This window comes from Olsenella sp. HMSC062G07 (assembly GCF_001811895.1).
Classification (GTDB): domain Bacteria; phylum Actinomycetota; class Coriobacteriia; order Coriobacteriales; family Atopobiaceae; genus Olsenella_F; species Olsenella_F massiliensis.
Window position 1 is genome coordinate 1 of sequence record NZ_KV806926.1, and the last position, 47,542, is coordinate 47,542.

Sequence of the window (47,542 nt, forward strand, 5' to 3'; positions counted from 1 at the left end):
ATGTCGGTCTTGATCATGCCGGCCATCGTGTTGATCGTGTTGACCATGGTGACGGGGTCGCTTGCCAGCACCTTCTTCATGACGGCCATGATCACGGCACGTTGATTGGCGGCGCGGTACAGGTCACCGTCGCCGTAGGCGTCATAGGCGTGACGCGCGCGGGAAAGAAGCGCCGCCGTCCGGCCGTCGATGGTCTGCTCGCCCGCCGGCAGGTCAAGTCCCGTGTACTGAGGGTCTTTGACGGGGGTGGGCAGGTTGACGGTCACGCCGCCGACGGCATCGACTGCCTGCGCCATGCCGTCCATGTCAATCTGGGCGTAATGCGAGATGCTCACACCCGAAAACTGCGAGATGACCTGGGTAGCGTAGGCGGGACCCCCAAACGCGAACGCGGCGTTGATCTTCTGCTCGCCGTATGATCCCAGGTTGACTAGGGTGTCGCGATGGATGGACACCAGCGTCACCTTCTTCTCCTGCGGGTCAACGCGCGCGAGCATGATGGAGTCGGAGCGATACGCGCTGTCGCTGGACCCGTACTCAGGGCCCTCCGAACGGCCCTCGTCCTTGTCGATGCCCAGAAGCAGCACGTAAAACGGCCTACCTGCCTCCGTGGACGTCAGCGCGGAGGAAAGGTCCGGGCTCAGGCCGCCGGTGAGCTGGGTGTTGATGTGGTAAACGTAAGCCGCCATGGCCGCGCCCGCTAGCACGATGAGGGAGGCAAGGGTGATGAGGATGTTGCGGGCGACCTTGTGACGCCTCCGCCTGATGCGCTTGGCCACGTAGTGGTCAACGGATGCCGATGCGTTGCGGGAGAGCGTCGCGGACTTTGCGGCGAGGTCGCCGTTGCCATGAGTCTCTGTGGGGGTCTTCTTGTGGCGCGCCACGATGTGGTCCCTCCATCGTCATGTCTCACCATGTGACCTGGTAAGAGAAACGGCAGGACATATGCATAACTAATAAATAATAGGCTTATTGAACAATCCTCGCACGAAGTTCATAAAGGGCGGTCCGCGGCGCGTGTCCGCCGATCCAGCGCGGCACTGCGTGCCTCCAGGCAGCGGGCGGCAGGGCATGTTCCCGGACCCAGACGACAGATCTGTTCGCCAGGTCGCGGACGGCGCTTCTTGTCCCCCGAACGACGGCCGGGCGGTATCATGGGTACGGAGCAGTGAACATCCGAGGCGCGCAGAGTCTGCGGCGCGGGGGCCAAGCCCTGTGCCGACCGGCTTGCGCCTCTGGCAGAGAGGCAGCGTCCATGCAGAACTCCAGACCCACCCAACTCGTCGCCGTTCTCGACTTTGGCGCCCAGTACGGGCAGCTCATCGCCCGGCGCGTCCGCGACCTGCAGGTATACTCCGAGATAGTTCCCTGCGACATCTCTGCCGAGGAGCTTTGCGCCCTGGCTCCCAGCGCCATCATCCTGTCGGGCGGCCCCGCCTCCGTGTATGCCGAGGACGCCCCAACGATGGACCACAAGATCTTTGACCTGGGCATTCCGGTGTTCGGCTTCTGCTACGGACAGCAGATCATGGCCGTCACCCTGGGCGGCGCGGTGGGTCATACCGACAAGGGCGAGTATGGCCCCGCCGAGCTCCACCGCAGGGGAAGCTCGCGCATCCTGGACGGGACGCCCCAGGACCAGACCGTGTGGATGAGCCATCGCGACGCCGTGAGCCGGGTGCCGGAGGGCTTTGCGGTGACCGCCTCCACGGACGCCTGTCCCGTTGCCGCCATGGAGGACGCGTCACGCCGGCTCTTTGCCACGCAGTTTCATCCCGAGGTGCGCCACACCGCCTGCGGCATGACCATGCTCGAGCACTTCTTGTTTGACGTCTGCGGTCTTTCGCGCGCGTGGAACATGGACAACATCATCGAGGAGAAGGTCGCGCAGATTCGCGAGCAGGTGGGTGCCAAGAAGGTGATCTTGGCCCTCTCGGGCGGCGTGGACTCCTCCGTCGTGGCGGCGCTCGTGCACCGCGCGATAGGCGACCAGCTCACCTGCGTCTTCGTGAACCATGGCCTGTTGCGCAAGGGCGAGCCCGAGATGGTGGAGGAGGTCTTTCGCGGGCAGTTCAACGTGCCGTTGGTGCACGTGCATGCCGAGGAGCGCTACGGACGGCTGCTTGCCGGCGTGAGCGACCCCGAGGAGAAGCGTCGCCGCATTGGTACCGAGTTCTGGAAGGTCTTCTTTGACGAGGCGCAGAAGATCGGCAACGTGGAGATGCTGGCCCAGGGCACCATCTATCCCGACATCATCGAGTCGGGCGCGCGCAAGACGGGCGGGAAGGCCTCCACGATCAAGAGCCATCACAACTTGATCCCGTTTCCGGAGGGCGTGCGCTTTGACCTCATCGAGCCGCTGGACCACTTCTTTAAGGACGAGGTCCGCGAGCTGGGCATCGCGCTGGGGCTGCCTGCCAAGATGGTCTGGCGCCAGCCCTTCCCCGGTCCGGGCCTCGCCATTCGCATCATCGGCGAGGTGACGGCCGAGAAGCTTGCCATCCTCAAGGACGCCGACGCCATCGTCCGCGAGGAGCTGGACGCCTATAACGCGCGGCTGTTCGAGGAGACGGGCGAGCGCAACTCGGAGCATAGCTGCTGGCAGTACTTTGCCGTGCTACCCGACATCAGGTCCGTGGGCGTGATGGGCGACGAGCGCACCTACCGTCGTCCGGTGATCGTTCGAGCGGTGGAGTCGAGCGACGCCATGACCGCCGACTGGGCCAAGCTGCCCTATGAGGTAATCGGGCGCATCTCCACGCGCATCGTCGGCGAGGTGGAGGGCGTCAACCGAGTGGTATACGACGTGACGCCCAAGCCCCCCGCGACGATTGAGTGGGAATAACTAACGAAACCCGCAAAGCCTTGAAAACACTGGGCTTTTGGAACGGAAACGGGGCATTTGATAGCAAATTGATAGCAGATACCAAAACCGGATTTACTTTGTTCACTCCCGTATAGCGGGTGGCTTGCGGGTAAATCCTTCATATCCTAAGAAAAAGGTCTTGCTGACTTTCACCAGTCGGCAAGACCTTTTTTGCTATTTGTCTTTTCTCTGTTTCTTCAATCCTTTTATCAGAGCATCGCTTAATTCCTTCGAGGGGACTTTGGCCCACCGCTGGGTGGTGTCGTACTTCGGGTAGTTGTAGCGCCAGCGGTCATAGTCCTCCTTGGTGATCTCCCCGGCCTCCAGCTTCGCCGCCTGTTCCCGCCACGCAATCAAGATTTTGTTCAGCTCACTGGCTTGACGGCCTCCCTGAAAAATATCTGCTTGCAGGCAGGCACGTCCATCCGCCTCTACCACTTTCAGACTGTAAACATCCTCCAAGGCGAACAGCGTATGGGCCAAACCTATGTAGTTGTCTATGTCCGGGACGCTCAACGCCTGGGGCGATACATCTAATGTATGCGCCAGGGCAGCGGTCAAGTCGGCTTTCGGCGTCCGGGTGCCTGTTTCGTACTGTGCCAGACGAACATCGGCGGAACGCTCTGGAAAGCCCACCGCCATACCAAGATACTTCTGTGTCATACCCCGGAGGGTGCGGAAAAAATGGATGCGCTCTCCTATTGCCATAAATGCCAACTCCTATCTGGTGGTTTCTGTCGAAAGTAGTATAACATATTCGCTTAGTAACAGTCAAGAGTATCTTAAACAAAAAAGTTAAAAATTATTCCGCAAGCCACTTGACAAAGCAAATTTGCTTAGTTATAATAGATTAAGCATAAAGGCTTAGTCCTGGAGCCGTGAAAGGAGGTGAGCGCACAATGGCAAGCACCATGTTCATGCGGGTGGACGAGGTAGCGGAGGAATTAGGGGTTTCTGTCCCCTATGCCTATAAGCTGATTCGTTCTATGAATGCGGAGTTGAAAAAGACGGGCTGTATTACCATTTCAGGCCGCATCGACCGCAAATTCTTCCACGAAAAATTTTATGGCACAAGAGGCCGGAGCGAAAGAAGTGATTAACCTATGGCGGCGTTTAAGAACAAGGCCAACGGCACTTGGTACGTCCAGTTCCGCTATACGGACTGGAAAGGAGAGCGCCAGCAGAAGTTAAAGCGTGGCTTTGCCACCAAGAAAGAGGCCCAGGCGTGGGAACGGGAGTTTCTGATGCAAAAGCAGGCCGATGTGAACATGACCTTTGAGAGCTTCGCCCAGCTCTATGAGAAGGATATGAAGCCTAAGCTGAAACTGAACACCTGGTTGACAAAAGAGAGCATCATCCAGAAGAAAATCCTGCCGTATTTTGGAAAAAGGAAATTGTCGGAAATCACCGCCAAGGACGTGATGGACTGGCAGAACGCGATCCGAGGGTTGACGGACGCCAAGGGAAAACCCTATTCCCCTACCTATCTCAAAACCGTCCACAATCAGTTAAGTGCCCTCTTTAACCATGCTGTCCGCTACTACGGCCTCCAGGTCAATCCTGCGGCCAAGGCCGGGAACATGGGGGTGGAGGAACGGCGTGAAATGCTGTTCTGGACGAAGGATGAGTATCTGAAATTTGCCGACGCCATGATGGACAAACCCCTCTCCTACTATGCCTTTGAAATGCTCTACTGGTGCGGTATCCGGGAGGGGGAACTGCTGGCCCTCACCCCAACAGACTTCGACTTTGAGGCGGGTACAGTGTCCATCAGCAAATCCTATCAGCGGCTCAAGGGCAAGGACGTGATTACCACCCCCAAGACGAAAAAGAGCAACCGTGTCATTAAGATGCCCCAATTCCTCTGTGGAGAGATGGAGGACTACTTAAAGACGTTTTACAGCACCGGGGTAAATGAACGGATTTTCCCTGTCAGCAAGCACTATCTCCACCATGAAATGGACAGGGGTGCGAAAGCGGCGGGAGTGAAGCGGATCAGGATTCACGACCTCCGACATTCGCACATTTCCCTGCTGATTGATATGGGCTTTACCGCCCTGGCAATCGCTGACCGGGTAGGGCATGAGAGTATCGACATTACCTACCGCTACGCCCATCTGTTTCCTACAAGGCAGACGGAGATGGCAGACAAGCTGGACTTTGAAAGGATGGGAACGTAACCATGTCACTGAAAAACCGAGACAACAAAAATCGCTGGAGGAACAAGACCGTGGCCTTCCGGGTATCCCCGGAGGAAGATGAACAGATTGAGGCCGCTGTGCGGCTCTCTGGCCTGACGAAGCAGGACTACATCACCAAGCGGCTCCTGTGCCGGGACGTGGTAGTGCAGGGCAATCCCAGAGTGTATAAGGCCCTGCGGGACGAGCTGGCCGCTGTGCTGACCGAGCTGCGGCGGGCCGGGGACGGGGCCAACGTGCACGGCGAGCTGCTGGACACCATTCGGATGATCGCCGCTATCATGGGCGGCATGAAGGAGGATTGATAGATTGATGGATTCCAGAGAAACGAAAAGGACTGTCCCGGTTCCGTCTGTTGGCGCAGACGGGGAACAGCCCAATTCTCAAACAACTACCCCAAGTATAGCAGAGGAAGGGGCGGAAAACAATCCCCCTGAGAAAAATTGCCGAGAAATGCTGCGGAAAATGCAGCGCATGAACGACCCGGCGTATCTCCCCACGATTTCCATGAACGAGTTGTACGAGAACGTATATCAGAGCAGACCGCCCGTCATTGACGGTCTGCTCTATCCGGGGACGTACCTCTTTGCGGGAGCGCCCAAGGTAGGCAAGTCGTTCCTGATGGCCCAACTTGCCTACCACGTCAGCATGGGCCTCCCTCTGTGGGATTTGTTAATTGTAATTCACTAAGCACTTTCCTTGCTTCCAGTCGTGCAACACAACACCCCCACAGAATCCGGCAGCAGCGCCGCGCAGCGGGACAATTGCCCCAGGCTGCACCAGCGATCGGAGGGCTACCGCGATGATTCCTGAGGACAACGTGCTGATCGAGGAGTTCCTCGCCAGCAGGAACCTGACAGCGCGCTCGAGGGAGGACTACGCCTACACGCTGTCCCTCTTCGCCGACCACCTGGAGGGCAAGGGGGGCCTCCTCGCGGCCGAGCCCGCCGACTTCGACGACTGGGCGGGTCGCCTGGCGGCTTCGACCTACAACTGCTACCTCGGCATCGTCAGGCCCTTCTTCAAGTGGTGCCTCGTCGAGGGCTACTGCGACGCGCTGCCCATCCTCACGATGCGCAACCGGCCCAAAGCGGCGGCGTGGAGGCGCAGGAAGCTGACAGACGATGAGGCCGAGGAGGCGATCTCATCGCTAACCAGCACCCGGGACGTGGCCATCTGCAGGCTCGCCCTGCAGTGCGGGCTGACCCCCACCCAGATAGAGCTCCTGGACGTCGGCGCGCTCGTGAGCGGGCCGGACGGGCCCGTCCTGAGCTGCGCCCCCAGGAAGGGCGCCTCGGGCCGGGCCCTCGCCATCGCGCTCGACTCCGCGAGCGCCTTCGTCGTCGCGGCGCAGGTGCGCGCGCGGACAGAGCAGGGCGCCGCCGCGGGCGACCCCATGTTCGCCTCCCTGTCGCCTCGGAACAGGGGCGGGAGGCTCACGCAGAGGTCGATCCTGCGCGTGGTGAGCAGCGCCCTGTCCTCGATAGGGCTGACCTCGAGGGACGTCGAGGCCTCGTTCGGGGCCAGGACGAGGGGAGGGCGGAGGCGCTGCCTGGTGCCCTGCCCGAGCTGCGCCGCGCTGAACGGGCGCTGCCCGCTCGAGTAGGGGCCCCGCACCCGGGGGAGGACCGGAATGCTGCAAGAAGACGAGGCGCTGATCGACGGCTACCTGGACTCGCTGTCGCTGACCGGCGAGTCGCCCCGCTGCTACCGCGACCACATGAGGCTGTTCGCAAACCTCATGGAGCCCAGGGGCGGCCTGGCCGCGGCGTCCCCCGGCGACGTCGCAGAGTGGCTCGAGGGGTCGGCGCCGGCAACGCACAACAGCCGCCTGTCCATCCTCCGCTCCTTCTACCGCTGGCTCTCCGTGGAGAGCTGCCTGCCCCTCAACCCCATCAGCACCATGAGGAACCGCAGGGCGGTGCCGGTGCGGGAGCGCAGGCCGCTCTCGCGCAGCGAGGCAGAGCGCGCCGCGTCGTCGGCCCCCGACGAGAGGGACGAGCTCGTCTGCAGGCTCGTGCTGTGCTGCGGGCTCAAGCCGGCCGAGGTCACGGGGCTGTCCGTCCGCGACGTGTCGGAGACAGTCCCCACGCAGGTCCTCTGCGGCCCTGTGGGGCGGTGGGGGAGGCGTCGCCTCGTGGAGCTCGACGAGGCGACAGGAGGGCTCGCCAGGAGGGCGGCGGAGAGGCGCGCCGCCTGCGGGGCCGGGCCGCTCGAGCCCCTCGTCGCCTCGCGCTCGAACAACAACCGGGGCGGCAGGGTGACCACCCGGACGGTGGGTGACATAGTCAGGGGCGCGCTGGCGGCGATCGGCACCGCGCCCGGGGACGTCTCCGCGCGCGGGGCGGGCGGGCGCCGCCAGGGATAGAATACCCGCAGGCACGCACACCGCAGGGAGCGACCGACAGGAGGGCGCGATGCTAGTGAGGGACCTTATCCGCCAGCTCGAGGAGTTCGACGAGGACGAGGTGGTCGCCGTCGACGTCGTGTTCCCCCAGATCGACTGGGCGGTGCGCGACTACCCCTTGATGGTCGAGCTCAACGACGACGGCCAGCCCGCCCTCATCGTCACCGTTGGTGAGGGGCAGTTCGACTTCCCCGACGTCCTCCAGAGGCTGAAGGCGCGGGTGGACGCCATCCCGGAGTGGGCCATCCACCCCGTCGCGCACCGATAGACCCCCGCCCGGCACCGCGCCGCCCCGGCACTTGCGAGAGGGCGCGGGGCGGCCCATTGTCTCGGCATGCCCGCAAAGCAACCGAGAGAAAGGGGCGCCGACATGGGCAAGGACAAGAAGAAGCGCCGGAAGCTGACACTCGACGACAGGATATGCATCGAGGCGGGGCTGGCGAGGGGGCAGAGCATCTCCGAGATAGCGCGCTCGATCGGCAGGTCTCCGTCTGTAGTGGCCCGCGAGATCAAGAGGAACTGCACCTCGGACCCCAAGCACAACGTGGTCCAGCCGAGCAGGAACCTGTGCATCCACAAGAACGCGTGCACCGTGATGGACCTGTGCGGGAAGGGGTGCCTCCAGGGCTGCCACCGCTGCAGGTCGTGGCTGTGCAACTCCCTGTGCCCCGAGTACCAGGCCGCCGAGTGCCCGCGTCACTCCAAGCCGCCGTACTGCTGCAACGGATGCAGCATGAGGCTCGGGTACGGATGCGACTACCCGTACCGGTTCTACGAGGCGAAGGCCGCCGACGACGCCGCGAGCGACCGTGCCAGCGACAGCCGCAGCGGCCTCGACTGCACGGAGGAGGAGTTCGCCAAGACCATCGAGATCGCGCGCGACGGCCTCAGAAACGGGCAGAGCCCAGAGCACATCTGGCACGCCCACCCTGGCGAGATGGCGTTCGGGCCCAGGAACTTCTACAAGCTCCTCGAGAACAAGGTCATCGTGGACATCACCAACCTCGACCTGCCTAAGAAGGTGCGCTACAAGCCCCGCAAGAAGGGCGGCGCACGCTCCGACGGCGGCATCCCCAAGGAGCTCCTGGCAGGCAGGCGCTACGACGACTACGAGAAGCTCGACGAGCAGACCAAGGCCAGCGCCGTCGAGATGGACACCGTCGAGGGCAGGCAGGGCAAGGACAGGCAGTGCCTGCTCACGCTGATGATCAAGCGGATCGGGTTCCAGATCATGATCCTGCTCCCGGACAAGACGGCCGAGAGCGTCGTCAGGGCCCTCGACGTCCTCGAGGCGCTGATGGGAAGGAGCACCTACGCGAGGCTCTTCCAGACCATCGTCACGGACAGGGGCACTGAATTCAGCAACGCGATCAGGATCGAGACGGGCCCGAGCGGGGAGAAGCGCTCCAGCGTCTACTACTGCGACCCACGACAGTCCCAGCAAAAACCGCATGCCGAGAGGAACCACAGCGAGATCAGGCGCGTCCTGCCCAAGTACAGGAGCAACTTCGACGCGCTGAGTCAGCGCGACGTCTCCCTGCTCATGTCGCATGTGAACTCCTACATGAGGAACGCCCTCGGGTGGGCCTCGCCGATAGCTCTCGCCAAGGCGGTCTTTCCCCAGGGGACGCTGGAGGCGCTGGGCGTGAGGGAGATCGACCCTGATCTCGTGAACCTCACGCCGATGCTCATCCCGCACGCGATCGTGAGGCAGTAGGGCCCGGCAAGGGCGCCGCGAGGGATCGGGGGCACAGGCCGGAAGCCGAAAAATGATTTCTACAGCCGCTCTGGCCGGGGCGGCGACAGGGGCGTTTTGGCCCGTCGTTTTTGCTTGCAGTCGTTCAATCATGGCGGCAGGCCTCTGACCTGCTGTTTCTATGCAGCATCCCGCGTGCACAAACATGCGAGTCGCCATATCCGTTGAACAAGTGCAAGCAAAGGAAAACGGCTCGGCAACGTGTTGTTTGAATGACTGCAAGCAAAACCCCTGGTAAAACGCACAACCATGTGCTTAATGGAGTTCAATTGACCCCTCTGTGGGATTATCCCGTTCACAAGGGGACTGTCCTCTATCTGGCGTTGGAGGACGATCACCGACGCTTGCAGGAGCGGCTTTACCGGATGTTCGGCATGGACGGCACCAACGACCTTCTCTTTTCCATCTGTGCCAAACAGGTTGGCGCTGGGCTGGAGGAACAGCTAAAGCGATTTGTGCAGGAACACCCCGACACTAAGCTGATTATCATTGACACCCTCCAGAAAATCCGGGAGGCTGGCGGGGATAAGTACAGCTACGCCAACGATTATGAGGTGGTGGAAAAGCTGAAACGCCTCGCTGATGCCTGCGGCGTCTGCCTCCTGCTGGTACATCACACTCGGAAACAGCAGGCCGATGACAAGTTTGATATGATCTCCGGCACCAACGGACTGTCGGGAGCGGCGGACGGGGCCTTTCTTCTTCAGAAGGAGAAGTGGACGGATGACACCGCCACCTTGGATGTGGTAGGACGTGACCAGCAAGACCAGCGGCTCTATCTCACCAAGGACAAGGAACACCTAACGTGGACACTGGAGCGTATGGAAACGGAGTTGTGGGTAGAACCCCCCGACCCGGTGCTGGAAGCCATAGCCGCTTTTGTAACGGCGGAAAGGCCGTTCTGGTGCGGTACTGCCACGGAGCTGGCAGCGGCCCTGCAAGTGGATATGAAGCCCAACGCCCTGGCGATGAGGCTGAACGTCCGGGCCAGCAAACTGGCGGCAGAGTATCACATCCGTTATGAGAACACCCGTACCCACGCCGGGAGAAGCATCAGCCTGACGCTGGAGCCTCCCCAGGCGTGACGACCGTGACGGCTGTGACAGCTTTTTTGAGAGCGGGGGCGGTGTCCAAAACATCGTCACGGTCGTCACGGCTGTCACGGAGAGCGGCCCAACCCCCACCGCAACCCAGCGGAGCGGTTGCGGTGGGGAGAGGAGGGGCAAGGGAACGGAGTGAGGGATGGCCGCAAGGCCGTCCCGAATGGAGTGGACTTTGCCCCGACGAGGTGCAGGGCGCCCTTTTCAAAGGGCGGCCCTGCTGGGGGAGGCAACCGCAGTTGCCGAGGGCAAAGCCCCCACACCCCCTCGGAGAGCCCACGGCACTTTGCAGTCCGCAGGGATGAAAGTGTCATAGTGGGTTATTACACTTCCCGCAGGAAGTGCCTCCCCGAATCCCCGTTCTCTTTCAACAACCAAACATCTGAAACAGGAGGATTTTTGCCTATGGCGAGAGGCGACGGTATTGATCGTACCAACGCAAGAAATATGAGGCTGACCGAAACCAAGATCGGCAACACCCAGCAGCACAACGAGCGTGAGAAGGATTCCTATATCAATCAGGACATTGTACTGGAGCGGACGCCGCTCAATGTCCACTTCAAAACCCCGTCCGCCGGGTATCGGGAGATGTTCTCCCAAATGGAGGCCGATGGTGTGATCTCCACCCGTGGCATTAAGGCGGACGCATTTCGATACGGTGAGTTGGTCTTTGATGTGAACTCCGCCTACTTCTACAATCACGGCGGCTATGACTTTGCAAAACAATTTTACACCGACGCATACAAATCCGCAATCAAAATCGTAGGCGGAGAGCAGTACATTTTGTCGGCGGTCATGCACGCCGACGAACGCAACCGGGCTATGTCCGAGGCGCTGGGAGAGGACGTGTACCACTACCACCTCCATGTGGTCTATATCCCGGTGGTGGAGAAGGAGATACGATGGACAAAGCGGTGTAAGGACAAATCCCTGGTGGGCAAGGTCAAAGAAACCGTTATGCAGGTCAGCATGAGCAAAAAGTGGGCGTCCCGGCCCGCAGTAGACGAGGCTACCGGGGAGCCATTACGAACAGCAAAGGGCAAGCCTGTGCTGAGAAAGTCGTACAGCGTCTTGCAGGATGATTTCTTTCAGCAGATGCGCTCCGCTGGCTACACGGACTTGGAGCGTGGAGAGCGTGGCAGTTCCGAGGAACATCTGACGGTCACGCAGTTCAAGGTGAAGTGTGAACAGGAGCGGCTTGCACAGCTTCAGGAGGCGGCTGTGCTGGCCCAGGCCGAGGTTGACCGAAAGAACAGGGAGGCGGCAGCTGCCGAGAAGAAAGCGGCCCAGGCCAAGGCCAAACTAAACGATGTGGCCCCCATGCTGAAAGGCATGGAGAAGCTGGCGGAGGAATTTTCCAGCGACCCGGAACAGGTCTTGCCAGAAGCGGGACCGCTGGAATCGGCCAGGGCCTACCGGGAGAAAAAGGCCAAGCCCTTATGGGCGAAGATCGTCAAGGTACTGCGATCTGTCTACCGGGCCTACTGCGACCTCAAATCCAAATTTGAGCGGCTGCAAGCGGACTATGGCCGGGAGGTCAGCAAAAATAGTTCCCTGTCAGAAAGGATTTACGAGGTCTGCGCCGAGCGAGACAGCCTAAAGGGAAAGGTCAGAGACTATGAGCGGGTCAGGCGGGCCATTGGCACGGAACAGGCGGACAGAATATTAGAGGCCGCTTACCAGCAGGAACAGGCTGAAAAGGAACGGAAACGGGCCGCAAGGCAAAAAACAAGGGTAGGCGCACGGTAATCACCAAAACCGGAGGGTGTTCCAGTGAATGCCCTCCTGATTTATTTGGGGAATCGGGTAAAATAATTTCTTGTTTTTTAGAGCGTACTATGATATACTGCTATTATCCTGATTTGAGGAGTCTACCAAATATGCGGCAAGGTATTCTTAAATAAAATTTGATAATGGGCGCAAAAATGATTGCCCCTTGCAGGGGCTTAGTTTTTGTACCCAATTTAAGAATACTTTTGCCTTTTTAGTAAATATCGTGACGGACAGCGGCTCATGTAAGCCGTCATACTTCTGTTTGTCCGAAGTCATGATCCCCAGCGGTAAAAGTATTAGCCGCTGGGGATTTTTGCGCCCATTTGGGCCTTGTATGGAGGATAGACATGAACATTATCAATATCGGGATTCTTGCCCATGTAGACGCTGGAAAGACAACCTTGACGGAGAGCCTGCTATATGCCAGCGGAGCCATTTCAGAACCGGGGAGCGTCGAAAAAGGGACAACGAGGACGGACACCATGCTTTTGGAGCGGCAGCGTGGGATTACCATTCAAGCGGCAGTCACTTCCTTCCAGTGGCACAGATGTAAAGTCAACATTGTGGATACGCCCGGCCACATGGATTTTTTGGCGGAGGTGTACCGCTCTTTGGCTGTTTTAGATGGGGCCATCTTGGTGATCTCCGCTAAAGATGGCGTGCAGGCCCAGACCCGTATTCTGTTCCATGCCCTGCGGAAAATGGACATTCCCACCGTTATCTTTATCAATAAGATTGACCAAACTGGCGTTGATTTGCAAGGCGTGTATCAGTCTGTTCGGGATAAGCTCTCCGCCGATATTATCATCAAGCAGACGGTGTCGCTGTCCCCGGAAATAGTCCTGGAGGAAAATACCGACATAGAAGCATGGGATGCGGTCATTGAAAATAACGATGAATTATTGGAAAAGTATATCGCAGGAGAACCAATCAGCCGGGAAGAACTTGCGCGGGAGGAACAGCGGCGGGTTCAAGACGCCTCCCTGTTCCCGGTCTATCATGGCAGCGCCAAAAAGGGCCTTGGCATTCAACCGTTGATGGATGCGGTGACAGGGCTGTTCCAACCGATTGGGGAACAGGGGAGCGCCGCCCTATGCGGCAGCGTTTTCAAGGTGGAGTATACAGATTGTGACCAGCGGCTCATCTATCTGCGGCTATACAGCGGAACGCTGCGCCTGCGGGATACGGTGGCCCTGGCCGGGAGAGAAAAGCTGAAAATCACAGAGATGCGTATTCCATCCAAAGGGGAGATTGTTCGGACAGACACCGCCCATAAGGGCGAAATTGTCATCCTTCCCAGCGACAGCGTGGGATTAAACGACGTATTGGGGGACGACACCCGGCTTCCTCGTGAAAGGTGGCGTGATGCCCCCCTCCCCATGCTGCGGACGGCGATTGCGCCGAAAACGGCAGCGCAAAGAGAACGGCTGCTGGACGCTCTTACTCAAATTGCGGATACTGACCCGCTTTTGCGCTACGAGGTGGATTCCATCACCCACGAGATCATTCTTTCTTTTTTAGGCCGGGTGCAGTTGGAGGTTGTTTCCGCTTTGCTGGCGGAAAAGTACAAGATTGAAACAGCGGTGAAGGAACCTACCGTCATTTATTTAGAGCGGCCGCTCAAAGTGGCCAGCCACACCATCCATATCGAGGTGCCGCCCAACCCGTTTTGGGCATCCATCGGGCTGTCTGTTACGCCGCTCCCGCTTGGCTCTGGTGTACAATACGAGAGCCGGGTTTCCCTGGGATACTTGAACCAGAGTTTTCAAAACGCTGTCATGGATGGTATCCGTTACGGCCTGGAGCAAGGCTTGTGTGGCTGGAACGTAACGGACTGTAAGATTTGCTTTGAATACGGGCTTTATTATAGCCCGGTCAGCACGCCGGCGGACTTTCGCTCATTGGCCCCGATTGTATTGGAACAGGCATTGAAGGAATCAGGGACGCAGTTGCTGGAACCTTATCTCTCCTTCACCCTCTATGCGCCCCAGGAATACCTTTCCAGGGCTTATCACGATGCGCCGAAATACTGTGCCACCATCGAAACGGCCCAGGTAAAAAAGGATGAAGTTGTCTTTACGGGCGAGATTCCCGTCCGCTGCATACAGGCATACCGTACTGATCTGGCCTTTTACACCAACGGGCGGAGCGTATGCTTGACGGAACTGAAAGGGTATCAGGCCGCTGTCGGCGAGCCGGTCATCCAGCCCCGCCGTCCAAACAGCCGCCTGGATAAGGTGCGCCATATGTTCAGTAAGATCACTTGATACACCACAGCGAGGAAGGTTATTGTATTTCCCTGTCTTTCGTGGTAAAATGTAGTTGTAAACCACCAGAGAAACCAATCTAATTTTACCGTTGATAGCCATTTTCTTGATAGCCAAATGATAGCAAAAGTTCGGCAAGCCCATAGGATAAGGATAATAGGTATCAGGAAAAATCAAATGGTATCAAATCCCCCAAACAAAAGCGTTTAGAATTAAGTTTCATTTTGCGAGTGGGAGTAGGACGACAGGGTTCTGACCTGCGATTTTGAGTGCCGCACTATGCCGCTGAGTTTCGTTTCGTACGAGAGTCATGACAAAGCCACCAGCGACGGAGATGAGTAAAAGCGATTAAAGAGCCTCCGTTCCCTGCGTTGGGACGGAGGCTCTTTCTTTGCCGTTTTACTCCCTTGTCTCCGTTCGGGGATTATTTCTTGCTCATTTAGGGCTATTCGCGCTGAAAGATTTTGACTAGCTTGGTGTCCTTTATTTCGTAGACAATGTCTGCGACGTTCTCGACCAGCCTCTTATCGTGGGAGACGAACACTATCGTTCCGGCATAGGCGCTCATCATCTGCTCGAGGGCTTCGGCGCTCTTGATGTCCAGGTAATTTCCAGGCTCGTCCATGAGCAAGGTGTTGTATCTGCCCAGCAGCATCTTCGCGAGTAGCAGCTTGATGACTTCGCCTCCCGAGAGAACGCCAACGTCCTTTGTCAGGTCGCGCGGTCCGATTCCCATAGAGGCGAGGATGCCTCGAATTTCGGTCATGCTGTACTCGCAACCATCCTGCATGAACGAGATCGCAGACTGACGGGCGTCGAACTTGTAGCCTGTTTGCTCGAAGTAACCGATCTCTGCCTTGGGAGAGATGTTGATACCGTCAGCGCGTCGAGCGATTGCCTTCAGCAGGCTGGTCTTTCCTGTACCGTTGCCACCGGTGATGGCCACTTTGGCACCGAGCGGTATCTCGAATTTCGCGTGGTCATAGAGCATGCAGTTGCCGAAGCTCAAGCTGAAATCGTCTGCCGAGATGGGAAATTTACTATGCAGTTCCAGGGCCTTGCTCTGGCGGAACCGCACGGCGCGAATGCTATCTGGGGCCTCAATCCCTTCGAGCGCTTCGAGGCGCTTCTCCATGTCCTTAGCCGCCTGGTACATCCTCTTCTGTTTGGTGCCGGTTGCTTTCTGATGCCCCAATCGACCTGCATACTCGTTGCTTTTTTTCGCAGCCTTCCGCTTGGCGTCGACCTGCCGTGCTTTTTTCCGTTGTTTTTCGATGGCGGCTTCGAGGCGATTGCGCTCGCGCATCGCCTCTTCGTATCGAGTCGCCTGAGCTTTGCGCTCTTCTTCTTTCTGTCGCAGATAGTCGGAGTAGTCACCCCAGAATTCGGAAATACCGCCGTCTTTGAGCTCCCAGATCTTGTCTACCACCTGGTCGAGAAAATGACGGTCATGGCTCACGATGAGCAGAGCCCCATCAAATGCCTTGAGTTGTCCGACGAGAAGGCGGATGCCGTCTTGGTCGAGGTGGCTCGTAGGCTCGTCGGCGAAGATCGCGCTTGCATGCTGGGAGAGTGCAGAGGCAATCTTGGCGCGTGTTTCCTCCCCGCCGCTCATCGTCTCCTGCGCCACTCCGGCGACGTTGAGACGGGAGAGCATCTCACCACTGTCCTGAGCCGCATCAAGGTCGAGTTCATCGAGTTGGCCGATGAGGGCAATGCTGCCGAAGCGCCTGACGTCGGCGTCCGCAATGGTAAGATTGCCGCTCAGAATTTTAAGCAGGCTGGTTTTGCCTGCGCCATTGTCTCCCACCAAGCCGATGCGATCGTAGGAGTAGATTTCCAACTCTTCGATATCCAGGATATCGCGGCCGGCATATTCCAAAAAGATGTCTTTAGCTTTGACTATGAGTTCCATAGGTTGAACCGCCTTTTGTGTATTAGCCTTTTACTGGAAGCGCAGCCATGCCAAAAAAGATTGCTCACGTCGATTTTTCGCCTTTGCCCAATTGCCGGCGCGAGCGTTTTGACCTTGCGCAAGCCGGCAAATCCGAAAATGATAGTTGGCGACGAATAAGGAGCGCGATGTGGGATGTCGGCGCAATACCTCGTCGTCGCAAGGGCTTGAAGGCTGACGCGTGAACCGATGGCTGCCGCCTCTTTTTTTCGAATACTTGGGCTATTGAATCCGCCCGGTATCTCTTTTCCCCACGTTTCGGACGCTCGGAGCAAGCAGCATAGCCATCGCAAGCAGTACCATGGTCGCTCCAGAGCCGACGAACCATAACGGAGCTCCAAGCAGATCCGCAAAAACGGAGGGGGCCGCGAGGCCCATGGGCATGGCCCACGCCATGATGGTTCCGTAGAGGCCGAAAACGCGGCCTAGGTACTCAGGAGGTATCTGCTCCTGCATAAGGGCAGTCTGGGTTCCCGCGTACAACGGGGAGCATGCGCCCATAAGAAAGCTCGCCGGTAGGAAAACGGCGAACAGCGACGGGCCGATCAATCCGGATGCGATTGCGACGACGCCGAAGCCGGCGATCGCGGCGACCATGGTGAGCGACCTATTGCGGAACCCTCCCGTGGCCGCCAAAATGCCGGACCCAGCCAGCATGCCTGCGGAGAAAAGGACCTCCACCAAAGCAGCATCCCCCGTGCTACCGCCAAAATGTCCCAAGGTCATTATTGGGAACAATGCCGCGAGTGGGGAGAACGCGAAAGCGAAGACGAACCCGCACCAAAGAAGGGCGAACAGCCCCCTGTATCCCCTGATCAGCTTGTAGCCGTCCGAAATCTCAGAGAAAAGTTCTCGAACTTTATTGGAAAAGGACGAGCTGCGGTCGGCTTCGTCGAGTCCTCCTGCGTCTATCTGAGCGGCGAGGACAGCTAGAGAAGCGAAAAGCGCCCCCAGCACGTCGAGGGCAATCATGGCGGTAATGCCCGCCACAGGATAAATCACTGCCGCGAGCGCGGCGCCAAGAATGTATCCAGCGGACTGAATCGCCTGCATCACTCCCGATAGGCGAACGAGATGCTCTGGCGGGGCGAGATGGGGCGTGAGGGATTGGGAGGCCGGCGTGTAGAACGAAGTGCCAGCTGCGCGGAGAAACAGGGCGATGAGTATTGACCACGCAGGTAAGCTGCCGGCCAACGAGGCAATCGCCAAGGCGGCGCCCACCGCGGCAACGAAGAGGTCGGCGCCGATGAGAACACGTTTCAAAGGCAGCCTGTCGACAACGGCGCCCGCAAGGACTCCGAACAAAGCAATCGGCAGAAAGCCTGCTAACGATGCCAGGGAGAGGAGGGAAGATGATTCTGTCGTGAGGGCGATATGCCAAATGAGACCCATTTGGAGAATCAAGCTCGTCAATGTCGACACGAGCTCCCCGCCCCATACGAAACAAATCTTAAATTGCCATGAATGGCACAGCGAAACAGACCTGCGCCGAGAGGTTTCAAATATCATGGTTATGTCCAATCGTGAAATGGCGTGCAGAAAAACAACGCGACGCCACAACAGCGCCGCTTTCTAGGCGCTCATCCACGTGCGGAAAAGACCAACCACGACACCCCTCCTTTGTTAATTCGGTCTGGCAAACCATGTAATATTAACGAGGCTTGAGTTTGCCTGTCAAGAATCGACCATCGGAAAGGGCAATCCTCTCTGGCCATTCGATTCCTTTTGTATCTTTGGTTGCATAGGTGACCCGCCAGGGCTATTACGCGTGGAAGAGGCGCCTGCCGAGCTGGCCGATGAGGCGCTGAAGATGGCCCTGGTCAGGCGAAACGATCCCAAGGGATGCGTACATCATTCGGATAGTAAGAATGTTGCCAGCAGGTTTTGCGGCAACCGCAAAGGAGCCGTATCCTGCAGCTGGAATCACGTTGCAGCATCCTGACCCGCATTCCGATTGGCGGACGGCCCGCTTCGGCATCCTGACCAGCACAGCGATCGAGCCTTGTCATTCCTTGGATATGCCGGTTGCTCGGGGCGGTCCCGACGGAGGCCCTCGCCTCCCCGGTCCGTGACCCAAGAAGGGCAAGCATGCTGATCTGCATGGCTGGTTCCTCCTTTATGTAAACGACCATGCAAAGAAGGGACAACCGAGGAGGCAGGTTACTGATGCGGGCTCCCGCACGCCCATGACTACCCGACGGGCTGTTTTTCATCTCCGATGCCCGCATTGCAGCATGAACGAATGTGCCTCGACATCTCTGCTGGCATGGTACGACTGGGATCGCACCTCGACGCATCCTTGCGCATACTGCCTTCCAAGTTTCGAAACCGGGAAGGAAAGTGTATGTGAGCGACGATATCGGCGCCGATTCGACGCTCGAGAGGGAGATTGCGCCGATTCTATCCATCGGGGATGCATTCCCGAAGATTCTCATCACTCGCACGAGGCATGAGCCCCATACCCGGGAGGGCGTGCTCGTGCTGAATTTCGCGAGGTGGCTGCTTGGCGGGTAGGGTTCTGAACGTCGCATTGGGATATCGCGCGACAGGGCACGCAGGGCTGTTTGTGCCCGCACGGGAAACGCCGTCGCCATGCGGGCGGCCTGTCGTGTCCGATTAGCCTTTTGCTAAACAGGCTTACGCCAACTCATGGGCAAGCCACCTGAGACTATTCACTTTGCTTATCGTTGACAAAGACCTGTGGCCTGCGGTTTTGTGAACGGCTCGTAAGCCACCCGCGTCGACTCACTTACTGTTGAAGCTGGTGGTTTGCAGGCTCAAAGGCGGTTGAGTTTCAAAACGGGCGTTTTTCGGCGATATCGAGCCTCCAAAGGCGGCTCTCCGTGCCCCTTGGGACAAAAATAAAAACTCAATACTCTGAGTTTGAAAATGGTTTTTGAAGTTGTCCCAGCTTTTGTCCCCGAAGCCGATGAAACGCGACGTCGCGTCATTCAGCGGCACTCACTTCGAGATGCCGCCGAAAACTGGGTGCAACTGGAGTGACGAGACGGCAAAACTATAACCACCGAGTGGGAATAGTAATAGAACATTTGTTCTTGTTTTTCATACGGTTTCTAGCGGTTCCGATGGCGACCGATGACGACGTTTCGGAACCGCCGCACCTGCAAGCCGCATGATTCCAAAATCAGACAGAAACTCACAAGGCTCCTCGAGAAAATCGAGGAACCTTGTCGTTTCCGCAGGTAAACGCATGGCAAGATGCCATCCCAGGACAAACGGCCATGCTTCGAACAGACCCGAAACGGCGCAAACGGAACCGAAAGGAGCCAAAGCGAACCGAACAACCCGTAAGCCAGCAGAAGGCAGTGATGCCGAGTGGCTTGCAGGTGCCGCCGAAAATCGGCGAAACTCAAACGAAACTCACCCGAAAAAACGAAACTCAAGAATGACACTTTCCCCTGGTGGAGAGCCTGGAAGCGTCATTCTCGCAAACTCACGAAAACGGGTTGGTTTCGCAACCACTCCTCCCGAGTAGCAGCAGGGGGCTTGCGGACCAAACTACCAATCCCTGGAAGTGGACAAGCGCAACCCTTCGGGGTCGCCTCTGAATTCTTCGAGCATGCGCTTGAGGATGGGAATCGCTTTCAGCTCGCGGGTCACTTGGTCCTTCGCCTCCTGGGGATAGTCCTCGGGAAGTCGCTCTGCGCCGTACGGGTCGGGGGCCTCCGACATTTCCTCCTCGAATTCGGAATGATGTTCGCGAAGAAGGATCTCGAAGCCTTTACGCTCTTCCTCGTCTTGGAAGATGACGACGGTTTCGAGGAACCGCCTGCGCGCTATCCTACCATCGCCGTAGTCCTCGTCGAAAAAGAACTCGTTCAGGCTCCAATCCAAGGAATCCCTTGTGTAGTAGCAATACATGAGATCGAAATCCAGGCTGCGCCGATCCCAGCGCACGAAGGAACGCGACGGGACGGGCGCGAAGTACCTGCCACCGTCGAGGGCGATGCCGAGGGTGTCGAATATGCGAGTTTGGAAATAACGAATCTCGATCGTATACCAGCTCAGACTAGGGTCTGTCTGGTTCAGCATGTAGTACTCGTAGCCGTCCCGCTCGTCGTCCGAATAATGGCAGACGGTAAACTCCGGGGCGTACAGATAATACTTGTCCTCCGTGCCGACCACCTCGGAGAGAAACCTCCAATGCCCCTTGTCTTCGAGCATCACCTTCACCCTCGCAAGAGGAGATTCGTCGAGCGAGAAGTGATGGCGCCAGATGTCCTCCACTTCACTCCACGACGCTCCTTCGTCTATGGGCGTGTTCGAGTCGACGCGTCGCGTGTGGACCATATGCGCGCGCACTTTCCCCGACCCTTTCGAGAGGGAATAAGGCATATCCTCCCGCCTGCTCACGACGCATAGGATGTCTATTGTTCCCCCGTCAAGCTCCATTGGCTCCACGACCGCGAAGGGAGGCTGACCGTTGTCCCATTTTGTCTTCGAGAGCATATCGATGATCATCTGGTTCGTCTTCCGTTCGGCATGATCGTTATTCTCGACATCGCACACCGAATAGCCCTCTTCCTCGTCCATGCCGATGAAGAGGTACGACACGTCGCTCTCGAGATTGTTGGCAAGGCATAGCATGTCGTGGATCAGCTCGGAATTGTCTTTGTGCCACTCCTTCTTGAAGTCCCAGTAGGCACCTTCGCGCTTCAGTGCGATGAGGTTCGGGGCCTCTTCTTGGATTCTCGACCGAAGACTGCCAATAAGGCGTGCCCTCGAAATCCTCCTCGAATCGCCTAGCATCCGCCAATCCCCATCTTCCAGGACTCGTATTCCTCGGGGGTTATCTCGCCGCGGTCGAGCGCATCCACCTGGGATTCCCAGGCCTTGATGGCGGCGGCGAGCTTAGGCGCCTTCTCCGCGTCGGGCGCGAGGGCGAGCCTGCCTCCGCCGACGGGCCTGAGCCCGAACTCCTCCTCGATCCTGAAGAGGAGCTCGAGGGCGTCCCTGGCGGATTCGGCTCGAACGGGCATGAGGGCTTCGGGGGCGACCCCGAGGGCGCCCGCGATCGCATCCAGGGCGGAGCCCTTGAGCACCCTCCTGTCCGCCTCGTAGTTCCTGATAGCGGCGTCGGTGCAGCCGGTAGCCTCGGCGAGCTGCCGCTGCGTCATCCCCCGGGACCTTCGGAGCGCCCTTATGCGGCTTCCCGTCGTCATCTTTCCTCCTTCTATCGTTTCCTCCCATGATACTAGAGAACAAAAACGTTCTCAATTTGTCTCGACCGAACATTTGTGTTCTGTTAGTGTTACGAAATACAGAACGCTTTTGTTCTGTTAATCGAACGACAGGAGGAAGCAATGGAGCATAACGAGCAACCGGTGATCATGGGCGTCGAGGAGGTCATGCGCGCCCTGAGCATCAGCAGGCCCTACGCCTACCGCATCATCAGGATGCTGAACTCCGAGATGGAGCAGAGGGGCTACACCACCATCAAGGGGAAGGTGAGCCGGAGGTACTTCAACGAGCGATTCCACTGCGGAGACGCCGCCCCCAGACAAGAGGCCCGCTGATGCCCGCCTACATGAACGGGAAGACGGGCTCCTGGTACGTCCAGTGCTACTACAGCGACATCGACGGCAACCGCAAGCACAAGGCTAAGCGGGGGTTCACGACCAGGGACGAGGCGCTGACGTGGGAGGCGGAGTTCCTGGCCTCCGCCGACGGGTCGATGTCGATGCCCTTCGAGGCGTTCGTGAAGAGGTACTCCGCAGACGTGAGGCCCAGGCTCAAGCTCAACACCTGGCTCACCAAGGAGCACATCATACGCACGAAGATAGTGCCGTTCTTCGGACCCAAGAGAATGTGCGACATCACCCCCGGAGACGTGGTGGACTGGCAGAATAAGATGCTGGGGTCGTACGACGACGAGGGGAAGCCGTACAGCGGCACCTACCTGAGGACGGCAGAGCGCGGCAGAGCGCCGAAGCGCCGTTAGCACGCCTACCGCCTTCCAAGAGCCCGATCGACGGCTTCCACATCGAAGCGAATGGTCTTTGCGCTGATCCTCACGCATGGAATCGAGCCCTTGCGTGCCATGGAGAGCACTCTTCTGGGCGTGATTCCGAGATGCCGGGAGACGGCCTCTGCATCCACGAGGTCGGATAGCGGTTGATAGGGCTCCCCGAATCTCCGCAGGCTTCTGATGTCGTCCTCCGAAACAGCCATGAGCATCCTTTCGTCTTCGCAAGGCGCTCTTGCAACGTGTCGAGCGCCAGTGGTTCCAATCGGTTTCTTTCGGTCATGTTTGGTCCGAAGACGAAAGGGGTCAAATCCCAAAAGAGAAGGTCGTCCCGCTAAGTCCCTGTATGTTATTTGCCGACGAAATCTACGCAATCCGCCGCAGTCTCCGCCCAGATAGTACGTGTTGCTTTATGTGCTTTGATTGCCGGGTTGCCGTGCGACCTGAAGGCCTTGGCCATAGGTAGTCAAGAGGCCGAGGCGGGGACCTGCCGAGGAAGAAAAGGACGGCATAGCAAAGCGGCCCTCCGTCCGGTTCGGAGGGCCGTCTGCCACCAACATGGAGCGTCTGATGAGGATAAGCTGTTCTGAACTGAATGCCGACCCCGCATGGCTTCAAGGACGTAGACCGGCCGCCTGACGGCGACGGTCCGCCTACTGAGCCGACATCCGGGTCCGCTTCAAATGGGAAGAAAGCTTTTCGAAGGAATCGGCGGAGATGCAGTGCTCCATGCGGCACGCCTCCTTGGACGCCACCTCCGCGTCCACCCCGGTATCGAGGAGCATCCGCTCGAAGAAGCGGTGCTTGGCGAGGGTCTCCTCGGCGAGGCGCTCTCCGGCTGTGGTCAGGCGAACGTCATGATCGACCACCTCGACAAGCGATAGATTGGAAAGGCGCGCGACAGCTTTCGTCACGCTGGGTCTCGACAAGTCGAGACGCTCCGCAATATCCACGTTACGGCAAAAGCCGCGCTTCGACCTTATCGCCAGAATGGCTTCAAGATAATCCTCTGACGAGTCCTGCCTTGTCATGAGTATCTCCTCCCAACCGCCATCCGGCCGCCTCGCGGCGCGCCTCGATGAAGCGGCGGTAGATCCCCTGTTCGCGCACGAGCTCCTCGTGGGTGCCGCGCTGGACGATCCTCCCGCCGTCCACGACGAGTATCTGGTCGGCGTGTTCGATGGTGGCGAGCCTGTGGGCTATCACGACAACGGTCTTGCCGCGTGTGAGCTCGGTGAGCGCCGCCTGGATGAGGGCTTCGTTTTCGGGATCGATGCTCGCCGTCGCCTCGTCCAAAATAACTATGGGGGCATCCTTCAGCAGCGCACGCGCGATGGAGATACGCTGCTTCTGGCCGCCTGAGAGCGCCGCGCCCCCTTCGCCCACCATCGTGTCGTATCCGTCGGGCAGCGCCTCGGCGAACTCGTCCACCCTGGCGCGACGCGCGGCGCGCCTGACCTCCTCCTCCGTCGCGTCCGACTTGCCGAACCGAATGTTGTTCTCGATGGTGTCGTTGAAGAGGTAGACGCTTTGAAACACCGCGGAGAAGTTCCGCAGCAGGGAATCGCACGTCAGCTCTCTCACGTCCCGTCCGCCCACGAGCACTCGTCCCGCATCGACGTCCCAGAACCTCATCATGAGGTTGGCGATGGTGGTCTTGCCCGAGCCTGAAGGCCCCACTACAGCGCAGGTCGACCCCTCAGGAACGCGAAGGTTCACGCGGTCGAGGGTCTTCCTGGCACCCTTTTCCGGGTCATAGGAGAACGTGACGTCCTGGAACTCGATATCGTGTTCGGAGAGCTCCGCCTCCCGACCGTCCTCGTCAATCCTCTTCGCTCCCTCGACTCTTTCGAGCCTGTCGAGGATATCACCCAAATCGCCGAGCATGTGGGCGGAGTCGTTGACCTTCTCCACTCCGGAGAAGATGGTGAACGAGAACGCGAGGAGGGCGAAAAACGACCACAGGGGAAGGGATCCCGCCGCATAGCCCCCTACGGCGCATGCGATCACGCCCACGCTGGCGAGCTTGAACGCGACCAGGTGAACGACGTTCCTCGGCGTGAACCCGAACTCGATGGCGATGCGCGCGTCCTTCAGCCTTTCCACCGAGCGCAGGATGGGCTTCTCCGCGGCGCCGCTCTGCCCGTACGACTTCGCGGTTCCGAGCCCTCGGACGTATTCGACGATGCCTCCGGCGAGCCTTTCGGTCGCCTCGTGCGCGGCAGGGGTAAGCCGCTGCGACGCCCGGTTGATCGAGGCGAGAGCCAGACACGAGACGGCCGTGCCCGCAACGGCCACGAGCGCCGCTGCGGGGCTCAGAAAGAGCAGGAAGCACAGCACCGCGAGCAGGTTGACGTAGCCGTTCACCACCGCGTCGACCATCTTCATCCCCTGCAGCTCGAGAACGCCCAGCTCCGTCGTGGTGAGCGTGAGGATGTCACCCGTGCTCATCTTCGAGAAGAAGCCGAGCGGGACCCGTTTGAGGACGTTGCCGATCTTCATCCGGTCCTCGGGCGCGACTTCGTAGCCGATGGATTCCTGTAGCCGGTTCTTCCCGTAGGAGAAAACGAACCTGAAAAGCACGCATGCCGCTATCGCGAGGAAGGAGAGCCATGTCCAAGAGGGGTCGAGCGGGGAGCTGCCGTTCGCGTCTTCGACGACTTCGGCAAGAAGCCATGCCCCGATGACCACCGGCGCTGCGGTCGCCCACGTCATGAGGAAGGAACAGAGGCATCCGAGGAGCAAGCGCTTCCTGTATGGCCCGGTCCACCGGATGATGCGGATAAGCGAGTCTATCATCGTGTGCTCCCTTCCTCGCTAGAGCCTGCGGCCCACGCCCGGGCGCCGACGTGCGCGTCCCACATCCGCGAATAGAGGGGGCATGCCGAAAGCAGCTCGTCGTGCCTTCCCGCCGCGATCACCCTGCCCCCGTCGATCACGGCTATCCTGTCCGCGCCCACGATCGTCGAAAGCCTGTGGGCTATCACCACCAGGGTCTTTCCCGCAGAGAGGAGCGCGATGGAGCGCTGGATTTTGTCCTCGCTTTCGGGGTCGGTGAAGGCGGTGGCCTCGTCGAGGACCACTATAGGGGCGTCCTTCAGGATGGCGCGGGCGATAGACACGCGCTGCCGCTCCCCGCCCGAGAGCTCGAGGCCTGCCGCCCCTGCCGGGGTGTCGAGCCCCTGCGGCAGCCTGGAGACGAAATCGTCGCAGCATGCCGCCCGCGCCGCCTCCTCCACCTCCTCGTCGCTCGCCGCGGGGTTTCCGAGCCTGATGTTCTCGCGGATGCTGGCGTCGAAGAGGTAGTTGTCCTGAGCGACGAAGCTCACGAGCCCCGAAAGCTGCGCAAGCGGCATGTCGCGCACGTCGACGCCCCCAATGGCGATGCTGCCGCCATCGACATCCCAATGTCGCACGAGAAGGCGCGCGAGCGTCGACTTCCCGGATCCGGACGGGCCGACAAGCGCCGTGAAGGACCCGCTCGGCATGCTCAGGGACACCCCGTGCAGGACCTCCTCGCCCTCTCCGTAGGAGAAGCGGACGTCCTTCAGCTCGACGGACGGGTCCTTGACCCCTGTCGCCCTTCGGTCTGCTTCGGGAAGTTCCGGCAGATCGAGGAATTCCGCTGCGTCGGCAACGGCGTACTCCATGGACTTCAGCTCGTTGACGAAGGACGTAAACCGGGCGATCGGGTCGACGATGGCCAGAGCCAGCACCACGCACATCGCCAAATCCGCTGGGGACAAAGCCCCGCCGAGGTAGAGAGCCAAGCCGACGGGCAGCACCCCGAGAAGCGTCGTCGGCATGATGGATGACATCAGGTTCATGGTCACCCAGGTGGACTTGAACCACTCCATCGTGAAGTCCTTGAAGGCCTTGACCGCGTTCGCGTACTTCTCATAGGAGTCGCTCGCCTGGTTGAACGCCTTAACTACCTGGATGCCCTCAATGTACTCGACGATGACGCTGTTCACATGGGCGCTCTCGGCCATGAACGCAGCGTACTTCGCGTTGAACTCCTTGAGGCTCGATGCGAAGACGGCAAGGCCCAAAGGCACGCAGACAAGGCATACCAAGGCCATGCGCCAGTCGATGGCCACAAGCCATCCAGCCAGACCAGCCGCGAGGACGAGCGAGCCACCGAGCTCGGGGATCATATGCGCCAACGGAGGCTCGATGTTCTCAATTCGGTCGATGAAGACGGATTTGATGCTGCCGATGCTCTTCGACTGGACCGTTCCCAGCGAGGCGCGCATAAGCTTGCTCACGAAATCCTTCCGGAGCGATTCGAGGATCGTATAAGCCGAAACGTGGGACAGCAGGGTAGACGCCCCGAAAAGGGCTTTGCTCAGGACGTAGAAGACGGCCGCAACCGCGATCCACACTAGCGCGCTATCCCAAGCCGGCGAACCGACGATTGCCATCTCCATCAAACGGTACACCGCGTAAAAAGGAACGAACCCGGCTGCCACGCTGGCGATGGACGCGATGACCGAAAGGGCCATCTTCCCCTTGCATCTCGACGCGTAGGAGAAGAGCGTAGAAACCCACGACCTCCCTTCGGCTCTCCGAGAAACACCCACCGTTGCCGACATAACCTCGCTCCCTTCAGTTGCGCGTGGGCGAAGCACATGCGGCTTCGCCTTGATTGTTAGCTATGGTTTATTATTGGATGCGCTGAACATCTCTTCAGCCCCGTTCGGGCCGAAGTGTTCCGATTGGACAGCATGTGTCTATCCGCGACGGCGGTACTCGCTTGGTGTGACGCCCGTAGATTCCTTAAAGGCCACGGAGAATTTGGAAGGGCTATTGTATCCGACGAGGGCGCCGATCTCGGCTACCTTGCGGTCGGTCTCTCTGAGCAGTTTCGCAGCGAGCTCCATCCGCACGGTACGCACGTACGCCGCCGGGGAGGAGCCGTAGACGCCCTTGAAGCATTGCTTGAAAGCCGTGAGGGACATGCCGGCATCCTTCGCCGCCCGCTCGACCGTGATGCCCTCGGAGAGGTTGGACACCATGAGGTCGTGCGCTTTCTTGACGCGAGCGACCTTCGAGCGCGGGTAATATTCCGTTCCCCCGGCATGGGCGCCGGGGTCTATCGAATCCAAGAAGAGAAGCAGCTCGAGCGATTTGATCTGGCAGTACGCCTTTCGCACCTTCACGGGCGCAAGGTAGAGCTCCGAAGCGATGTGGCTCGCCTGTTTGCTGGCACGCAGCAAAAACGGTCTTCCCTCCCGGCAGAACCGTCGCTTCACCTCGGAAAGGTCGACGGCGAAGCCAGGGAGCGCCCGTGCTATCGAGGCGGGTGCGAACGAGAGGTCGAAGGATATGGTGACTCCTCGGTACCGGCGCGTGGGGAAGACGAACTCCCCGGTATGGCACGCCCTGTCGTCGACTTTGAGGTCGCCCGAGGAGACGTACGCGTACGACCCGCTGGGCATGGGCTGCTCGATCCTGCCCTCCCTGCACCAGTCTATGCACAGGACGTCGCAGTCGATCGAGAAGGAGGAGACGCAGCGCGCCATATGGAAATCGTTGAACGAGACGGTGACGCCCGGGAGGACCTCTGTGAAGCGCATTTCGCCGAAACCGTCGTCACCCTCGACGCGAAGCACGGTCTCCCCCGCAGCCGATGCCAGGCGCGCATCCGCGCCCAGGACCGAAGGCGACGCCGCGCCGAGCGAGAAGGGGAAGGCGGTGCCGTCGCCGTCCGAGAAGATGCTTTTTCGCCTAACGTTCACCGGCCCGCCATCTCGTCCGTTGGAAGGTCGAGCTCGATGACGCCGTCGCAGCAGCGGTTGAGGAACTCCCGGTCGTGCGTGACCAGGACGATTGCCGCTCCCGCCCCCGCCAGCCTTCGCACGAGACGCGCGACTTCGACCATATGCTCGAAGTCGAGCCCGCTCGTCGGCTCGTCGAGAAGCAGCACCCTCCTGTTGGAAAGCAGGGCGCACGCGAGGGAAAGGCGCTGCTTCTGCCCTCCGGACAGGGCCATGGGATGCATCTGGGCCTTGTCCGAAAGGTCTAGCCTGGAGAGCGTCTCCCCGATACGCGCACGGGTCGGCTCGTCGTCTCGCCCGCCGACCGCCAGGAGGCATTCGTTCCACACGCTGTCCGAGAAGAGCTGGTGGTTGACGTCCTGCATCACGAGTGCGACCGAGCGCCTTCTCCCTTTCCGGGCCTGCCTGACCCCTCCCAACCGCACTTCGCCCGCTTCATGGAGCTCGAGGCCCGCCAGACCGCGCAGAAGCGTGGACTTGCCGGCGCCGTTCTCCCCCAGAACGCCAAGCACCTTGCCCGTCGGCACGGAAGCGCTGACGGGATCGAACACGGGAGCCCCCTCTCGCATCACGGTGTACGCAGAAAGCTCGAGCCCATCCGACACGCCGCCGGCTTCGCCCTCGTTGCCGGACAGCGCTCGGGGAACCGTTACGGAGAGGGCCTCGTCGGGATCCGTCGCGCGAAGCCCCAGGGCCTCGCGCTCCTCCTCGCCGAGCTCCATGAGCTCGCTCGGGGAGAACTCGCGGGAGATCCGCCCGCCTTCGATCAACACCGCTCTGTCGATCAGGTCGTAGGCGAAGTAGAGCCTGTGCTCCGCGATCACCACCGTCTTTCCTTGCGCCTTCGCCGCCGCTATCTCGTCGTGCAGCGCCTCTATGGAAGACGCGTCGAGGTTAGCCGTGGGCTCGTCGAGGACGAGGACGTCCGGCCCCGCGATATCGACGGAAGCGAATACCAGGCTCTGCTTCTCCCCGCCGCTCATCTTATTCACGTCGCGGTCGAGCAGGCGCTCCGCCTTGAGCGCGGCGACCGTTCTTGAAATCCGTCTCTCGATCTCCTCGACTGGGACCCCGCGCGACTCGAGGCCGAAGGCGAGCTCGTCGTTCGAAGTCAGGTTGAAGAACTGGCTCTTGGGGTTCTGGAAGACGCTCCCGACGAGCTCGGCGAGCTCGTACATCTCGCAGCTCGACGGGTCGAGGCCGCAGACCCGAACCTCGCCCTTGAGCGCAAGGCTCGGCTCGAACGAGGGGATCAATCCGTTTATGCACTTCGTGATGGTCGTCTTCCCCGAGCCGGAGCGCCCCATCAGAAGCAGGCACTCGCCTCTTTTCACCCGAAGGTCGACGCCGTCCAGAACCATATCCCCGTCGTTTGAAATGCAGCTCACGCCCGAAAGAGAGATCGCCAGCTCGTTCTTGCGGGACTCCATCAGATCTCACCCCCGAACAACACGACTAGAACGACCGCGACGGCGGAGGCCGCCAAAACAGCCCAGTCTGCCATCTGCATCGAAAGGCGCTCGGTGTCGGTCGAGGGCGTTGGGTTCTCGATGCCGCGACACGTCGCCGCCCTCGCAAGCTCGTCGGCGGTCGATGTCGCCGACATCACAAGCGGAACAACGAAGCACTCGACCCTGCTTGCTGCAGGGATATCGCGCAGAGCCATCGCGTCGCGAATATGCGAAGCCTCTTCCTTGAGCGTAGGAAAGTAGCGCAACGTCACGGTCAGGGGAATGAGGACCGACTGAGGAACCCTGAGCTTGGCGAGCGCGGTCGCGATTCTGTGAACGGAAGATTCGGAAATCAGAAGGGTTCCCACCATCAGGCACAGGTATATCTTCCTGGCAAACGTAAGGCTGATCGTGAACATCGTAGCGGCGATTCCCCCGACCGAGGGAAGGACGAGGTGCAGAATCGCCGCTAAAACGGCATAGCCCGCCACAAACACAAGGGCCATCCTCCAGTGACCGCAGAGAGACTGGAGCAGCGCCACAGCGCAGACGAGCACAAGCTCGACGGCAAGCCCCTTTCCGACGAAAGCGAGCGCCGACACCGCGACAAGGACTCCCATGAGGGTTCTCGGATCGAGGTCGAGGACGCCTCGGGAGCCGGACTTCCCTAAAATGGCTCCCTTGGACGGAAAAGCCTTCTCGCCGATGAGAATATCCTGTCCCATTACACGAGGCCCGCTTTCTCAAAATGTTTCTTGAACATCCCCTTCGCTATGTAGGCCCCGACGAGCCCCGCAAGGAACGTGACGACGAACATCGCGATGAGCATGGTCGGATTGGCAGCGGTCTCGAGCGTCGCAAGATAAGCGGCTCCCATTCCCTGCGAGGCAATCTGGGCGACAAAGGAATCGTGGAACACCCAAAGCGGCAGAGGGCTGCCGCACATGCCGAACCCGAACACGGCGTACGCGACGGCATTCCCGGCAAAGCTGCGGTATTTGGTGGCTGCGCGAATCGCCTCGGCGACGAGGCAGGCGCAGATCATCATCCCGAGAATGAGCGGAGTGAACATCCCGGTTATGAAATAAACCAAAGACGGAACCATTCCCATGATGAGCACGGTCCCGAACTTGGGAACCTTGGCGCATGCCAGCATGAACGGGATCGCTGCAAGCAGCCCGTCGAGGGCGGGCATGAATACCCACAGGTAGGGATGAAGGCCCGCCAAGAGCATGCACACGAAGTTCACCGCGAAATACAACGCTGTGAAAATGCCCACTGTTATCAGGTCGCGGCCCTTGAGGATACGCGAGTTCGGTCTGGAAGAATCAGTGCTACCCATCTTTCTCTCCTTTGTTAGCCAATATTAACTCAATCGTGGAGTATCCAATAGGCGCCGGTGAACTCCTAGCCCAAATAGCCAGAATTGTTCCATTTAGACAGAAGATTGATCTTCGCCTTTGAATAGGGGATGGTGTGGCACGTGTTGCTGGTCGGGACACAGCCGCTCACGAACGCGTTGCGAGTTTAAGCGAGAACAACTGAAAGCACCCTCTGAGCTACTGAAAAGCATCTATTGAGTTTCGACCAGAATGACGCTCGAGCCGTCAACGTTGATTAGCGAATCCCGTAGTGAATGCCCCTTCGGAAGAGCCCCTGTTCAGCAAGAGCGTCTAGCTTAACCTGGAATGATGGATTCCAGCAGGTCATATGGCAAATCCGTCTTGCCGCAAAACTCGGGTCGAAAACTCACGGTTCGGAGAAGTGCGGAGCGACTGAGTTTGATATGAGTTTTCGCTTGAAGGAGCTAGCAGGATATATCCGATAACGGGAAGCAACCACGGACAAACCGATGGTGAAATCGTAAAAACAGAACATTTTTGTTTTATCGAGTGGGAATAGGTAGGCCTCTGAACTGGGAGTTTGTCATCTGTCCCATCTAGTGGCATCTAGTCTCATCTAGTAGCAGGTAAGGTGCAAGCCGCCGGCCAGTTTTGGTGAGTAAAATTTCCACGAAGCCCCTGAAATCATCGATTTCGGGGGCTTCTTTTTCGCTTGCTGACCTGCTCATTTACTCCCTAGTCAACTCCATTTTGTGCACAAGACGCGACTGGTTCGCACGAGATGCTAAAAGGCGCCAATAGATGGACGATGCCGACGAGCGTTTTTATAGCGCTTTGCGTCCGAGGCGCCCCGATTCCCAAAACTGGAACTCAGTTTGAACTCAGTGCCCTTTTTCGGTTCTGATTTTCGCAAAGGCGCAGGTCGTAGATGGGGAGTAAATTTTTCGGAAAAACGCCGCCGGAAGTTTCAAAACCCGTCCCACAACCCGAATCATGGCTCTGAATTTACTCACCGCTCCCGTCCCAGAAACCCTTATGGATGCCGTCTAATCATGGATCTGACCTGGTTGCTCAGCCGTATGCCCTCATGCCAGAAGTTATGCTGGGTGAGCAGCTGTGGAATCTCATTATAAAGTTCAGCCTTCCTTCGCGGATCATGGATGCTGATGATGACGCAGTATTCCTGTTCGAGCACCTCGTCAGCTTTTAGGGCTTCTCGTTCTACGTAGTCACGGAAAGTCCCCTTTAAGAACAGGTACCAAAGACGATCTGCCGCAACTGCGCTTTTGTATTTCAGCGTCAAATCCTCCAAGTCTATGGCATATTTTTTCATTGGGGCGTACTTGCCTTTATACCGTATGAGCATCCGTTCACGAAGCGCGAAGTCGGTCTCTACTTTCTTTAGCATCTTTGCGCTGTAGCGCGAGGGAAGCAGCAGATTCGTTGAATCATTGCGGCCAATGGGATTGAGAATACCTGGCTTGCCGATGTCTCTGGATTTCTTGCTATCGTACGATCCGAATGTTACATCGATGTCAGACTGACAGTATTCGCCTCCCTGTCCTGCGACGAGCAGCGGAGCGAATGCGGTAGTGAGGACGATTTGGCCCGTATAATAGCCATCTCGTACCAAAGACTGCGACATCGGGAAATCGAGGATGTCGATCTGCTCGCCTTTTTTCATGACTCCACGAAGCACGAGCGTAGCAGTATATGGGTCGTCAGAGAGTATCTGCCTTAGATTTCCTGGGACTCCGAAGCCCATCTCTTGCACTTTCTCGTCTGCAGGAACGAGCTTGTCGCCAGGGAAATTGGCAGAGTGCGCAATGAGGGCCTTGATGAGCAATGGGTCAAATTCGCCTCCAAGCGCAAGCTGAAGATTCGCAGCGAGAGCTGCGACGCGCGGTGTCGAAAAACTTGTGCCGATCGCGCCTGCTGGGCCTCCATCAGTGCTGAATGAGTGGACTTCAGATCGCGTGGAACCCAATGGCGTCCAGCCGGCATTACCGCCGTAATGCGATATTTCGGGCTTAATGATGTACTCAGGTCCTGGTCCCTTTCGCGAGAAAGGCGAGGCGCTTCCGATGTCAGCCATATCATGAATGCCTTTCTTGTGCGCTACCGACCCGACGGTAATCGCGCGTACTGAATCTGCGCCAACAAGCAACCTCCCTTTTGCTCCGTCTTCTTCTACGGCGCAGTTTCCAGCAGACTTACAGATGAGAACGTTGTACTCATCCTGGATATCATCAAGGGCAATTCCGAAGTCCGAAAACTCGTCATCACGCGCCTCTGTGTTGAAGCTGATGGAGAGGTTCCATACGCGCACCTCGTTGTGCGTGGAGTCTACGATAGCGCGGATGCTATCGACCAAAGTGGCCTCATCGACGTTCGCGTCCCTTGGAAACACCGCCGCGTCTAGCAGGCGGACCGGAAGACCGCCAACCCAGTTCCGTTGCTCGAGTCTATCGCCGTAAGACGCCACGCCTGCGACGAACGTCCCATGCCTCTTATCGAGGTCGGAGTCGGTATAGGGCGACATGCGTTTGCCATTAATCCATGGCGCAAGATGCGCCATGGTCTCGATGCCGCTATCGAGTATGCCCACTATTGGATACTGCTCTCCTGGGGAGGGCTTCATGACGCCCGGCAGCGCGAACTCGACGTTGCCGTCTAAAGTCACCGAACATCTAGGCATGGGGCGAATGTAGAACAGTGTTTCTCGCGCCGCGCCATCCGCAATCGCCTGCACCTGGTCCGCATTGGCATGCAGACGATAGACGTTCAGATCTTTCGCATATGAAATTTTCTCAAAAGCTATATCGTGCGCATTGAGATGCTCTTCAAAAACCTGTTCAATCACGGAGTTGTCGGCTTTGAAGTCCACGAGTCTCGTCTTATACAAGGATTCGCCCTCCAAGCGCTCGACCTCAGGGCGAAAACGCTCGATGGACTCGATGCAAGACAGCGGCATATCATAGCGGTCGTAATCAACGATTCGGCTTGCAAGGGTTCGAATCTGCGCGTCATCTTTGGCGTGTACGAGCAGGCGCTTGGAGCCGCGCATGCCGATGACGTGGGACGGACCGTCCGCGCCTTCGATTTCGAACATGTCTACGACTGACTTGCGTTTTGACTTTGAAGTATCGCGTTTGTCGAGCGTCACCTCGTATACATATGGCAAGTCGTCATTGTGCTGTACGTCGGCGTAGCATGACATGAGGCTTGCGGCAAGTGATTGAGAGCGTTTGGCGAGCTCCTCTCCCGTCAGCACCCATTTTGGCTTTTCCGTGCTGCCTCGGCCTTCGACGCGTTCGTTGTCGACTTCGCGCTGGCGAAACACCCTGATAGGTAAGAAGTCTTCCGACATGGCTACGCTCCTTCCTTAATCGCATGCGAAGCAGCCTGTATGCGCCGCATCGATATGCCCGACTTCTTGTTTATCTCCCTAAGGGTGCAGCCTGCATTGATGAGATAGCGAAGGAACGCGTCTTGGTCCTCTAGGCTGTGGTGCTTGAGAACGTACGTCTCGCGTGCAAGATGGTATGCGGTAAAACCGTTCTCAGAACCCTCAAGCGTGGCGTTATAGAATGCGTTTTTCGTAGCCGTGTTGAGATCGGAAAAGCTGAGCCCCTCTAGAGCGGCGTAAAGCTTCGGTTTGATTTTCGTCGACATATACGGCCGTATGAAACGCTGGGCGTAAGCTTTCAGCTCACCATTTGAGGGCATGGGGACTTCTATGACCTTGTTGAATCTTCGCCAAATTGCGAGGTCCAACAGGTTCTGATGGTTTGTCGCGGCAATGAGGATGCTGTCATCTCCGAATGAGTCGATGTTCTGCAGAAGGCTGTTCACTACGCGCTTGAGCTCGCCGAGCTCGTTCTCGTCATCACGGCGCTTGGCGACGACGTCGAACTCATCGAGGAACAGTACGCACTCTTGCTGCGCGGCATAGTCAAACACCTTGCGGATGTTCTTGGCCGTACTCCCGAGCAGCGATGAGACCAGGCTGTCAAGCCGAGCAGTTACGAGAGGAAGGCCCGTCTGTGCTGCAATATAACGTGCGATGCTTGTCTTGCCGCAGCCTGGAGGCCCATACAGCAGAAGATAGTTCTGCGCGTCTATGCCATGGCGTGCAAGAATGTCGCGTTTACGGCGCATTGTTACGACGCCGTCAATCTCGCTGCGCAGAAAATCACTGAAAATGAGATCGACGTCTCCCGGCAAGACCGACTCGACATCGACCATCTCCATGCGGCTCTCCTGGTCGACTGGCTTTGCAGAGAGTCCATCGAGCGTAGCAATGCTGAAACGCTTTTCTGCCAACGTCGAGCGAATGCGCTTCGCAAATCGGATGTCGCCCGACTGCTCTAAATTGTCGGCAAGGGTACGAGCGTAATTCAAGACCTTGGTCTTGTCTCCCAAAAGTCCGCCCTCTATTAGGCGCAGCACCTCAGCTTGCATAATTCACCCCGCATCCATCAGCAATCCGTTGTAAACATGATAGATTGTCTGTAAACGAATTATTCGAATTGTACACGTTAACTATGCCATTGTACATGTTTAAACTATATCCATACTCAGACGTACAAATTTTACGACACCTTTGGGTGACGTATGTGATGCCATGATAATCGATGGTGAGCAACCGTATGAAACGCGTGCAGATTGCTCCTCGTCGTACGTCTAAATGCAAAAGTAGGCAGATATGACTGATGATTGTTGCTTGGCAACTGAGAGTAATCGTCCATAATGAAGCTAGACAAAAAACCTTAGGGTTTTGCGGGGCGGGGTCGCGAAAGCGGTCCTGCCCTAGTTTTTTTGTCCGCGAACAGCGATAGGTGTGCCTGGCCCGTCATAGCTGTTCTCTGGCCCATAGAAGCGAAAACGCGCCCTGGATTGCTCCAGGGCGCGTCCTTTTACATCTCGAGGTTCTCGTAGTCCCGCTCTGCGGCGGAGCCTGCTCGGATGCAAGCGTACCCAAGCAGGGTCGAGAACATCGAGAGAAGCCCAAACGAGAACAACAGCCCCTTCATGAGCATCAGGCCTCGACCTCACCGTCGTCAGATGTAGCTGAATCCGGGTCGTCGGAGGAGCGACGGCGGGTCAGCACCAATGCGGTAGCGCCGCATGCAGTGGAGGCAACCAACAAGGCGATGGGTAGGATGGGAAGGTCGTCGCCGGTCTTGGGGAGACTTCCCTTGCCCGATTCGCTAGGGGTTGGCTTGGGTGAATCGGGAGACGTCAGCTTCACGGTCTGTCCCTCGTCGTCGATGTCGGCGTGGGAGGCAACCTCGACTCCATCCTGCTTCAAGCTCTCGAACACGACCACGTCGTGGCCATCAAGGGAAGTGCCGTCGAACTCGAATGTGACGGTAACCGTTCCAGAGGATTTCTCAGGAGTGAAGGCAACGGTGGAGGTCAGGTCCTTGCCATCGATTTGGACGGGCTTACCGGTCTCCTTGTCCATGAGGGTGCCCGTGAGGGTGTATTCCTTCCCCGGCGTGAGACCGCTGTAGGAGACCTCGTCGTTGATGGCGACGGAGCTGTCTGCCGCAGCCTCGTGGTCGCCGTCGTCCGCGTCGGCCGCGGTGGTGCCGATCTCCGGGGTCATGAGAACGAGTTTCACGGTCTGCCCCTCGTCGTCGATGCCTGTGTGGGCGGCAACCTCGACGTCTCCGCTTGTAAGGTTTTCGAACACGACGACGTCATGCTCGGAAAGCTCGATGCCGTTGAACTTGAACGTGACGGTCTCTGAACCGTTGGCGCTGGCAGGCGTGAAGGTGGCTTCGGAAACGGGCTCCTCGCCATCGATGAGCACCGCCTCGCCGGTCTTCTTGTCGATCAGCTTGCCGGCGAGCTTGTACTCCTTGCCGGGGGTGAGGTTCGTATACGTCACGACGTCGTTGATGGTCACATCCTCGTCGGCGACGGCCTCGTGGTCCTCGTCATCCGCATCGGTCGCGGTGGTGCCGATCTTGGGCCCCTCGGAGTTCACGAGCGTTCCGAGGTCGATCTTGACGGAGTCCTTGTAGACGGTGACGTCGAACGCCGGGATAAGGTCCCTGTCCGCCTCGTCATCGCATCGCTGCTCCTCGACCGTATAGGCGTCGTAGACGAGCGCGCCCTTGTTGTTGTCGGGCTCGTAGGAGCCGAACCAGATTCCCGATTCGGAGGTGCCTGCGTTGGTGTTGAAGGTGTGCGCGTTCCAGCTAGAAGCCGTCGAGCCATAGCCGTTCGCGTCGGTCACGATTATGTGGCTCTCGCCGGTTGTCTTGCTTGTGACCTTGAAGGGAACGTTACCGAGGCGGCTGTAGTCGCCTGAGCCCACCTTCACGAGCTCGAGGTCGCCGCGCTTCACCTGTTCGGTGAACTCGTCAGAGGGGGTCAGTTCGAACACGGCGATTGTCTGGTCGGTCATATCGGCACTTACCGTGAACTCATGGGTCTTGGTGTCGGGGAGATAGCCTTCAGGGGCACTGGTTTCCTTCACTGTGATCTTGCCCAGAGGAATTTCGTCGAACACGATCTGCGATCCCTCGGTGGTTCCCTCGACGGTCTTGGTGGTTCCGTCGTATGTGTAGGTCGCCTCGTAGGTCGCGCCATCAAGTGATGCTCCACCTTGGGGCGTTGCCTCCAGGGTTTCGCTGTCCTGCTTCACGACGGTGAGCTTCACGGTGATGGGCTGGTCGGTCGCATCGACGCTGGCATCCGCACCCTTGACGGTGACGGTGAGAGCCTCGTCGGAGAGCTCGTATCCTGCCGGAGCGGTGATCTCCTTCACGGTGTACGTGCCGTTCGGGAGCTTGTCCGCGGTGCTTCCGTGCCCGCTTGCATCCGTCTCGAACTCGGTTACGAGAGCGCCGTCCTTGTATACGCCGTACATGGCGCCAGCCAGCGAGTACTGGGAGTTGCCCTTGGTCACCTTGACATCGCCGGACGACTTGTCGAGCGTGCCGTATCCGCCCTCGGCGAGGCCCCGGTACACCTTAAAGCTCGCATACGTCTTGCCATGCCCGCCGTTGATTCCCCACATGTGGTCGAAGCGGCAGTTGCCCGTATCGGACCCCTCGTACCAGGCATGGTAGATGGTCTTGTCCTCGCCTGCGATACCGCAGTACGCGGCACTAAGCCACGGTAAGCCAACCTAAGGCCCAAATGGCGAAACCCTGTTGTCAGCTTGACCGGGTTGGGCCAATCTGCCCGATTGTTCGCTGTCACCTGAGTGACTATAATGATTCCAAGCAACCCGCCGGTGCCTTTGGCAAGCGTCGGCACGAGAAAGGCCCCGGTGCATGAAGAACTAGCGATGTTCATATCCACCCGAAAGCCAAGCGACATCGCTGGTGGCCATGCCTGCGGGTGCAGCATCGCATGCTCGAGCATCGTTCCAAAGTCACATACCCAAACTGGCAAAGCGCAGAGCTGCCCCCCATGGCTTCCCGCAGGACCGGAGGCAATATGCAGCTCAACCTCTCCAACATCGAATACACCTATCCGTCGACGGCAGGGCCCGCCCTACGCGCCGTGACCGCTACGTTTCCCCGTGGGTGGACCGGCATCGTCGGTGACAACGGCGGGGGCAAAACCACGTTGGCGCTGGTGGCTTGCGGGCTTTTGCGGCCCGACGCTGGCACGGTCTCGCCATCCCTCTTCTCCGTCTACTGCACCCAAGATGCGAAGGAGCCGCCGGAAAACGTGGTCGATTTCGCACTTGCCCATGACGGCCTAGCCGTGAGGCTCCGTCGCGAGCTCGCCATCGAGGACGACTGGCCCTGGCGCTATGCCACGCTCTCGGGCGGGCAGCAGAAGCGACTGCAGGTGGCCTGCGCCCTGTGGGCCGCTCCGGACGTCCTTGCCATGGACGAGCCCACCAACCACGTCGATGCGTCGACTCGCCGTGCCATATCCGATGCGCTGTCGCGCTTCGATGGGATCGGCCTTCTCGTCTCGCACGACCGGGAGCTGCTCGACGCCCTCTGCGTGCAGTGTCTGTTCGTCTCGAGGGGTGCCGTCGTCATGAGGCCAGGCGGATACTCGCGGGCATCCTCGCAGGCAGTCCTGGAGCGCTCGGGTGCCGTCCACGCTCACGACGAGGCCCGCAAGGAGAAGGCCCGCATCGAGCGGGAGGCTCGACTACGTCGCGAGGAGGCGTCGCGTGCCGCTGGCAAGAGGAGCCTCAGGGGCATAGACAAGCACGATGCGGACGCGCGCCGCAGGGTGCGTATCGCGGTGGTGACCGGCAAGGACGGGCAGGCGGGCAGGCTCTCGTCACGCATGGCCGGAAGGCTGGAGGACGCGGAGGCGAGGCTTGTGGCGACGCGGGTCGATAAGCGCTACGAGGCAGACGTGTGGCTCGATGCCGAGCCCAGCAGGCGCAGGCTCCTTTTCAGGATGGGGCCCTGCAGCATCCCCCTCGGTGACGCCTCCCTGGTCGTTCCCGCTCTGCACATCGGAAACACCGATCACATAGGGCTCGTCGGGGACAACGGTTCCGGCAAGACGACCCTTGTCAGGCGAATCGTGGAGGGCCTTGACGAAACGGCGAGATTTCTCTACATCCCCCAGGAGCCCGATCGGGCCCAGGAGCGGGCTGCCTTGGGTGTATTGCACAATCTTCCGGCTAGTCGGCGCGGTCGTGTCCTCTCCGTCGTGGCGCAGCTCAACTCAGATCCGAACCGCATGCTCGAGGGAGATGCCGTCAGTCCGGGGGAGATGCGCAAGCTCATGCTGGCCCTCGGGATTGTCGAACGCCCTCAGCTCATCATCATGGACGAGCCCACTAACCACCTCGACATAGGATCCATCGAGGCCCTGGAGCGCGTGCTGGCCGTCTATCCCGGCGCGCTTCTCTTGGTCTCACATGACGCGGCTCTGGTGGAGACGGTCACAAACGTGGTCTGGCAGACAAGGCCTTTGGAGAGCGGCTATGAGCTCGTAGCGGGATAGACGCCCTTCCTTATCGATGTCCAGCTATTTTATGTAAGATTGCCTCAGTCTGAACTCGGTCACATAAAGGGCATGTGCGTCTTTGCAGATCAGACCACTTGTCTTCCAACGATCTGGGTTCTTTCTTCACTATTGTGTGTCAAGCTGGAATTCAGTGCCGAGTTCCAGCTGAGCCCTAGCTTCGAGACGATTTAGCGCTGCCGAGAATAAACATACATACGGTCCAGCATGTACGTTGAGTTCATTCAATCTTGAATACTGACGATTAAGCGGGAATGGAAGAGCTTCTGAACTAGACTTTTACAGAGCGTCCCATCTACCGCTATCTATTACTATTCTGTTTGTCCGACAAGTTCAAATTTGATGGGGAGACGATCAAGGTAAATGAATTTAATGAATATGTTCGCGATAGTTTCTCTGAATCCGGCGATGTTGCCATAAAACCTATGATGGGTGGATACCTTGTATATTTCAACGGCAAACTGATAGGTGACATTTGCAATAACGAGCTGTTTTAAAGAGGACGCCGACATCGGACAGGCTGCTCGCAGATTCCGAAATGCGCTATCTGTATGAAGGCTCGAAGACCCTGATGCATGTATTCGATAGCTTTGACGATAGGGCTCTGATTCTGGAGCGTCTGGATGGCATGTACGCTGAGCTTTCGGAAAAGAAACCCTCGAAAGCCAGATGAGAAAGACAGATCCCGGTTCTGCGCTCTCTCCGGTCGGCAATAATCTGATTGCGAAAAACAGACAGACGGGTATTCCGTTCCCCTCCGCCCCCTTCGTTTCGGAACTGCTCAACGTAAACTCAGTCACATGACTCCAAATATCGTTTTCCCAGCTCAGAGGGTTTACTCCCCAGTAAAACACGGGGCGCGTTCGGAGGCGTCGATCCCGGCGTGAACTCAGTTGTGCGAAACCGTTTCTCGTTTCCGCTGGCCAGGGATTTACTTCCCGGCAACCTGTTACCATCCCAGCTCTTTCGCGTGCCGAAGTGGAACTCAGCGCTGAGTTCCAGCTGAGTTCCGGTTTCGGGATGGTTACGCGCTGCCGAGAGTAAATGTAAGCGCAGTTCAGGAACCGTTTTGAGTTCACGGACGCTTGAATATCGACGATTGAGTGGGAGTAAGCTGGGGCTTCGTTCCATCTAGTTGCAAGCCGCCCGTCTAGTGGCGGTGGTTAGCATCTAGTGGTAGGAATAGGACAAAGCCACCGGGACTTTTGGGGAGTGACAAACGAGAATTTGCCCTGGAACCTTCGGATTTCGAGGCTTGTTTTATGGGCGTTAATTTCCAGAAATGAGCGATTTGAGGGTGACTTATTGCTTCTCGCTTACCGGTTGTACATTCATGCTGAATATTAGATAATATTAAGCGCGTTAGTACGCATGTAGGAGGAGAAGAGACGGACGCTCTGTTGGACATAGCCACAAGCTGCAACGGCTATGTTATCCCTGCTCAGGCGACAGGCGCCGGTATCCCCCGACGCAAGCTTACGGATGCCGTGAGCACCGGCGAGCTCGTCAAGGTAATTCGCGGCCTCGATGCGCTTCCTGATGTACGGGAGGATTCTTTCTACGTCGCGCAGCACCGTTTCTTCTGCGGAGTCTTCTCTGACGACACGGCGCTCTTCCTCCACGGCATGACGGACCGTGCTCCCTTCGCCCCGACGACGACCTTCCCCAGGAGCTACAACTCAACCGCAGCCAGGACAGCCGGAATTATATGCCGCACCTGCGCTGACAATGCTCTCGGTTTGGGTCTCTGCAGCATCAAGATCGAGCACGGCAACATGGTCAGGGCATACGACGTCGAAAGGGCGCTGTGCAATCTCGTCCGTAGTCAGAGCACGCCAGACGTCCAGCTGGTCACTCCGACGATGAGAGCCTACGTACGAAGCGAAGGCTGCGATCCCATGAAGCTTGTCGCCTACGCCTGAAGCCTCGGTGTGGGGCCAAAACTCGCAACTACCTGGAGGTGCTGCTATGAGGCCTAAGAACGCCATGCAACCCAAGACACACATTAACGCTAGAGCGAAGGAAGCGGACATCCACGCGCAGTCCCTGATGCGAAGCTACTTCTTTGAGAGGCCCCTCGAGCGCCTCTCAAAGTCTAGATGTCGCGACAACGTCATCATCAAGGGTCGCATGCTCATCTCCTCCTTCGTGGGAGTGGCGTCCAGGACGACGATGGACCTCAACACGACCGTCACCGGCTTCACAGTGACACATGAATCCGCCGAGAAGCGCGAGACTGTCGTCTCGCGAGGCGTAGCCAACACCCGCCCGCACGGATTCTATGACATACACCCGCTATGGCGAACCAAGGGTGACAGCCACGTTAACTCGACATTGCACGAAGCGCTCGAGGCCACGTGCGCTAAATGCGGCAGCGCCGAACGGATGGAGCGTTGGCAGATAGTCCTCAACGAAGTCTCAGCCGACCAGACGATGCTTGCGTTCTGGGGCAAATACGTGAAAAAGAACCTCTACGCATCTGGCATAGAGCTGGCGCAGTGCAGCGAGATCGCGAGGAAGGTACTGGGAGCGGCAATATGAGCGGGAGCGGCCAGATAGACTATCTTAATGAAGAGAGAAACAGGAATCCTCAGTTATGGCCGATAATTAAAGGGCTACTGGCCCTACTTGTGATCGTGCTTATCGCTGCATGTGGAACTGCGGTTTTGATTAATCTTGCTGGCCCTGGAGTCGCAGCCTTCTTTGCATCTCTTTCGACTCTGGACTCTGCAATTGTAGTCGCACTAATCACCGCAACGGTATCCGTGATTACGTACGTTTCTGGTAACGTTGCGGGCAATATCATGAAACGCAACGAGTATTTGCGTATGCATCGTGAAAAACCATACATGCAGCTCATTTCGATGTTCTACGACTTTCAGTCTCAGACCAGAACGGACAAGGATTTCACTCAAGAAGAGTTGATGAATCTTTTCAATCAGTTTACGAAAGAGTTGACTCTTTGGGGCTCTTCCAAAGCGATTAAGGCTTGGGGGAATTGGCGGGTTGCCTCTTCTCGGGGTCTTAATGACCCCAAGTACTTGTTGTTCGGAATGGAAAAGGTCCTTATACAACTCAGAAAAGACATGGGGCTGAAGCGAGGGATTGCAGAGGGGGATTTGCTTCGTTTGACCGTAAATGACATTGATGATTACATCGGCCAGAACAGGCGTGATTGATTGGCCAATAGCAGTAGCGTTTTCAGCAGTCTTCCAATCCTCATGGTGGGAATCTTCTGCCGCTCGGTGGGTCCGTAGGCCGACGTCTTCGACGCGCTGGTAGACCGCGACCTACGGCATGTCCATGAGGCCGTCGGGCAGGTCGCTTACTTCGGATGTCGAGGTGGCGGCGGGTTCCCGTTGTGTTTCGTCAAGCAGTTTTTCGTAACTCATCATCCAATTCTTTTGGGTCTCAGCGCGAAAGCTTTTCGGATTTCACCAAGGGCCGCGAGGCCTAGCCTTCCTTCCTGTTTCTCAGCATGAGCGAATCCGCGACGCGGCGGCTCTCGCCCTTGAACTCCACCAGCCTGCCGTGGTGCACTATCCTGTCCACCAGCGCCGATGCCAGCTTGTCATCCGCCAGTACCGTGCCCCACTTCCCGAATTCGATGTTGGTCGTCAGCACCATTGACTGGCGCTCGTAGCAGTTCGACATCGCCTGGAACAGCAGCCTGCCCCCGTCTGAGTCCAGCGGGATGTAGCCGAACTCGTCCAGGATCAGCAGGTCGACTTTTGACAGCTCCTGGTATCGCTCGTCCAGCCTGCTGCGCTCCCTCGCGGCCTTCAAGTCGAACACCAGCTGCGCGCATGACAGGAACCTCGCCGACTTGCCCGCGTCTACCGCCAGCATGCCCAATGCTATCGCAAGATGGGTCTTGCCCCTTCCCGTCGGCCCGTGGAACACGAAGTCCTGCTTCTGTCCCGGCCATTCCAGGCCCAGCAGCTGCTCCCACCCGTAGCCTTCCTGGAACCTCAGGTCGGACGGGTCGAACGCCGACGCCGATTTCACCGCCGGGAACTTGGCCTGGCGCAGGAGGCGTGCGTGCTTGCTGTCGCTTCTGACCTCGAGCTCATGGGAGAGAAGCTCGCTCACCGCCTGCATCTGCCCCGGGGTGGCGCGGTCCAAGAACCATGCCACCGTCGCGTTCGACAGCCGCAGGGTGCGCGCATCCCGCGCGATCCGCCCCTGCAGCTGGCCCTTCTCCGCCTTGCTAAGCACGGGACCCTCCCATCATCGCGAACACATCGTCGTAGGCGGCCATGTCGACCGGCTCGTCGTAGGCGACCACGCCGCGGGCGTTGACCTCGGAGGCGGCAAGTATGGACGCGGTGGCGCGGTCCATGCTGCCGCCGGCCCCGACGATGCTGGACACCGCGGCGACCGCGGGCCCCCAGCCGCTTTCGCTCGCGACGTCGCGCAGCACGCGCAGGGCCTTGCCGCGTCCGGCCGCGTCCGCGTCGTCGATCCATCGCCTGATGTCGTCGGAAAGGGCGGATCGGACGCGGCTCTCGTGTCAGCCGCCGGGCTTCCTGCAAAGCAGGGCCAGCTGGCTCACGGGGTCTATCGACTCGGTGGGCTTGTCGCCCCAGCCGCGCTCATGGGTGACGATGTGGGCCCCCTCGGAGTCGTATATGTCGACGTCGAACGCGCCGGCGCCCACGATGAGCCGTCAGCTCGCGTATGCGGGGTCCGTGGAGTAGCGATGGCGGCCGTCGAGAACGACGTTGCCGTACTCGTCCGCCTTGTGCTTGGTGCAGCTCACCGCGGAAAATCTCGAATCCGGCAGCGGGGACAGCGCGAAGCAGTCTTCCTCGAACAGCGCGAGCTGGCTTTCCCCTTTGCGGTAATGGGCCTTGTCCGAGGGTCCCATGCTCATGTCCAGCAGGCGCTTGTTGTACCGGCGCACGTTGTCGAACTGCGGGATCGGCACGAACAGCGAGCGGCGCATCGCTCCGACCTCGTTCTCCGCCGACCCCTTCTCGTGCCCGGCATGGGGGTTGCAAAACGCGTGGGAGAACCCGTAGTGGGCGGCGAAGGCCGAGAACAGCTTCGATGTGCTGATGACGCCCCATATCTTCCTGCCGACGCCGGTCGCGTTGTCGAAGACGATCTTGCGGGGCACGCCGCCTATGTGCTCGAACACGGCCAAAAGCCCCTCGCAGACGCATTCGGCGGTCTCGCCGTAGAACACCTGCGCGAGGCCCACGTTGGAGAACGGGAAGGCGCAGACCAGGTTGTGCATGCGGGTTCGCACGCCGACGATCCTGAAGTCGGCCTGGCCGAAGTCGACCTGCATCTGGCCAGGGGGCCAATCCTGGTCGAGGTACTGGGAGCCCGATCCCCTGCGCTCCTCCTTATAGCGCTTAACGTAGCGCCGGACCGTCGAGTAGGAGCCCTCGGAGCCATGCTCCGCGGCGAGGCGCTCGAAGACGCGCTGGGCCGTGTGGCGCTGCTTATACCAATTCTTGCGATCCTCCTCAAGCCACTTGTCGATCAGGGGAGCGTAGTCGTCCAGCATTGAGGGCACCCGTCTTTTTGCAGGGACCTTCGGAGACAGGTCTCCCATCCTGACGTATTTGCGCACCGTCGGCTCTGAGACGTTGGTTTTCCTGGATATCTCGGCTATCGACGAACCATCGCGATGCACCTGTCTAATATCCATGTATCATGGGCATCTCGATCATTTCCTTTCCGACCTCCTTTGTCGAAGACTGAGCAACGACAACTTAGGCCATCGGGGAAGGGTCGGGGGTGCCCTTGGTGATGAAACCCGAAATATCTGCGTGATGACTTCTGAAAAACCCTGATGACGAATCCCGCAATTATTACTCTACTTCAGACATACCGCTGAACAAGGTACCTTCGTGGTTCCTGTTTATAGCCTATGGGCCTACAGCTGACAGTAGTGATAGAGCCTAAACAAGCCCCCGTCCGTGACACATTGGGCGGGGACCTGTTCGTGGAGTTTCGCTGCCCTCGCATCACCTAAGCGATGGGTGAATGCAGTGAGGTAGGCAACTGTTTCGCTTCGAGCAATGGGATGGTTTTGGGCCAATTCTCCAATTAGGTTAATCAGCCTGTTTCATCGAAATATGAGAGGGCTCATCGACGTTGATTGCATATCCCTCTGGCACAATTACTTCAATCGTGCCGTCTGTTTTCAGTAACTGCGAACCTCCGCCATCGCCGGTAACCCATTCCTCCCAGCCCTCGCTGGTCTTATTTTTCTCATCCGCCTTGTAGACATTGACCTGCGTCGCATGGTCGCCGAGATTGGTCACCTCATAAGTTCCTGCCGGCACGAGGTATTCGTAAGTCCTATCCTCCTGGTCGGTTCCCTCGTTGAAGACGATCTTTTTGCCGTAGTCCCCAGCTTCACCAGCCACGATTTCTATAGTGAGTGGTTCAGCGGATGACGTCGCCTCAATTGTCGAAGTGGCCGCTTCGGTAGACTCTGCCGCACTCTGCGTTCCTGAATTATTATCTGCCTCGACATTAGAACTCGTTGGTGATGTCGCACCAAAACCGATTAGGCAGACAATGCTTACTGCCAAGGCGATAATGGCCTTCTTGGTTGCCTGCTTCCCTTCGTCTCTCTGCCCGGACTTTGATAGCTTCCGACCTTTTACAAGAAATACGATAAACACAATTAATGCGACTAACCATAAAAGGGCCAAAGAAGTACTCATTGCTTCCCCTTCCACAAAGACGACCAGAAAATAAAGATCTCTAAACTTTCTTTACAGCAAGCATCGATATAGTTTTCAGTATAACGATTGTTCCCAAAGCGCTGGTATCGGTATGAAGGTATTCTCATCGCGCAGCTCAATGCTCAAGCTTGGCATGTAACCGGTTTCCGACCGTCCATCAAATTGAGATGTCCGATACCTGCCGAGAGAGTCGCGCGGGCCACGAACTCAAGGATTCAACGAGTCCCCGGAGCAGAAGGGCTGAATCGTGCATATGTCTTCAGATAAAGGATTATCTGCGCGTATTGGCTAATCACCGCGTATGCACCCTCGATCGAATTTCTATAAAGCAAGTTGGGCTGGCAGACGGTCTGTGAACTCACTTCGCGGTATAGAAATGCATATCAGCAGGTAAACACCCTTGTTTTCAAGCCAGATATTTTACTCCCCATGCTCTTTTGCCTTGTGCCCGGCTAACATGAACTCAGCGTCCGGCTGAGTTCGAGCGTTTCCGCAGGTCAGGGCATTTACTCCCCGGAGGGTGAGTTCACGGTGAGTTTAAGGTTTTCGGGGCCTCCGCACTCTCAAGAGTAGACGTATTCTCAGGTAAACACTGCTGTTGAGTTCATGCTGAAGGGGCGTTGCGACTATCGAGTGGGAATAGCGGACCCCCGGTTTTGGTCGGACAAGGCCCTCCGTGGCGTATCGCAGTGTATCGCCATGTACGCTGCCAAGCATGACTAAGACCCCTGAACCTGACGTTTCAGGGGGTTCTTTTTCATGTGGCTTTTCTCCTAATTGCCGTACACGGCGACGAGTGGCAAAACTTTACGAACGGGGAGTAAGAGGCTTGTCGAGGGAGTAACTTGTCCCAGTTGTGCCGTCGCCTCCCCTTCAGGGCAAGCATGCACTCAGTGTGCCTACTTAGCCTTTTCTTCTGGTTGCGAACGCGCCTGCCATCGCCCCAGCGAAGACCACGGGGGCAAGCCTGACGAAAACGAA

Annotated in this window: 41 protein-coding genes; 19 read left to right on the forward strand and 22 right to left on the reverse strand. The window is 58.4% G+C overall.

Annotated features, from left to right (window positions below):
* Positions 1-884: LCP family protein (locus HMPREF2826_RS00030; RefSeq protein WP_246824619.1), on the reverse strand; the 884-nt coding region annotated here is incomplete at its 3' end.
* Positions 885-1,255: 371 nt separating this feature from the next.
* Here HMPREF2826_RS00030 and guaA point away from each other — a divergent pair.
* Entirely contained in the window at positions 1,256-2,845 is a 1,590-nt protein-coding gene (gene guaA, locus HMPREF2826_RS00035) for a glutamine-hydrolyzing GMP synthase (RefSeq protein ID WP_070637882.1), read from the forward strand.
* Between the two features lie 195 nt (positions 2,846-3,040).
* On the opposite strand, the gene HMPREF2826_RS00040 is transcribed toward guaA, so the two are convergent.
* Entirely contained in the window at positions 3,041-3,574 is a 534-nt protein-coding gene (locus HMPREF2826_RS00040; RefSeq protein ID WP_004221664.1) for a helix-turn-helix domain-containing protein, read from the reverse strand.
* A gap of 191 nt (positions 3,575-3,765) precedes the next feature.
* Between HMPREF2826_RS00040 and HMPREF2826_RS00045 the strand changes: the two genes are divergently transcribed.
* From HMPREF2826_RS00045 to tet(W), 11 genes are all read left to right on the forward strand, one after another.
* Positions 3,766-3,966 (forward strand): MerR family transcriptional regulator, encoded by a 201-nt coding sequence (locus HMPREF2826_RS00045; protein WP_070637885.1) that lies wholly within the window; start codon positions 3,766-3,768, stop codon positions 3,964-3,966.
* Between the two features lie 3 nt (positions 3,967-3,969).
* Positions 3,970-5,046, forward strand: coding sequence for a site-specific integrase (locus HMPREF2826_RS00050; protein ID WP_070637888.1), 1,077 nt, complete (start codon positions 3,970-3,972; stop codon positions 5,044-5,046).
* 2 nt (positions 5,047-5,048) lie between these two features.
* Positions 5,049-5,369, forward strand: a complete 321-nt coding sequence (locus tag HMPREF2826_RS00055) for a plasmid mobilization protein (RefSeq protein ID WP_070637890.1) — start codon at positions 5,049-5,051, stop codon at positions 5,367-5,369.
* A 160-nt stretch (positions 5,370-5,529) separates the two neighbouring features.
* Positions 5,530-5,754, forward strand: coding sequence for an AAA family ATPase (locus HMPREF2826_RS09505; RefSeq protein WP_210388929.1), 225 nt, complete (start codon positions 5,530-5,532; stop codon positions 5,752-5,754).
* A gap of 112 nt (positions 5,755-5,866) precedes the next feature.
* Entirely contained in the window at positions 5,867-6,670 is an 804-nt protein-coding gene (locus HMPREF2826_RS00065) for a tyrosine-type recombinase/integrase (RefSeq protein WP_070637898.1), read from the forward strand.
* A 27-nt stretch (positions 6,671-6,697) separates the two neighbouring features.
* A complete protein-coding gene (locus HMPREF2826_RS00070) occupies positions 6,698-7,432 on the forward strand; it encodes a tyrosine-type recombinase/integrase (RefSeq protein ID WP_070637901.1) in 735 nt (244 codons plus the stop codon).
* A 49-nt stretch (positions 7,433-7,481) separates the two neighbouring features.
* Positions 7,482-7,739 carry a hypothetical protein gene (locus HMPREF2826_RS00075; RefSeq protein ID WP_070637904.1) on the forward strand — a complete coding sequence of 86 codons (258 nt, stop codon included), beginning with the start codon at positions 7,482-7,484 and terminating at the stop codon, positions 7,737-7,739.
* Between the two features lie 102 nt (positions 7,740-7,841).
* The gene (locus HMPREF2826_RS00080; RefSeq protein ID WP_070637907.1) at positions 7,842-9,188 is read left to right on the forward strand and encodes an IS30 family transposase; all 1,347 of its coding nucleotides are present in this window, start codon (positions 7,842-7,844) and stop codon (positions 9,186-9,188) included.
* A gap of 251 nt (positions 9,189-9,439) precedes the next feature.
* Complete coding sequence (locus HMPREF2826_RS00085; RefSeq protein WP_083307141.1) at positions 9,440-10,312, forward strand: helicase RepA family protein; 873 nt, start codon at positions 9,440-9,442, stop codon at positions 10,310-10,312.
* A 330-nt stretch (positions 10,313-10,642) separates the two neighbouring features.
* Positions 10,643-12,076 (forward strand): plasmid recombination protein, encoded by a 1,434-nt coding sequence (locus tag HMPREF2826_RS00090; RefSeq protein ID WP_246824620.1) that lies wholly within the window; start codon positions 10,643-10,645, stop codon positions 12,074-12,076.
* A gap of 371 nt (positions 12,077-12,447) precedes the next feature.
* Positions 12,448-14,367, forward strand: a complete 1,920-nt coding sequence (gene tet(W), locus HMPREF2826_RS00095) for a tetracycline resistance ribosomal protection protein Tet(W) (RefSeq protein WP_070637913.1) — start codon at positions 12,448-12,450, stop codon at positions 14,365-14,367.
* Positions 14,368-14,812: 445 nt separating this feature from the next.
* Here tet(W) and abc-f read toward each other — a convergent pair whose 3' ends face one another.
* Together abc-f and HMPREF2826_RS00105 are read right to left on the reverse strand one after the other, a co-directional pair.
* Complete coding sequence (gene abc-f, locus HMPREF2826_RS00100; RefSeq protein ID WP_070637916.1) at positions 14,813-16,282, reverse strand: ribosomal protection-like ABC-F family protein; 1,470 nt, start codon at positions 16,280-16,282, stop codon at positions 14,813-14,815.
* Between the two features lie 261 nt (positions 16,283-16,543).
* Positions 16,544-17,830, reverse strand: coding sequence for an MFS transporter (locus HMPREF2826_RS00105; RefSeq protein ID WP_051479427.1), 1,287 nt, complete (start codon positions 17,828-17,830; stop codon positions 16,544-16,546).
* 837 nt (positions 17,831-18,667) lie between these two features.
* On the opposite strand from HMPREF2826_RS00105, the gene HMPREF2826_RS09200 reads away from it, so the two are divergent.
* Positions 18,668-18,835 (forward strand): hypothetical protein, encoded by a 168-nt coding sequence (locus HMPREF2826_RS09200; RefSeq protein WP_157966984.1) that lies wholly within the window; start codon positions 18,668-18,670, stop codon positions 18,833-18,835.
* Between the two features lie 1,005 nt (positions 18,836-19,840).
* Here the strand turns inward: HMPREF2826_RS09200 and HMPREF2826_RS00110 are convergent.
* On the reverse strand, positions 19,841-21,091 hold the full coding sequence (locus HMPREF2826_RS00110) for an RNA-binding domain-containing protein (RefSeq protein ID WP_070637919.1): 1,251 nt from the start codon (positions 21,089-21,091) through the stop codon (positions 19,841-19,843).
* Complete coding sequence (locus HMPREF2826_RS00115; protein ID WP_070637922.1) at positions 21,085-21,504, reverse strand: helix-turn-helix domain-containing protein; 420 nt, start codon at positions 21,502-21,504, stop codon at positions 21,085-21,087. The genes HMPREF2826_RS00110 and HMPREF2826_RS00115 overlap by 7 nt, the downstream gene beginning before the upstream one ends.
* A gap of 141 nt (positions 21,505-21,645) precedes the next feature.
* On the opposite strand from HMPREF2826_RS00115, the gene HMPREF2826_RS00120 reads away from it, so the two are divergent.
* Together HMPREF2826_RS00120 and HMPREF2826_RS00125 are read left to right on the forward strand one after the other, a co-directional pair.
* Positions 21,646-21,858: a hypothetical protein gene (locus HMPREF2826_RS00120; RefSeq protein WP_070637925.1), complete on the forward strand. Its 213-nt coding sequence runs from the start codon at positions 21,646-21,648 to the stop codon at positions 21,856-21,858.
* Complete coding sequence (locus HMPREF2826_RS00125; RefSeq protein WP_210388930.1) at positions 21,858-22,283, forward strand: tyrosine-type recombinase/integrase; 426 nt, start codon at positions 21,858-21,860, stop codon at positions 22,281-22,283. Before HMPREF2826_RS00120 ends, HMPREF2826_RS00125 begins: the two co-directional genes overlap by 1 nt.
* A 5-nt stretch (positions 22,284-22,288) precedes the next feature.
* On the opposite strand, the gene HMPREF2826_RS00130 is transcribed toward HMPREF2826_RS00125, so the two are convergent.
* From HMPREF2826_RS00130 to HMPREF2826_RS00180, 11 genes are all read right to left on the reverse strand, one after another.
* Positions 22,289-22,513, reverse strand: a complete 225-nt coding sequence (locus HMPREF2826_RS00130; RefSeq protein ID WP_070637928.1) for a MerR family transcriptional regulator — start codon at positions 22,511-22,513, stop codon at positions 22,289-22,291.
* Positions 22,514-22,960: 447 nt separating this feature from the next.
* The gene (locus HMPREF2826_RS00135; protein ID WP_070637931.1) at positions 22,961-23,338 is read right to left on the reverse strand and encodes a metal-dependent transcriptional regulator; all 378 of its coding nucleotides are present in this window, start codon (positions 23,336-23,338) and stop codon (positions 22,961-22,963) included.
* On the reverse strand, positions 23,304-25,106 hold the full coding sequence (locus HMPREF2826_RS00140; RefSeq protein WP_070637934.1) for an ABC transporter ATP-binding protein: 1,803 nt from the start codon (positions 25,104-25,106) through the stop codon (positions 23,304-23,306). Before HMPREF2826_RS00140 ends, HMPREF2826_RS00135 begins: the two co-directional genes overlap by 35 nt.
* Entirely contained in the window at positions 25,103-26,902 is a 1,800-nt protein-coding gene (locus HMPREF2826_RS00145; RefSeq protein ID WP_070637936.1) for an ABC transporter ATP-binding protein, read from the reverse strand. Before HMPREF2826_RS00145 ends, HMPREF2826_RS00140 begins: the two co-directional genes overlap by 4 nt.
* Before the next feature lie 138 nt (positions 26,903-27,040).
* Positions 27,041-28,048 (reverse strand): helix-turn-helix domain-containing protein, encoded by a 1,008-nt coding sequence (locus tag HMPREF2826_RS00150; protein ID WP_083307142.1) that lies wholly within the window; start codon positions 28,046-28,048, stop codon positions 27,041-27,043.
* Positions 28,045-29,517, reverse strand: a complete 1,473-nt coding sequence (locus HMPREF2826_RS00155) for an ABC transporter ATP-binding protein (protein ID WP_083307143.1) — start codon at positions 29,515-29,517, stop codon at positions 28,045-28,047. The genes HMPREF2826_RS00150 and HMPREF2826_RS00155 overlap by 4 nt, the downstream gene beginning before the upstream one ends.
* Positions 29,517-30,263: an energy-coupling factor transporter transmembrane component T gene (locus HMPREF2826_RS00160; RefSeq protein ID WP_070637939.1), complete on the reverse strand. Its 747-nt coding sequence runs from the start codon at positions 30,261-30,263 to the stop codon at positions 29,517-29,519. Before HMPREF2826_RS00160 ends, HMPREF2826_RS00155 begins: the two co-directional genes overlap by 1 nt.
* Entirely contained in the window at positions 30,263-30,880 is a 618-nt protein-coding gene (locus HMPREF2826_RS00165; protein ID WP_070637942.1) for an MptD family putative ECF transporter S component, read from the reverse strand. Before HMPREF2826_RS00165 ends, HMPREF2826_RS00160 begins: the two co-directional genes overlap by 1 nt.
* A gap of 1,034 nt (positions 30,881-31,914) precedes the next feature.
* A complete protein-coding gene (locus HMPREF2826_RS00170) occupies positions 31,915-34,251 on the reverse strand; it encodes a S8 family serine peptidase (RefSeq protein ID WP_070637945.1) in 2,337 nt (778 codons plus the stop codon).
* Between the two features lie 2 nt (positions 34,252-34,253).
* A complete protein-coding gene (locus HMPREF2826_RS00175) occupies positions 34,254-35,306 on the reverse strand; it encodes an AAA family ATPase (protein ID WP_210388931.1) in 1,053 nt (350 codons plus the stop codon).
* 616 nt (positions 35,307-35,922) lie between these two features.
* Positions 35,923-37,869, reverse strand: a complete 1,947-nt coding sequence (locus HMPREF2826_RS00180) for a VaFE repeat-containing surface-anchored protein (RefSeq protein WP_210388932.1) — start codon at positions 37,867-37,869, stop codon at positions 35,923-35,925.
* Between the two features lie 473 nt (positions 37,870-38,342).
* On the opposite strand from HMPREF2826_RS00180, the gene HMPREF2826_RS00185 reads away from it, so the two are divergent.
* The 4 genes from HMPREF2826_RS00185 (at position 38,343) to HMPREF2826_RS00205 (ending at position 43,030) form a co-directional block, all read left to right on the forward strand.
* Positions 38,343-39,830 carry an ATP-binding cassette domain-containing protein gene (locus HMPREF2826_RS00185; protein WP_070637954.1) on the forward strand — a complete coding sequence of 496 codons (1,488 nt, stop codon included), beginning with the start codon at positions 38,343-38,345 and terminating at the stop codon, positions 39,828-39,830.
* Positions 39,831-41,251: 1,421 nt separating this feature from the next.
* The gene (locus tag HMPREF2826_RS00195) at positions 41,252-41,773 is read left to right on the forward strand and encodes a type IV toxin-antitoxin system AbiEi family antitoxin domain-containing protein (protein ID WP_246824622.1); all 522 of its coding nucleotides are present in this window, start codon (positions 41,252-41,254) and stop codon (positions 41,771-41,773) included.
* Between the two features lie 46 nt (positions 41,774-41,819).
* Positions 41,820-42,392, forward strand: a complete 573-nt coding sequence (locus HMPREF2826_RS00200) for a hypothetical protein (protein WP_070637957.1) — start codon at positions 41,820-41,822, stop codon at positions 42,390-42,392.
* Entirely contained in the window at positions 42,389-43,030 is a 642-nt protein-coding gene (locus tag HMPREF2826_RS00205; RefSeq protein ID WP_070637960.1) for a hypothetical protein, read from the forward strand. Before HMPREF2826_RS00200 ends, HMPREF2826_RS00205 begins: the two co-directional genes overlap by 4 nt.
* 274 nt (positions 43,031-43,304) lie before the next feature.
* Here the strand turns inward: HMPREF2826_RS00205 and istB are convergent, their stop codons facing one another.
* From istB to HMPREF2826_RS09205, 5 genes are all read right to left on the reverse strand, one after another.
* A complete protein-coding gene (istB, locus tag HMPREF2826_RS00210) occupies positions 43,305-44,069 on the reverse strand; it encodes an IS21-like element helper ATPase IstB (protein ID WP_070637963.1) in 765 nt (254 codons plus the stop codon).
* Positions 44,062-44,274 carry a hypothetical protein gene (locus tag HMPREF2826_RS09510; RefSeq protein WP_210388933.1) on the reverse strand — a complete coding sequence of 71 codons (213 nt, stop codon included), beginning with the start codon at positions 44,272-44,274 and terminating at the stop codon, positions 44,062-44,064. Before HMPREF2826_RS09510 ends, istB begins: the two co-directional genes overlap by 8 nt.
* Before the next feature lie 90 nt (positions 44,275-44,364).
* The gene (locus tag HMPREF2826_RS09515; RefSeq protein WP_210388934.1) at positions 44,365-44,511 is read right to left on the reverse strand and encodes a hypothetical protein; all 147 of its coding nucleotides are present in this window, start codon (positions 44,509-44,511) and stop codon (positions 44,365-44,367) included.
* Positions 44,512-44,520: 9 nt separating this feature from the next.
* Entirely contained in the window at positions 44,521-45,513 is a 993-nt protein-coding gene (gene istA, locus HMPREF2826_RS00215) for an IS21 family transposase (RefSeq protein ID WP_210388935.1), read from the reverse strand.
* Positions 45,514-45,919: 406 nt separating this feature from the next.
* Complete coding sequence (locus HMPREF2826_RS09205; RefSeq protein ID WP_148138270.1) at positions 45,920-46,540, reverse strand: hypothetical protein; 621 nt, start codon at positions 46,538-46,540, stop codon at positions 45,920-45,922.
* Between the last annotated feature and the right edge of the window lie 1,002 nt (positions 46,541-47,542).

What these genes read in the sequence shown, in the direction of transcription:
- guaA (WP_070637882.1), top strand. Translation starts at nt 1,256, where the DNA reads ATGCAGAACTCCAGACCCACCCAACTCGTCGCCGTTCTCGACTTTGGC.
- HMPREF2826_RS00040 (WP_004221664.1), bottom strand. Translation starts at nt 3,574, where the DNA reads ATGGCAATAGGAGAGCGCATCCATTTTTTCCGCACCCTCCGGGGTATG.
- HMPREF2826_RS00045 (WP_070637885.1), top strand. Translation starts at nt 3,766, where the DNA reads ATGGCAAGCACCATGTTCATGCGGGTGGACGAGGTAGCGGAGGAATTA.
- HMPREF2826_RS00050 (WP_070637888.1), top strand. Translation starts at nt 3,970, where the DNA reads ATGGCGGCGTTTAAGAACAAGGCCAACGGCACTTGGTACGTCCAGTTC.
- HMPREF2826_RS00055 (WP_070637890.1), top strand. Translation starts at nt 5,049, where the DNA reads ATGTCACTGAAAAACCGAGACAACAAAAATCGCTGGAGGAACAAGACC.
- HMPREF2826_RS09505 (WP_210388929.1), top strand. Translation starts at nt 5,530, where the DNA reads ATGCAGCGCATGAACGACCCGGCGTATCTCCCCACGATTTCCATGAAC.
- HMPREF2826_RS00065 (WP_070637898.1), top strand. Translation starts at nt 5,867, where the DNA reads ATGATTCCTGAGGACAACGTGCTGATCGAGGAGTTCCTCGCCAGCAGG.
- HMPREF2826_RS00070 (WP_070637901.1), top strand. Translation starts at nt 6,698, where the DNA reads ATGCTGCAAGAAGACGAGGCGCTGATCGACGGCTACCTGGACTCGCTG.
- HMPREF2826_RS00075 (WP_070637904.1), top strand. Translation starts at nt 7,482, where the DNA reads ATGCTAGTGAGGGACCTTATCCGCCAGCTCGAGGAGTTCGACGAGGAC.
- HMPREF2826_RS00080 (WP_070637907.1), top strand. Translation starts at nt 7,842, where the DNA reads ATGGGCAAGGACAAGAAGAAGCGCCGGAAGCTGACACTCGACGACAGG.
- HMPREF2826_RS00085 (WP_083307141.1), top strand. Translation starts at nt 9,440, where the DNA reads ATGACTGCAAGCAAAACCCCTGGTAAAACGCACAACCATGTGCTTAAT.
- abc-f (WP_070637916.1), bottom strand. Translation starts at nt 16,282, where the DNA reads ATGGAACTCATAGTCAAAGCTAAAGACATCTTTTTGGAATATGCCGGC.
- HMPREF2826_RS00105 (WP_051479427.1), bottom strand. Translation starts at nt 17,830, where the DNA reads ATGATATTTGAAACCTCTCGGCGCAGGTCTGTTTCGCTGTGCCATTCA.
- HMPREF2826_RS00110 (WP_070637919.1), bottom strand. Translation starts at nt 21,091, where the DNA reads ATGCTAGGCGATTCGAGGAGGATTTCGAGGGCACGCCTTATTGGCAGT.
- HMPREF2826_RS00115 (WP_070637922.1), bottom strand. Translation starts at nt 21,504, where the DNA reads ATGACGACGGGAAGCCGCATAAGGGCGCTCCGAAGGTCCCGGGGGATG.
- HMPREF2826_RS00120 (WP_070637925.1), top strand. Translation starts at nt 21,646, where the DNA reads ATGGAGCATAACGAGCAACCGGTGATCATGGGCGTCGAGGAGGTCATG.
- HMPREF2826_RS00125 (WP_210388930.1), top strand. Translation starts at nt 21,858, where the DNA reads ATGCCCGCCTACATGAACGGGAAGACGGGCTCCTGGTACGTCCAGTGC.
- HMPREF2826_RS00130 (WP_070637928.1), bottom strand. Translation starts at nt 22,513, where the DNA reads ATGGCTGTTTCGGAGGACGACATCAGAAGCCTGCGGAGATTCGGGGAG.
- HMPREF2826_RS00135 (WP_070637931.1), bottom strand. Translation starts at nt 23,338, where the DNA reads ATGACAAGGCAGGACTCGTCAGAGGATTATCTTGAAGCCATTCTGGCG.
- HMPREF2826_RS00140 (WP_070637934.1), bottom strand. Translation starts at nt 25,106, where the DNA reads ATGATAGACTCGCTTATCCGCATCATCCGGTGGACCGGGCCATACAGG.
- HMPREF2826_RS00145 (WP_070637936.1), bottom strand. Translation starts at nt 26,902, where the DNA reads ATGTCGGCAACGGTGGGTGTTTCTCGGAGAGCCGAAGGGAGGTCGTGG.
- HMPREF2826_RS00155 (WP_083307143.1), bottom strand. Translation starts at nt 29,517, where the DNA reads ATGGAGTCCCGCAAGAACGAGCTGGCGATCTCTCTTTCGGGCGTGAGC.
- HMPREF2826_RS00160 (WP_070637939.1), bottom strand. Translation starts at nt 30,263, where the DNA reads ATGGGACAGGATATTCTCATCGGCGAGAAGGCTTTTCCGTCCAAGGGA.
- HMPREF2826_RS00165 (WP_070637942.1), bottom strand. Translation starts at nt 30,880, where the DNA reads ATGGGTAGCACTGATTCTTCCAGACCGAACTCGCGTATCCTCAAGGGC.
- HMPREF2826_RS00170 (WP_070637945.1), bottom strand. Translation starts at nt 34,251, where the DNA reads ATGTCGGAAGACTTCTTACCTATCAGGGTGTTTCGCCAGCGCGAAGTC.
- HMPREF2826_RS00185 (WP_070637954.1), top strand. Translation starts at nt 38,343, where the DNA reads ATGCAGCTCAACCTCTCCAACATCGAATACACCTATCCGTCGACGGCA.
- HMPREF2826_RS00200 (WP_070637957.1), top strand. Translation starts at nt 41,820, where the DNA reads ATGAGGCCTAAGAACGCCATGCAACCCAAGACACACATTAACGCTAGA.
- HMPREF2826_RS00205 (WP_070637960.1), top strand. Translation starts at nt 42,389, where the DNA reads ATGAGCGGGAGCGGCCAGATAGACTATCTTAATGAAGAGAGAAACAGG.
- istA (WP_210388935.1), bottom strand. Translation starts at nt 45,513, where the DNA reads ATGGATATTAGACAGGTGCATCGCGATGGTTCGTCGATAGCCGAGATA.
- HMPREF2826_RS09205 (WP_148138270.1), bottom strand. Translation starts at nt 46,540, where the DNA reads ATGAGTACTTCTTTGGCCCTTTTATGGTTAGTCGCATTAATTGTGTTT.